Raw genomic sequence first — 56,164 nt, forward strand, 5'->3', positions numbered from 1 at the left:
CGTACTCGGCGAACCCGCTCGCGTCGGCCGTCCGCACCAGCGCCTCGGCGAGTGCGTCCGCCCGCTCCCGCTCGCCGTGCTCGCGCAGCCCCCGCTCCAGCAGCCAGCCGGTGTTGAACCAGGCGGGCCCGCGCCAGTAGCGGTGCGGGTCGAAGGCCTCGCCGAGCAGGTCGTAACTGGGCACCAGGCCGGACCCGGTGCCGAAGTGCGGGCCGTCCAGGGTGCGGACGAGCGCGGCGGTGATCTCCCGGGGCAGGCCGGGCAGGAGCAGCGGGACCAGTCCGGCCACCCCGCGCTCGGCGATGAGCGAGCCGCGTGCGCCGTCCCGCAGGTCCCGGCACAGGAAGATCTGCTTCTCCGGGTCCCACAGCCGGTCCACCAGCGCGGCCGTCAGCCGTTCCGCCCGCGCGTGCCGGGCCGTGCCGGGCGCGCCCAGCTCCCGCGCGATCCGGGCGAGGGCGTGCTCGGAGGCGATGAGCAGTGCGTTGAAGGCCGGGTCCTCGACGGCGAAGTCCCTGGTCCGGTCGGTGTATCCGGCGTCGCGGTAGTCGGCCGCCAGCCGCACGTACCGTCCGTAGTCCAGGTCCGTGGGCCGGTCCTCGGCCGCGCCGTGGTCCAGGTCGGCGCGCCGGAACGAGCGCGCCGGGGCCGGGACGACGCGGGCGAGCGGGGCGTCCCAGCAGGGGCTGTTGTCCATGCCCTGCTCCCAGGGGTGCACGACGGAGGCGAGCCCGCCGCCGCCCAGGTCGCGCCGGTGCAGCAGATAGCGGTGCCAGGCGGCCAGGCGTGGGTAGACGCCGGCCAGGAAGCCCCGTGCCCGCGACAGGCCCGGGTCGGCGAGGTGCACCAGCCAGGCCGCCAGCGCGTGCACCGGTGGCTGCACGATCCCGGAGGTCTGTACGGTGCGCGGGGCGCCCGCAGCGCGCCCCGCGGTCGAGGAGCGCCAGAAGTCGGGGCTCGGGAAGTACGCGTCGAGGGGCACGGAGGGGTTGAACACGATGTGCGGGATCCGCCCGTCGCCCCACTGGGCGGCCAGCAGCGTCTCCAGCTCCGTCTGCGCGCGCAGCGGCGAGAGGTGCCTGAGGCCGATCGCGATGAACGCCGAGTCCCACGACCACTGGTGCGGATACAGGTTCCGGGAGGGCACGGTCGAACTGCCGGTCCAGTTCCCGTCGAGCACCTGTGCGGCTCTGACGTGCAGCGACCGTCGTGCGCCGGCGCCGGTGGCGGCGTGGGCGGGCGGCGGATCGTATGCAATGCCGCGGTCGAGCGCATGGGTGGTGAGCTGGGCAGTGCGATCCACTCGGGACTCCCCGAAGACGTTCGGCCGGCCGGGTTTGGCGGTGGCTACCGTAGGGTTACGTCTATTTAACACGCAAAACTCAATATGTAATGCAAGCTTGAGAAACACAAGGGGGTGCGCATGACCGGACGTCCCGGCAGGACCGGCAAGGGCGGCGGACAGGCGAGCGCCGGAGATCTGCTCGAACTGGTGCGCAACGGGCGGGCCGTGACGCGCGGCGCCCTCCAGCAGGCCACCGGGCTCTCCCGCGCGACCGTGGGCCACCGCCTGGACCGTCTGTTCCGCGCGGGCTGGCTGCGCGAGGGCGCCGGCGGCCCGGTCGACTCCCCGCTGGGCGGACGCCCCTCCATCACCCTCGAGTTCGACGACTCCCACGCGGTCGTCCTCGCCGCCGACCTGGACACCCGGCACGCCCGTGCCGCCGTGCTCACGCTCACCGGCGAGCTCCTCGCCGAACACTCCGGCACCCTGGTGATCCAGGACGGCCCTGAGGCCGTGCTCGGCGAGCTCGGCCGCTGGTTCGCAGAGCTGCTGGAGAAGGCCGGCCACCGCGCCACGGAGGTGTGCGGGATCGGCCTCGCGGTGCCGGGCCCGGTCGACACCGACACCGGCCGGGTCGTCCAGCCGCCGATCATGCCCGGCTGGGACGGCTACGACATAAGAGGCCGCCTGGCCAGGGCGTTCTCGGAGCACACGGGTGCGCCGGCCGTCCCGGTCCTGGTCGACAACGACGCCAACCTGATGGCGTACGGGGAGCAGCGCACCGGCCACCCGGACTGCTCGGCGTTCGTCCTGGTCAAGGTCTCGACGGGTATCGGTGCCGGGGTCGTGGTGGACGGCTCGATCTACCGCGGCATCGACGGCGGCGCGGGGGACATCGGCCACATCCGGGTGGGCGCGGAGGCGCAGTGCCGGTGCGGTTCCCACGGCTGCCTCGCCGCCGTCGCGAGCGGCGGTGCCGTGGCCCGGCGGCTGGCGGAGGCGGGGATCCCGGCCTCCTCCGGCTCGGACGTGCGCGACCTGCTCGCCTCGGGCCATCCCGAGGCGGCCGCGCTGGCCCGGGAGGCCGGCCGCATGGTCGGCGACGTGCTGGCCACGGTCGTGACCCTGCTCAACCCGGGCGTCCTGATGATCGCGGGCGACCTGGCGGGCACCCCGTTCCTCACCGGCGTGCGCGAGCTGCTCTACCAGCGGGCGCTGCCCCGCTCCACCGCTCATCTGGACGTCGTGACGTCGCGGCTGGGGGAGCGGGCCGGGCTGGTCGGGGCCGGGGCGCTGGTCGTGGAGCATTTGTACGCGCCGGAGCGGGTCGAGGAGCGGTTGCTGGCGCTGGGCGTGTGACCGGCGCGTTTCCGGCGGGTTCTGGTGTCCGCCACCGCGTCCGCATGGTGAACTCCGGCGGTCTGTGGCAGCGTGATTCTCGCCACCCTTGATAAGGGTTGCGCTCAGATGAGCGGATCATGGACGACTGCACTTCTCCAAGGGGTGGCACTGGGTGCCACCCCTTGATCGTTCATCGATCGAAATCAGATGTGAAGGATGGCCGCTCAACTGAGCGGAAAGGTGTGGTGCTGAGCGGTCATGTGTTCAAGAAGTGAAAACACAAGCTGGTCTCCGCTTGCCAATCTTTGACTTTCGATCCGGTGGCGGACGACTGGTTACGGGCGCATGACACGCAAGTAGACGTACCCAGGCGCCTTCGATCTGGGTATGTTCCTGGCCGTCAGGGCAGCCACCGAGTCTTCCAGGGAGTCGAGACCCGTGTCGGAAAACAAAGAACCCCACGGTGTGAAGTTCGTTTACGACTTCACCGAGGGAAACAAGGACCTCAAGGACCTCCTGGGTGGCAAGGGCGCGAACCTCGCCGAGATGACCAACCTGGGGCTCCCCGTTCCCCCCGGCTTCACCATCACGACGGACGCCTGCAAGGTCTACCTCGACAGCGGCGAGGAGCCGGCGGCACTGCGTGACGAGGTGAGTGCGCACCTCGGAGCCCTCGAAGAGCGGATGGGCAAGAAGCTCGGCCAGGCCGACGACCCCCTGCTGGTCTCGGTCCGCTCCGGCGCCAAGTTCTCCATGCCCGGCATGATGGACACGGTCCTGAACATCGGCCTCTCCGACAAGTCCGTGCAGGGCCTCGCCAAGCAGGCCGGCGACGAGCGCTTCGCATGGGACTCCTACCGCCGCCTCATCCAGATGTTCGGCAAGACGGTCCTCGGCGTCGACGGCGAGCTCTTCGAGGAGGCGCTGGACGCGGCGAAGGAGGCCAAGCAGGTCACCGTCGACACGGAGCTGGAGGCGGCCGACCTCAAGAAGCTCGTCACCAGGTTCAAGAAGATCGTCAAGGCGGAGGCCGGCCGGGACTTCCCGCAGGACCCGCGCGAGCAGATGGACCTCGCGATCCGCGCGGTCTTCGACTCCTGGAACACCGACCGCGCCAAGCTCTACCGCCGCCAGGAGCGCATCCCCGGCGACCTCGGCACGGCCGTCAACGTCTGCTCCATGGTCTTCGGCAACCTCGGCCCGGACTCCGGCACGGGCGTCGCCTTCACCCGCGACCCCGCCTCCGGCCACCAGGGCGTCTACGGCGACTACCTGCAGAACGCCCAGGGCGAGGACGTTGTCGCGGGCATCCGCAACACGGTTCCGCTGGCCGAGCTGGAGAACATCGACAAGAAGTCGTACGACCAGCTGATGCAGATCATGGAGACGCTGGAGAACCACTACAAGGACCTCTGCGACATCGAGTTCACCATCGAGCGCGGCCGGCTGTGGATGCTCCAGACCCGCGTCGGCAAGCGCACCGCGGGCGCGGCCTTCCGGATCGCGACCCAGCTGGTGGACCAGGGCCTGATCGACGAGACCGAGGCGCTCCAGCGCGTCACCGGCGCCCAGCTCGCCCAGCTGATGTTCCCCCGCTTCGACGAGCAGGCGAAGGCCCAGCAGGTCGGCCGCGGCATCGCCGCCTCGCCGGGCGCGGCGGTCGGCAAGGCGGTCTTCGACTCCTACACCGCCGTCAAGTGGTCCCGCTCGGGCGAGAAGGTCATCCTGGTCCGCCGCGAGACCAACCCCGACGACCTCGACGGCATGATCGCGGCCGAGGGCATCCTCACCTCCCGCGGCGGCAAGACCTCGCACGCGGCCGTGGTCGCCCGCGGCATGGGCAAGACGTGCGTGTGCGGCGCCGAGGATCTCGAGGTCGACACCAAGCGCCGCCGCATGACGGTCCCCGGCGGCCAGGTCGTCGAAGAGGGCGACGTCATCTCCATCGACGGCTCGTCCGGCAAGGTCTACCTGGGCGAGGTACCCGTCGTACCCTCCCCGGTCGTCGAGTACTTCGAGGGCCGGATGCACGCGGGCGCCCAGGACGCCGACGAACTGGTCGAGGCGGTCCACCGCATCATGGCCTTCGCCGACCGCAAGCGCCGGCTGCGGGTGCGCGCCAACGCCGACAACGCCGAGGACGCCCTGCGCGCCCGCCGGTTCGGCGCCCAGGGCATCGGCCTGTGCCGCACCGAGCACATGTTCCTCGGCGACCGCCGCGAGCTGGTGGAACGCCTGATCCTGGCGGACACGCAGGAGGACCGCGAGGAGGCGCTGAACGCCCTTCTCCCCCTTCAGAAGAAGGACTTCGTCGAACTCTTCTCGGCGATGGACGGCCTCCCGGTGACGGTCCGGCTCCTCGACCCCCCGCTGCACGAGTTCCTCCCGGACATCACGGAGCTCTCGGTCCGCGTGGCCCTCGCCGAGTCCCGCCAGGAACCCCACGAGAACGAACTCCGCCTCCTCCAGGCGGTGCACCGCCTGCACGAGCAGAACCCGATGCTGGGCCTGCGCGGCGTACGCCTCGGTCTGGTCATCCCCGGCCTGTTCACGATGCAGGTACGTGCCATCGCCGAGGCCGCCGCCGAACGCAAGAACGCCAAGGGCGACCCGCGCGCCGAGATCATGATCCCCCTCGTCGGCACGGTGCAGGAGCTGGAGATCGTCCGCGAGGAGGCCGACCAGGTCATCGCGGAGGTGGAGGCGGCGACGGGCACCAGCCTCAAGCTCTCCATCGGCACGATGATCGAACTCCCGCGGGCCGCCCTGACGGCGGCCCAGATCGCGGAGGCCGCGGAGTTCTTCTCCTTCGGCACGAACGACCTGACCCAGACGGTCTGGGGCTTCAGCCGCGACGACGTCGAGGCCTCCTTCTTCACCGCCTACCTGGAGAAGGGCATCTTCGGCGTCTCCCCCTTCGAGACGATCGACCGCGACGGCGTCGGCTCCCTGGTCGCGGCCGCGGCGAAGGCCGGCCGCGCCACCCGCCCCGACCTGAAACTCGGCGTCTGCGGCGAACACGGCGGCGACCCGGAGTCCGTCCACTTCTTCCACGAGGTGGGCCTGGACTACGTCTCCTGCAGCCCGTTCCGCATCCCGGTGGCCCGCCTGGAGGCGGGCCGGGCGGCGACCCAGTCGGCGGGCAGCGACCACCGCTGAGGCCGTCACCGGCCTCCCGCGAACCCCGGGTCCGCCGTCCGTCCCCGACCCTCAAGACCGATGGACGGCGGCCCCGGCACGCAAGAAGAGGGGCGGCACCCTGTGCGGGGGTGCCGCCCCTTCGTGCATCATCTGCGGAGACTGTCAAGCTACGTCGCTGACCAGGCAAAATGGCGTTTGCTTGCGTTGGTTGCCGTTGACCCCGCCCGAAGCCGTTGTGCCCTCGTTGTGCCCTCCAGGTGTGGCTAGGTATGTCGAGTCAAGCGCTGGCAGAACATCTACTTCTGGCCCCTGTACACGGGCACGGCGATCCCCATCGACAGTTGGCGCTCGCGGATGTGGCTGGACACCTGGGTCTAGCTGGGCAGACACACCACGAGGGCTCGGCTATCCGCCGAGCCCTCGTGGTCGTTGTTGGTCGTTAGCGGTTGTCGTGGGCCCCCCTCGGACGGCCCGAGGACGGCCCGGCTCTGAGCGCCAGCAGATTTACAGCGGGCTAGGTCCAACGTCTGTGACCTGCGGATTTACGCCTCCCAGCCGGCCCTGGGGGACACATGGGGGGGCGTGGCCGCGTCGCCGAGGAGCTACACGAGCGCTGCAGCCTGGCAAGCGCCATTGAATCTGATCGGGCGATGTCAGGTGATTACCTGACAGATGAGTGATGCGTTCGGTAGATGTGTGAGCGTGACTGACTCCACGCCCGGGGACGGCGAACCCAGCTCCTTCGCCGAGAAGACGAAGGACTGGTACAACAAGCACAAGCCGAAGATTCGCGTTGCCCTCGGCGTGACTCTGGCAGTGGGCCTGGGCCTAGTCGTGGCCGCCCAACGCCACGAGACGCAGGACGGTGAAGGGTACGACGCCGAGGACAACGAGGATCGGCAGCCGGTCCCTGACCGTGAAACCACGAACGCGCCTCGTCAATCCACCCTTGACCCTGACCGCGACCCCTTCCTTCGGAGGCTCCCACCCGGTCAGCAGGCCAGCGAGGCGGCCAAGGAGAGGTATAGGGAACTGACAGGCAAGGACCTCCCTCCCGGTTACACCTTGGTTCGCCGGTGGTTCTTCCTCAGCCCGGACGACGAGGACCCCGACGAAGCCGCCGCCTGAGCGCCTTGGTAATCCGGATGTGCGGAATGTGGTCGCGTAGTCGCACTCTGTTGTTGCATTGTCATGGGGGTGCCTGCCGCGGGTGAGGGAGGGCAGGCAGAGTCAAGGCCGGGGAGACCGACCGGGCGAGTTGACCCCGGACGGCCCATCACCAACTTGGGGGTTGGATGGACAGGTTCGATGAAGGTCTGCGCTGTCAGGATGTTCACGCCGGTTTGCGCAACGTGGACCCGAACTCTGGCACGCTGACCCCCCTCGCGGACACCCAACTGATCGGTATGGCGGCAAGTCTGGCTGCCCTCATCCGTGGGCAGGAAGTGATCGCCGACGCCCAGGCGCTTCGCGCCTTGGCCGCCGAGCAATTGGACGTGAGCCATTTCGCTTTCGATCAGGTAGTCATTGCGCTTGATGAACTCGGGTTCGTCGAGGGCGTGCAGCGCACTGGCGGAAAGATCACCAAATTCACCGAAAACGTACCGTACTACGACGATTTGTACGCCAAGTTGGGTGAGGCTTGGAGAGACCGCCAGCCGTCAGAGGCCGAAGAGCAGATGGTTCTTCTCGTCGATTCGCTCGCCGAGGGGCCCGTGCCCCAGGAGGAGACCGCCAAGCTCATCGGCCTGGACGCAGCCGCGCTCCCGGGCCTGCTTGAGTTGGGGGAGCAGTCTCAACTCGTCAAGCGAATCCAAGTCCCGGATGGAGACGTTCTCTACTCGCCGTTCTTCGGCTTCGAGAACCCTGAAGTGATGGCTGAGCTAATCCGCAGCCATGGGGCAGGAGAGCTCGCCGACGCGTTCGCCGATGTCCGGGCTGAGCAAGGGCTGCCGGTAGGAGACGCTCAACCCCTACTGCAGGATGCCATCGCCCGTGGTCTGCTCATGGCGCCTGCCGTGGAACGCCCTAATGGCACGCTGCAGCCGTTCGCCACGATGCCCTACATCCTGGACCATGAGCTTCTGCGGGGACGGAAACCGGTCTTGGATAAGGCGCTTGCCCTCCTGGCCTGTCTGAGGTGCGGGCAGCACTACGGTGGCAGCACCGACCTGTCACCGAGTGCTCTGATTGCCGTCATTGACAAGCTTCTCGACAAGAACCGCGGCTTCTTGAACCCGCACTCTTCACACGAGCGGCAGTACCGCCTCGTCCACGCGGCCGGCCTGATCAGGTTTGCTCCTGACTCCCGCCCCGGCGGATCGTGGGTGACTCCGCAGTTCATCGACACGCCGGACAACCGAGAGGCGCTTCGCATCGCACGCGACCTGATCACCCACGGTGAACAGCTCAAGGGCCGGGTGGGTGATGAACAAGCCCGACGGACACTGTCGCTCGGGCAGTCTTTTACGGCACCCATGCAGACAATGAATCGGACCCGCCCCAAGGCGCGAACCTCTGTCAAGCAATGGCAGGGCGTAATTGACGCAGCTCTCGGAAGGGGGCGCGCTCGATGACCGAGCTGGACCTCGGCCTCAAGGTCGCTGCCCGCCGGCTTCTGTGGCGGATGGGCTACACGACCCGCCTGGACGTGCAACTTCGAGGCGTCGGCGTGACCGCCGGCGACGCCCCGGCCGGCGGACAGCGCGGGCGGCGAGGCGGCGCTCCGGAGGCCTACACGGATCTGGACGTACTCGGGTACTCCATCGGCGGCGGATTCCGCGTGCAGAGCGCCATCGTCGACTGCAAGACATCAAGCAAGGGCTCCACGAACCGCATGTTCTGGGTACGCGGCGTGGCCGACTTCTTCGCTGCAGATGCCGCCTACATGGTGCGTGAGAAGGACCTCAGTATGGCGGCGAGGCAACTTACTTCCCGCTTGAGGATCTCAGCACTGAACAGCACAGAGGTCGGCAGCCTGGAGCAGCTGCACCCTAGCGACCTCGACTTCGAGGCGGAGCCGCTCGCTTGGCTTTTCCAGGAGGAGAAGGCAGTGCAGGTTCTCCGCGCCTTTGGAGGACTGGACAAGCGACTCAAGCCCCTCCTCGACTACCGCGAGTTCACGTACTGGATCAATGAGCGCTACCGAAACCCGCTGCAGATGGTCGACGAGCTCACGGCGGTCGCTCAGCATCTAGACCCCCGCAACCCCGCGCACCTGGCCCTCGTACTCGACTGCTCGTGGCTCTATCTGGTGTCTCTGAGTCACACGGTGGAAAGCATGCGAGCCACTCACGTGGCGAATCACGACCTCGGCCTGCAGGAGTACCTGTTCGGAGGACCGGCTGGGCTCCGCGAAAAACAGGGGCTTGCCCGTCTGCTTGAGACGATCAAGAAGGGCGGCGCGTTGCCGGAGCAGGTGCACGTCGGCCTGCTGCCCGACTACTACCCACGTCTGCGGGAGCTCGCCGTACGAGTCCTGGCACGGCCTGACGCCGTCATGCCCGCCCTGCGCATGCTGGAGCTGGCAACCTCAGTCACCGCTCTGGGGCAACGAATCGAGAAGGCCGAGGATATGGGGGGGCTGTACGACGAGGTTGCCGCCAAGCGCGCGGCGGATGTCGTTGGGTTCCTAGTAGGCAGCGCCAACCTAAGCCCGGGATTTCGCGCCCGAGCCCGGTCCCTTCTCCTGGGAGAGCCTGTAGCCGAAGGGGCTTGAGTAGCTGCCTGATCGAGACCTGCTCGTCTCAGATGCTGTGAAACTTGAAGAATGTAGGGGCGGGCCCGATACTCCGGCCCGTCCCTACACTGCAACCTCTCTGGCTGGCACCTTGCGCTCCTCGGATCGGTTCCGCACAGCCGTCAGAGCAACTCGGCCGGGATGATCCGCAGTTTCAGCCCGTTACTGTGGGACGTCTGGGGCAAACAGACTCAGAGTCTGGCATCTCAGCCAAGCGTGGGCGCGATCGCGGCTTACTGGCGCCAGCGCTCGCGGTGGTCCCGCACGCACTCCAGGTCGATTGAGTGGCGGCGGTCCGTCCTCAAGGTGCCAGCAGGTTGACCGCCGCGGATCACCGTGAGGTCATCTTCGATGACGATGGCGCCGGCGTCGAACATCACATGGCAGTTCGGGCACAGGCAGAGGACATTGCTAGTGGTGTCCGGGCCGTTGTGAGGTGCCCCGAGGGCTCGAATGTGAGCGCCTTCGCTATAGCTGCCGCCAGGAACCTCGATGCGCAGGTCGCAGATCTGGCATCGGTTGTCGTGCCACGCCTTCACTTGCCGCTTCACAGCGCTGCTCCGAACGATGCGCTGCACGGTCGAGGTGATGCGCTCCGGGGTCTCGTTCCCTGCGACGGCGGCAGACGCCGAATCGACTGGCGTGCTCGGGAGCTCCGGCTGCTGTACCAGCTGAGGCGTAGGGGTGTCGTCGTAGGCTTCGAGGCGGAACTGCCAGATGAGGAAGCCGTCGAGTCCGAGTTTGCTGCCGTAGTTGGTGACTCGGTAGAGGCCGTCGTACCGGTACCCGGCCGCGGGCGAGTAGGGGGCATCGCCTTGGTAGCCGCGGAGGACGCGGACGGGCAGCCCTTCGAGGCAACTGGTCACGAGTGCCGCGTTACCGGAATCGTCCAGGGACTGGTCGCTCACCTGGTTGCCGGCGCCGTCCTGTCCACCGTGGCCGGTGTAGACGATGACGTCTCCGTAGTCCTCGTCGTCCTTGTAGCCGCCGGATACGACGATGGACTCTGCGCCAGTCTTCTTTGTTCCACAGATGCCTGCCTGCAACGGCCGATGCACGCCAGCCACGTGCGCCTGCCGGCGCGTGCTGAACTCCTGGCCCGCTTCAACGTTTGGTACGTCACCGATCATTGCCACAGCCTGACACGCCGCACTGACGCTCCCGAAGCGGTTTTCAAGGCCGGCCAACCGTGAACCGCTTGAAGCCGTCTGACCTGTGTCTTTTGCTGATCCACCGGTCCCGCAGCTCGCCTCTTGGCCAGAGGATGGCCGCGTCGCCCCAACGAGACGTTCCTAGCTAGTGACGCGAGGCCGACTTGGACAGGGGCCGGATGGCTGATCGGAGACGCAGATGACGTCGCGCCCCGATGACGCTAGACCCTTAACTTTTCGCGTGATAATTTCTGCCGCATGGATAACGGTGGGACCGAGCGCATCCGTGAAGCTTTGGCTGACCTGTGTGAGCCCCTGCACGATGTCTTCGCCCAGGCGGGGGCATCGAAGATGATCAAGCGTCCGGCTGACGAGGACCTCGATCGCGTACCGGACTTCTCCGGTCCAGAGTATGGATGGTTCAGGACGCACGCCGTGCGCGCCCACGCGCACTTTTACCTGGCGCGGCGCAGCCTGGAGCCCTGGACGCTCTCCGGCAACCACAAGCGCAACGGTGAGCTGTGGCTCGCGGACGGGCACTTCGATCTCCGCATCCTGCACGGCATAGCCAACGACATCCCGAAGCCTGGTCACAACCGAGCGAGGCGTGCGTACTACCGCAACAAGCCCATCGGTATGACACCTCTTTTTGGCGTCCAAGAGACCATTCCCGGGATGGAACGGCACAGACTCCTAATCTTGTGGCATCTGGACCCTGCTACCGGGGAACCCGCCTTGCGAGTGGTTCGACCGATCGGCGATGCTATGACCGGTCGGCGAGTTCCCGTTGACATCGACTTCGTGCTCCCGCCCACGGCGGCTGAACTCGAAAACATGCAGTTCGATCCGTCCGATGATGAAATTTACCTGAACATCCCGAACGAGGAGGAGGGCGATGACTTCCGTGCTGGCGGCATCCCCGGGTGAACGCCTGCGCACGCTGAGAGAACTAATGGGGCTGACGCAAGCGCAGGTTTCCGCAATGTCTGGCGTGGCGTCTTCCTGGATTTCCGATGTGGAAAACGACCATATCGACCCCCAAGACGACAAGCTGGAAATAATCGCGAAGGCCACAGAAACGCCCATCGGGTTCTTCTATGTCCAACCGAAGTCAGTCCCGCTAGATTCTCTGCGGTTTAGAAAACTGGCCTCCGCAAAGCGGACGGTGACAAAGCGAGTGCACGCACTCTATAGCGAGAGCTATAGAGTTTCGGACGACCTGATCACCCTAGAACGTTACCCAACGCCTCCCCTGCCTTTTACGGACGCAGAAAAACTCGAACCCGACGATATTGAATCCTTGGCCGACCAGACGCGCATCGCACTGCGCTTGGCGCCAGACAAGCCAATTCCCCACCTCACCAGGGCATTGGAACGAGGTGGGGTAGCCGTGGCTCCTATGATCCTGTCGGACAATACAGGATCGGATGAGCCTGCCGTGAATGCCCATTTTGGAGTCTCATATTGGAGCGGCCTCGGAGATACGGCACTCATTGGCTACTTCCCGGCTAGCGGAGATCGAGATAGGTTCACCCTGGCCCATGAATTGGGGCATCTCGTCCTTCATACCTTCCGCCCCAGAGTCAAGAATGCCGAAGCTGAAGCGAACCACTTCGCGTCGGCACTACTAATGCCGTACGACAGGGCACGAGAAGAGCTGACCGCCGAGACAACGCTGACAGATTATGCACGCAAAAAGGCTAACTGGGGCGTTTCAATCCAAGCATTGATTATGCGTGGCGCCGCAGTGGGGAAAATCGACGAGACGCGAAAAAGGTCTCTCTATGTTCAGTTGTCTCAACGCAACTGGAGGAAGAAAGAGCCTGTCGAGGTAGGCCAGGAAGAGCCGCTACTACTGTGGACTCTACTTCAGCGCCAATTCGGAGAGAAGCCTTACGTTCCTGGTTCGGAACACCTGTCAATCCCACCAGCGGTTTTGCGGTCAATCGCCCCCACGCCTCAGTCAAAGAAGAATAGTAAAGAGCCGCCAAAGAGTGGCTCAGTTGGGGGAGATTCGACTGGTAACGTCGTCCAATTCGCGGGACGACAGGGTCGTCAGTCAGGTGGTCCTACACGGCTTGCCCGCTGAAGCAGCAGTTCGATACGCCGCTGTTACGCGACGAGAGGCCTGTGTCCGTTATAGCGTCGGAACAGGCCTCTCCGCCTACGCGGAGCAAGCTAGTTGGCGCCCGAGATGAAGCCACACTCGCTTTCGAGGTCTGTTCGTGCTGGTCACGCCATGATCCGCGCCCGTTCAACCTCGTTCATTCCCGTCCGCCAGCCGGGAGCGTGAACCGCTGCGGACGACTCCGGACGGGGGTGAATGAGACGGAAAGCGTCCCGGCGTCATCAGGCCTGATCTGCGGTTTCCGGTACGAGCCGACTCGTGAAGCCGTGGTCGCGTAGCCGCTCGTACGCGGTCCTGATGTCGTCGGGAATCTCTTGTTCGACCATGAATCCCTGCCGGGGGTAGATCATGAGCCGCTGCTGGGCACCGACCAGCATGTCGACCACAAGGCGTGCGTCCCCGATCGAGTTGACGTAGTCAGGGAGCGTCATGGGTGTCGACGCGCACACCCACTCGACACCGGGCCACAGCTTCCGGGCGGTCGCGTAGGCGCGCCGTTCCTCGTAGGGCTTGCTGACCAGCAGAACGGACGAGACGGGCACGTGACGCTCTTCGAGTAGCGCGCGCGTGAAGCGGATGTTCTCGCCCGTGTTCCGCGCCTTCGGCTCCACGAGGATGACGTCCTCGGGAACCCCCAGTTCTACGGCCCGCTCGCGGTAGTGCTCAGCCTCGCCGCGTGGCATCCGCTCATGCGTCGTTCGGCTGGTCGCGCCCGTGAAGACGATGAGTGGCGCCATCCCACGGTGGTAGAGGCTGGCTGTCGTGTCGGCGACCCCCAGGTCGTGGCTGCCCAGACCCACGGCCACGGAGCATGGGCGGGGCTCGTGGCCCATCTGCTGGAAGTCCCAGAGTTGCTGTGCGTCCGCCCATGCCTGAGCCGAGATCACTTGCTCTCGCCCTCCGTCTCCGTCTTCGCCGAGTCTGGCACCTTGAAGTCATACGACCACGCGAACCGTGTCGCCGCGTGCACCCCGATGGCGAACTCAACCACGGTTCCATCTGCCGTGCGCGTGGTCCGGTGGAGTTCTACCACCCACTCGCCAGGTGAGAGCTGGAGTAGCTGAGCTTCTTCGGTCGTAGGCACTCGCGCGAAGAGTTCCTCAGTCATGTGGTCGATTTCGAATCCCGCGTCGTAGAGGACGCGGAACCCGCCGCCCCGCCCGGCGGGGCCCGGGGTCGGGTCGACGATACGGGTTCCTTCGACATGTTCGGGCCGGTAGTAGCTGGTGAGGGTGTGGGTCGGCTGCGTGCCTTCCTTCACCAGACGCGCCCGCGCGTACACATCGGCTCCCTCAGGCAAGCCGTGCGCGGCGGCCACGGCCGCCGGCGCCTTCACCCGGCTGACGGTCTGGGTCTGCTCGTTCCGCTGATACGTGCGGCCGGACGCCACCCGGTCCGCGATGAAGGCGACTTCATCGCCGTCCCGCCACTTGGCCTTGTCGTACCGCGCGATGCCTAGCCGCTTGAGGGGCGCCTTCGGCCGCACCACGGTGCCGTGGCCACGGGTCATCGTGACCAGTCCCTCGGCTTCGAGGGCCTTGTACGCCTGGTGGACCGTTGCCTTCGAACCGTCACCCGCCTCTACAAGGTCCCTGATCTGCGGAAGTTGGTCACCGGGGTCGTAGTCGCCGTTCCTGATCTGCTCGGCAAACCGGTCCGCCAGTTCCCGCCACTTTGGCGCTTTCGGTGCCACGCCGAACTCCTCTCGACAGCTACCAGTGAAGCACACAGTCCTAGGACTGTTGACAGTCCTAGGACTGCGGTGCATTCTCATCTCAGGCCGCTCGCAGTCCTAGGACAGCGGAGCGGAGGAGCTCTCTTTGAGCTGTCCTCCGCAGGCGGTTAGGGGCCCGGGACAGAGCGGGCTGAGGGCACCGGATCCCTGGTCAACCGGATGGCTAGGCCAAAAGGCCAACGTCTCCATACGCCTACCAACGGGAGCGCGCTTCCGAAGGAGACACCTGCACCACCACTGCACTACCTCAGCCCCGGCATCCAGCCGTGAAGGGCGCCGGATCGGATCCGGCCCGGGGCACGCACCGCCACCTGTTCGCAGACCTGAGAGGAACCCGACGTGCCCAGGATCACCGACCGCATGCGGCGCCAGGCCGACGACAACCGACAGGCCGCCGTATGGGCCCGCGACCACGGCAATGAGCAGCGGGCCCAGCAGTTGGAGGACCGCGCCGACGAACTCGAATCCGGCCGCGTCACCGACGTCACCGACCAGCTCAGCGCGCTCACCCGCTGGACCTTCCGCCGCTGACCACTGCACCGCTTCATCCCTCAAACGGCGCGCAGCTCCCGGGGTGCCTCCCGGGAGCCGCTGACGGGCCGTTCCACTACGAAGGAGCAACGACCCTATGAGCACCATCGTGACTGTTCAGGACTCTGTTACCGCGTTCGCCGACTGGATCGAACCGACGGACGGGGAACTGGACGCGATCGAGAACGAGATGCCCGTCATCCTGGCGGACGTCGACCTGTTGGACGCACAGATCACCACCCTGGACCGCACCCCGACCGAACTGGACATCCGGCGCCTGCGCCGGGCCCGCCGCCGCGCGCTCGCCGCCCGCGTCGCCCTGCTCAACCGCACGGCCGGCGAGACCCTGCCCGGCGGTGCCGCATGAGCACCCCGACCGGACAGACCCTCACCGAAGCACACGCCGAAGTGCGGGCGGAGATCGCCCGGACCGACAACAAGACCGCGCTCCTGCTCGCGTTCGTCGGCGCGATCCTGGCCGGCGCCTACACCGTCGCCACCTCCCTCCGCCTCAACCCGGCGGCCGTGACCGTCGGGGTGCTGGGGATGGCGCTGCTGGTCGGTGCGGCGAGTGTGCTGCTGACGGCGGTACGCCCGAACCTGAACGGCCGGCACGGGTTCCCGCTGTGGGCGACCCTGACCCCCGAGCAGATCACCGAGAGCCTGTCGACGGATCTCGCCGCAGACATCGTCGGACTCTCCCGCCTCGCCGTGGTCAAGTTCACGTGCCTGCGCCGCGCGGTCGACCTGACCCGCGCCGGGGGCGCCCTGCTCGTACTCGCCGTGGTGCTCACGATCGGTGGTGCGGCATGAGGAACCGCAACGCCAAGCGGCTGTTGACCGTGCTGCCGGCGGTCGCGATGACGGCCGTCTCCATGGTGCTCACCCTGGCCGTGGTCATGATGTGGCTGGGCACGGCCGTGCCCTGGTACGTCGCCCTGGTCGTCGGGTTGGGCATCGACGGCGGATGGCTCGCCACCCTCGCCTATGAGCGCAGGTTGGCCGCGCAGGGCGACCACAGCAACGCCGTGACCGCGGTCGGCTGGTCCTTCGGCGCGCTCGCCTCGGGTGTCCTGGTCACACACGCCGCGACCGCAGAGACGTCCATGGGGGCGTGGCTGGCGGTGGCGTGGCTGCCGATCGCCGCCAAGATGCTGTGGCTGGTCCACGGTCTGTGGGAGCGCACGGCGCTCACCCCGGCCGCGCTGGATATGATCCGGGGCATTCAGCAGGAAGCCCGCGACGATGCGGCCGTGGCCCGTGCCCGCCTGCGGGCGGAAGCATCGACCGAGGAGACGCGGCTGACGGCCGTGACCGAGGCCGGCGCCCGCGTCGCACGCGTCCAGGCCAAGACCGCTGAGACCCTCGCTGGGGCGTGGTCGACGCTGGAGACGGCCCGTAAGGGCGAGAGCACCGGACGGGCCCTGACCAGCGTGACGAGCCGCGTCACACCCGACGTCACACCCTCGTGGGAGCTCCCGGTGTGGGGCCCCTCGGAGTCGGTTGCGGCGCTGGAGCAGGCTCCCGCGCTCAGTGACGCGGCGCTGGACACGTTGGTCGACGAGATTCGGCATAGCGAGCAGCCGCCGTTGTCGTACCGGGAGATGGCCACCCGCTTCCGAACCGCCGGGCACTCCGCATCCGAGGTCCGCCTGAGGGCCGCCTGGAAGCGCGTCATCTGATGGCCGCGCTGCCGGTCTACCGGTGGCACCTGGCCCCGGACGGCTACGCCACCCGCCGCCAACTCAGGGCCCGCAACCTGCGCCCCGGCGGTCAGCAGGTGGCCGCGCAGCTCGAACGCCCCCGCCGCCGACGGCCCCCGCTCATCGCCTACCTCTACCGCGTCGACCTGGCCAAACCGGTCCGGCCCATGACACCGGCGCGGTGGGCTGCGCTCGCCAAGGCCAATGCCGCCCGCCGCACCTGCCCCTCCTGTCGGCGTGACGCCGGCTACGTCATCCCCCCGTCGCTCGGCACCTGCTCGCCGTGCGCCTACCCCGACCCGCATGGGTCCGAAGGGACTGCCTGACATGGCCAGTTCTGAGATCCGCCGTATCGACCGTGAGATCCGCAAGACCACCAACAAGCTGGAAGCGGTGCGCCGGGGTGAGTGGTGGCCGCTGACCAGCCGCGAACGGCTCGCCATGACCCGCGCCATGGCCGGCGGCGCCCGCAACGTCTACCGCGGCCGGAGCGCCGGCGGTGCCGAGGACCGGATGGACTCCATCGGGTCTGCTGCCGAGACCCGGCTGACCGCGGAGCTGAATGCCCTGTACATCGAGCGGCGCCGGCTGCTCACCGAGGCCGCGCGCGACAAGGCCGCCAAGAAGTCGTCGGGGTGGTGGTGAGCATGGACCGCCGTTGCCCCGCCGCTCACCCGGACGACCCGACCGGCTGTGTCGGTCCGGTCGTGGTGACCGTGCTGGACGCCTTCAACGCGGGCGCGGACGGCTGCGAGCACCACGGCGCCCGCCTCCTGGCCAGCCTGGAGGGGGCCCGCGTCTACGCCCTGCCCGAGGCGCCGGCCGGCAGCGCCATCCGCGTCTTCACCGCCGCCGACACGATCCGCCCGTTCTGCTGGGTCGACGGCCCCCGCACCCGCCCGTCCCAGCTCAGCCGCGCAGAGAACCGCGCGCGCTCCCGCGACCTTCCCTCTCTCGCCTCCCGCCCTGGAGACCTGCCGTCATGACCGAGAACGTCATCAGCCTGCACAAGCCCACCGACCCGCCGACCGGCGCGGACGCCCCGACCGTGCTCACGGTCGTCCCCGACCCGGCGCCGGCCCCGCGGCTGCCGCTGTGGGTGCGCTCCGGCCGCGCCATCCGAACGGCCGTCACCCACGAGACCACGAAGACCGGCGCCCGCGCCGCCGCCCGGCACGCCCTCTACGTCTACGGCGGCACCCGGATCGTCGCCCGCCGCACCTGGGAGGCCCGCACTCCCGCCCGGTACGAGCGGATGATGCGGGCCGCGGAAGCCGCGGGGAACATGGACGAAGCCCGCGAGTGGGAAGAGCGCGGGCAGCACTTCCGCGAGGCACGCCACCGCCGCCGCATGGACCTGCTCCACTCCCCCCTCGAAGCCGCCCGGGGCGCCGCCGTCTCCGCCGGCACCGGCGTCGGGGTCCTGGTCGCCCTCGGAGTGTGCATGGCGATCGCCACCAAAGACGCCACCGAGGTCATCACCCCGCTGATGGCGGTCATCAAGTTCATCAACCTGATGATCACGATCGTGCGTGTGGTGTGGGGGCCCGCGCTCACGATCGGCCCGTTCCTGGCGCTGCTCGCGCTGTGGTCGGTCGGCGCGCACCAGAAAGCCGCGCCCTCGTGGTCGATGCCGGAGCACCAGCGATCGAGCGAGGGAGAGCCGATCACCCCGTCCATCGTGGTCAAGGCCCTGCGGGACCTCGGAGTCCCGGCGCTGCGCAACGCCATCAAGGAGATGGGCGACGCCGGCGCGTCCATGCTCGGTCCGATCCGGATCGCCGGATGCGGCGTAGAGGTCGACGTCACGCTCCCGTCGGGGGTGTCCACGATCGAAGTGCAGCAGCGCCGCCGCAAGCTCGCGGAGAACCTGACCCGGCACGAGCACGAGGTGTTCATCACGATCCCCGAGGCCGCCCGCACGGTCCGCCTCTGGATCGCCGACTCCGGCGCCCTGGACCAGCCGATCGGCCCCTCTCCGCTGGTCACCGACGACACCATGACCGCCGACTATCGGAAGGGCAAGGCCCCGTGGGGGCAGGACCTGCGCGGCGACGCGGCGGCCCTGAGCCTGTATCAGCGCCACCTGCTCATCACCGGTCTGTCGAACCAGGGCAAGACCGCCGCGCTGCGGGCGCTCGCCCTGTGGGCCGCGCTCGACAAGACCGTTGAGTTCCGGACCGCCGACCTCAAGGGCGGTGACTGGGTCATGATGGACGGCCTAGCCACGGTCCTGATCCAGGGGCCGACCGACGACCACGTCATCCAGGCGACCGAGATGGTCGAAGGCGTCGTGGACGAGATGAACCGCCGGATCCAGGCGCGTCTCACCGACCCGAACATGGAGTTCCCGCCGCTCATCTGCATCGTGGACGAAGCGCAGGTGGCGTTCATGTGCCCGGCCGTCGATGACCAAAAGCGCCCCTACGGCGGATCCAAAGCCACCAGCCGGTACTTCATGGCCGTCCGTACGATCCACAACCAGGGCCGTGCGGTCAACGTGCTGATGTGGCAGGGCACCCAGGACCCGACGAATGAGAACCTTCCCAAGCTGGTCCGCGAGGGCGCCCACACCCGCGCCGCCCTCGCCCTGGGCACCGAGTCCCAAGCCCGCATGGCACTCGGAGACAAGGCCGTCGACGGCGGCGCCGCACCAAACCTGCTGCGCCCGGGCCTGGACCAGGGCACGTTGGTCGTCGCCTCCAGCGGAATCGACATTCCCAAGGGCCAGTCGTCCATCACGGTGCGCACACACTTCATCGGCCACGACGAAGCAACCGCCATCGCCGAGCGGGCCAAGGCCCTGCGCTCCGGCGTCCCGACCCTGCGCGTCATCGAGCAGGGCGAACAGCGGGATGCGCTCGCGGACATCGCCTCCGTGCTGGGAACGGACGCGCGGGTGCTCACTCAGGACGTCCTCAAGCGGCTCGCCGTGCTGGACGCGGACGCCTACGGCAAGTGGTCCTTCATCGACCTCAAGCGCGAACTGGAGGGCACCGGGGCGGAGCCGTACAAGTCGGATGGGCGCATGGTCATCGCTGCCGATCGGCTCGCCCGCGCGCTCGCCGACCGCGACGAGACGGATTCCGCTTCTGCCTCCGAGTGAGAGGGAGCCGACCCGTGCCGGGTCAGGGAGGCAGGGAGAACTCCCTGAGCCCCTCCCTGACCCGCCTCCCTCCCTATGACCTGCGAAATTGATCGTTAGGGAGGCAGGGAGGCATCCCAGGTCAGGCCCCCGAAACCCCCGTTTCGGCACCCCTGGCAGGGGGTGTCTTCGCCTCCCTGAACCGTGACTGGAAGGGATTCCGCATGTTCCCCGAGACCACCCCCGAGGCGCTCCGCAAGGGCGTTCGGATGAGTGACGACGTGGCCGCCGCCGAAGCGGCCCGGATCATCGCCGAGGCCTACCGGCCCGCCCCCGAGACCCCGACCTCCTACCGCGACGACAGCCCGCTTCCCGCCTACGGCGACACGCCCCCGGTCATGCAGCCGGACCGGCGGATCGTGCCCGCGTGGGCCGCCGGGACCGCCGTCGCCGGCATCGGCGTCGGTGCCGCGTTCGTCGGCGTCGGCTGCGGTGTCTGGCTCGCCTGCCAGGGATTCGCCGCCGTCTCCCTCACCTCCGTTCTGTTCGTGACGCTGCCCATCGCCGCCGTGGCCGGCGTCTTCGCCGCCATCGGGACCGCGCTGCGCTCCCTCAAGGGCGTCCACACCGAGCACCACCACCACTACCGCGGGCCGGTCCGGCAGGAGAACAACACCACCCACACGCGCGGCCTGATCGCCCGCACCCGCAACGAGCGCCACGGCTGACAGGAGACCCACACCCGTGATCGAGATCCGCGTCATCTGCGGGGAGGACGACATCGCCCCCGTCACTGCCGCCCTGACCAAGGCCTTCAACCTTGGCCCCGTCCGCCAGTACCCCACCCGCGACGGCAGCACGCGGCGCCTGTACGCCACCGCCGACCACCTCAGCCCCTGCCCCGACCTGACCGAACACGAGCGCGCCGGCATCCACCCCGCCTACGCCAACGCCCCCACCAAGGCCGACGAAATCAACTGGCTCATCCGCCAGGCCGACGAGGGGAAGCGGGACCGGGAATGGTGGCTGCGCCGCGCCGCCCTCACCGACCGCTTCCACCCCGACGAGCAAGCCGAATACATCGCCCGCGCCCTGATCGCCCTGGACCGTGCCGACGTGACCGGCAACCCCCGCGACTACGTCCGCGAGCAATACGCCGCATGGCACGAACAGGCCGCACCGCAGGAACCGGGCACCGGCGCCTAGCTACGCCAAGGGCGGCCCCCTCGTCTCGCCAAAGTCGCGGGGCCGCCCTTGCTCACCAGCACCCGTCCAAGGAACTGGAGACCTCCAGCATGACCCAACCCACCCACCCGCGGCGAGCCTTACCGCCTGCCCCGCACCGCCCCGCGCTGGGAGCTCCCGGCGCGATGCGGTTCTACCTGACCACCCACAAACGGCACTGGATCAAGCTCACCGACGTGCCGCTGTTCCTCAAGTCCGAGCACTTCGCGGCAGCCGCCAAGCTCTACCCCGCCCTCGGCCCATACGCCGTCGACTCCGGCGGATTCTCAGAGCTCAAGGACAAGGGCACGTGGACCCGTTCGCCCCGGCAGTACGTCCGTGACCTGCGCCGTATCTGGGAATGCGTCGGCCCCTACGACTGGGCGGCCCCGCAGGACTGGATGTGCGAGGAAGCCATCATCAAGGGCGGATGGTTCGGCGGCCTGTACTTCGTCGGCACCCACCTCAGCGTGGAAGAACACCAACGCCGCACCGTGGCCAACTTCCTGGAACTGCGCTCACTCGCCCCCGACCTGCGCATCGCCCCCGTCATCCAGGGCGACAGCGTGCCGGCCTATGAGCGGTGCGTGGAACTGTACGAGCGGGCCGGCGTGGACCTGCGGGCCGAACCGGTCGTCGGTCTCGGGTCGGTGTGCCGGTTGCAGTCCACCCGCCAGGGCGCCGCGATCGTCACCGCGATGGCCGCGCACGGCTTCAACCTGCACGGCTTCGGCTTCAAAATCCTGGGCCTGGAGCGCGTCGGTCACCTGCTAGCTTCGGCTGACTCGGCTGCCTGGAGTGCCCACGCGCGCCGTCGGCCGCCGCTGCCCGGCCACACCCACAAGAACTGCGCGAACTGCATCGACTACGCCCTGAAATGGCGCCAGCGCGTCATCGGCGCCATTCCCACCCAGCAACAGCTCATGCTCACCACCGCGCTGGGGGCGGCGGCATGAGCGAGCACCTGCGCACCGCCCTGCGTCTGGCGGCCGACGGTCTGCCGGTGCTGCCGCTGCGTCGGGGGAAGCTGCCGTTCGGTAACTGCCCCGCCTGCGCCCGGAACGCGTGCGGGGGCCGACCGAACATGAAGGTGGCGGGGTCCTGCGGGTGCCCGGCGCCGTGCCATGCGTGGGCTGCCGCGACGACCGACCCCGCCGTCATCGCCTCGCCCGCGTGGGCGTCGGCGTGGCGGCACGCGGCGGCCGTGGCCTACCACCCCGGTGGCGCCGGCGTGACCGTGGTCGACCTGGACGACCCCGCCGCCGTCGCATGGGCCCGCGCCACGCTGCCCGCCACCCGCACCGTTGCGACGACGCGGGGAGAGCACTGGATCTACCGGGGCACCATGCCGTCATTGAATGCCGTACGGCCCGGCGTCGACATCAAGTCCCTTACTGCGTACGCCCGTTGGCTCGGAAACGGTGTGGGCGCCACGGCGTCCCTGCCGGAACCTGTGCGCGCTCTGGCAGTAAAGGAACCGCCCGCGGCCCGCAGGGCGGCACACAGCCTCACAGAGCCTCTGGGGGCCCGTGGGGGCGTATGCCCGCACCGCACACCGACCTACCTGGACCGTGGCGTCTCGATGGCCGTGCAGCGGATCACCGAGGCCCGCAGCGCCGTCCACGCGACCGTGTACCGCACGTTCCTCGCTGTGCTGTCGACGCACGGCCGGTGCGGCTGCCTCACCGACGCCCATGTCGGCCGGCTGTTCACCGCCGCGCAGGCCAAGGGCGAAACCGTCCGGCACTGCACCGACGCGTGGACCAACGCCCTGACCACGTTGGGACTGTGACCATGTCCGACGACGAGCAGACCCCGGCCCGCAAGGTCATCACCGACTACGCACAAGCGCACTTCCGCTACTTCCGCACCGCCGACGGGACCGTATACGCGCAACGCAACGGCCACCCCGTCGCCCGCCCCATCCGCTCCCAAGGCACCACCGGCAGCCACCGCCAAGAACTCATGGTCGGCCTGTTCCGGGACGGAATCGGCGTCTTCAACGGGACCGCCATGAAGGAGGCCTTGGACCTGATCGAAGCACTCGCACTCACCGAGGAAACGCAGGCCGTACACATCCGCGTCGCTCCGGGATTCGACGGAGCGACGTGGCTAGACCTGGGACGCGCCGACGGACAGTCCGTGCGCATCCACCCCACCGGCTGGGACATCGCCGTCCCCGACCCGCGTGAGGTGTGCTGGCGCCGCACCCAGCTCACCGGGGAACTCCCGCTGCCGGTCAAGAACACCGACGGCAAGGGCATCGACCTGCTGATGCGGCTGTGCAACTTCGCCACCGCCGAGACGGAGTGCCTGGCCATCGCGTGGCTGGTCGGCTGCCTCGGTCCGTCCGTGCCCGTCCCCGCCCCGTTCCTCACCGGCCCGCAGGGCGCCGGCAAGTCCACGGGCGGCCGGATGCTGGTGCGGATCATCGAGGGCATGACCGGTGACCTGCGCCGCGCGCCGAAGGATGAAGAGAACCTGATCACCGCCGTGGCGGCCGGGTGGGTGACCGCGCTCGACAACCTCTCCCACATGAGCCCGGACCTGTCGGACGCGATGTGCTGCATCGTCACCGGAGCAGAGAACGTCAAGCGCTCCCTGTTCACCGACGGGGACGTCTTCCGTCTCGGCTACCGCCGCCCCCTGCTCCTGACCGGCATCGACGTCGGAGTCATCCGCCCCGACCTCGCCGAACGGCTCCTGCCGCTGCGGCTGGAGCGGCCCCGCGTGCGGCGCACCGAGCACGAGCTGTGGACCGAGTTCGCGGACGTGCTGCCCGTCATCCTCGGCTCCCTCCTGGACCTGACCGTGAAGGTGCGGGCAGTGGACGCGGAAACCCCGACCGACCTGCGCATGGCGGACTTCGCCCACCTGTGCGCGCAGTTCGACGCGGCAACCGGTCTGGGAGCTCTCGCCGCCTACCGGGCCAGCCTGGACGACCTGAACGACGACGTCATCGAGGGCGATTTGATGGCACAGACCGTCCTCGCGCACGCCGCCACCATCGAACCGGGCACCGGACAGCGGATGACGTCCACGGAATGGCTGCACTGCCTCAGCCGCGTCTACACCGGAGACGACTTCCGCGCCCTGCCCAAAGGGTGGCCGACCACAGGAAAGGTGCTCTCCGACCGGCTCAAGCGGCTCCAGCCCACCCTCGCCGCCCGCGGCGTGCTCATCGACTCCGGCCGCACCAAAACGGGCCGCTACATCGAGATGACCCGCACGCAAGCCACGCCGCCGCACGAACAGCAGACGCTCTGACCGGCGCCACCGCTGTTCAAGCAAGAGGAGCACCACCGGCCGGGCGTGCTCCTCTTGCTGTTCGGCGCTCGCGCCGCCCCAAGGTCGCGCCGCGCAAGCGGCTCGTCATTCACGCTCTGAGCCGCACCAGACCACTACAGAAACCCCCCTCTTTTTTCCTAGGTAGGGAAGGTCTGCGTCACCTGCGTCACCCGGCCCCGGAAAACGCGCCCTGAGCTGCGCGGACGGCGGTGACGCAGACGGCGAATCCTGCGTCACCCCTGCGTCACCTGCGTCACCGATGACGAACAGCCTGCGTCACCGATGACGCAGCCCCAACCCTCTGCGTCACCCCAAACTCGCAGGTCAGACACCCTGAATGACGCAGGTGACGCGGTGACGCAGAAATCCCGACCTCGGACACACCACCCCCGCCCCGGGGTGCAACTCGCTCCCTCCACTTCCTCTCTGGAAGGACGCCATGCAGAGGTACTTGACGACGGCAGAAGTCGCTGAGCGCTACCGCACATCGCCCGCAACCGTCCGCTACTGGCGCTACGCCGGAACCGGCCCTCAGTGCTTCATGAGGCGCGGTCGACACGTCCTGTACGACGCCGCAGCGTTGGACAAGTACGACGCCGAGGAGATCGGAAGCCAACGCGCAGCATGACCCAAGCCAGCAATGGGCCCCACATGGTGGCCGACTCGACTTGCTCTGAGAGGACCGGCTCCGATGGCTGATGTGTACGACCGCTGGCACCTTTCCCGCCCGCCGGTGGATGCTCAGCCGTGCGAGGCGCACAGCAGCAAGACTCAAACGCTGTACCCCAGCACCGACCACGGCACAGGGAAACGCTGGCAGGTGCGCTATCGGGATCTGTCCGGCAAACAGTGCAAGGAGAACTTCGAGAAGAAGAGTGCTGCGGACTCCCGTGCCGCCAAGGTGGCGACTGAACTCGACGCCGGCACCTTCGTGAACCGGGAGTTGGGCAAGCAGAAGTTCAGGACCATCGCGGAACGCTGGCAGGAGTCAGCCATACACCGCGAGCGGACCGAGACGAACGTAGAGCGGGCTCTACGGCTCCACATCTACCCGACGTTCGGCGAGCGGGCGATCGGCCGCATTGAGCGGGCAGACGGACAGAGATGGATCAAAGAGCGGTCTGCGGTCATCGCTCCGTCGACCTTCGCAACGCCCTGGAACGTCTGCACCAGCATTCTGAAGATGGCCCACCAGGAAGGAATCATCCCGAAGTACCCATGGGAGGGGCTGAAGCCACCGGAGGTCTTCTATCCGGAGATCCACCCGCTTCATCCGGACGCGGTGAAGGCACTCATCGTGACTGCCTCACCCCGGTACCGCGCCCTGGTGAGGCAAGCCGCGTCCACCGGCCTACGGCAAGGTGAGCTGTTCGGACTGGAAGACGGAGACCCTGCCGAGACAGTGACGGTCAAACAGCAGTTGATCGGTCCTGACAAAGGCGTGCCGTACCTCGGGGAACCGAAGACCAAGCAGAGCTATCGGTCTGTTCCTCATGGGCGTTCGGTCGTAGACGAGATTGCACGGCACCGCGAGATGTTCCCGCCTCGGGTCGTGCACATCGAGGATCGGACGAACCCCCGGAAGCCCGTATGGCGCCATGCGCGGTTGCTGTACACCAGTGAAACCGGGGGAGCGATCCGGCGGGGGAGTTGGGCGAAAGTGTGGGCCCGGAACGTCAAGCGGGCGAACGCCTACCTGAAGAGGTCGGGCAGCAAGGTTCGCGTCCCCGAGGCCACGACGCTTCACGACCTGCGACACTTCTACGCCTCGGTGTTGATCAAAAACGGGGCGACGCCGAAGCAGGTGCAGATGAGGCTTGGTCACGCCAAGCCGTCGATCACGCTGAACGTCTATACGCACCTGTGGGAGGCGGAGGAGGACCGGACCGCCGACATGATGGAGTCCGCACTGAGCGATGTGCCCTGAGAGTGCCCTGTGAGGGGCGGCATACCCCCAACTTGCTGGTCAGGGGGTTGGTCTTGCACCCTGTGCGGGGGTGCCGCCCCTTCGTGTCTGCCGGAACACGCCTACGCAGGTTCTTCGGCGTCCCTGATCCCGGTCGGCGTTCCGTCCGGGGCGAACGGGTGGTGGAAGGTGAAGGCGTGCGGCGCGGAGCCGTGGTCGTGGAGGTGTTCCAGCCTGGAGACCCCGTCCTGCCAGGTGGGTGTCACGCCGTCGAAGACCCACCAGAACACGTGACTCGGGTGTCCTGTCCTCTCGAACCAGTCGTGACGCCTGTTCAGCGCCGCACGGTGCAGACCGGTGTAGACGGCGTCGAAGGCGGGGCGCAGGCCGGTCCAGAGGGAGAGCGTGGCGGCCAGGGCGGTGGTTTCCACGGTGCGGCCCTTGCCGTACCAGGCCGGTACGGCGAACTCCCCCCACGCACCCCAGTCCGCCTCGAAGAGCATGCCCCGGTCACCGTCCGCCGCCTCGGCATGCGCGAGGTACCCGGGGTGCCGGCTGATCTTCCGGTGGACGGCCTCGCCGTGTGCGTAGAACTCGCGCGTGAGAGGTCCGGGATCGGCGAGCGGCGACTTCAGGACGCCGAATGTGTACAGCGCAAGGCGGGGCATGCGTATCTCCCTGGTGGGGGGTGTTCGGTGTGGACGCGATCGCCGAGGGCCAGGTGAAGGTAGCCGCCTGCGCGGGCCATGTCGAAGTTGCGTTTTCCCTGTCCAAGTGGCCTCTCGCGCACGGTGGACAAGGCGGCTTGACGGTCTGTTGGCGTGCGGGGATGGAGAACCTGAGCCCCGTGGAGTGGCCGCCCCGGCCGATCGTCACCGAGCGGCTGGTGCTCCGGGGGTCCGAGGCCCGGGACCGTGCGGCGTTCGTCGAGCTGCTCGCCTCGCCCGAGGTGCACACCTACCTCGGCGGGCCCCGGCCGCGTGACGAGGTCGAGCGCGAGCTGCCCGGGACGCCCGAGCGGTGGCCCGGGAGCTTCGTCATCGAGCTCGACGGGGCGATGATCGGCCAGATCCTGCTCAGGAGAGCGACGGGGCACCGCCGCCCGGCCGCCGCGGGGAAGGCCGACCTCGGCTACCTGTTCCTGCCGCGGGCGTGGGGGTTCGGGTACGCGTTCGAGGCGTGTTCGGCGGCGCTCGGCTGGCTCGACGGTGAACTCCCGGGCGAGCCGGTGGTTCTCGCCACCCAGAGCGCCAACGCCGCCTCGATGCGCCTCGCGGCGAAGCTGGGCTTCACCGAGGTGGAGCGGTTCGAGGCCTGGGGCGCCGAACAGTGGCTCGGCATGCGGTCCCCGGCCACGCCAGGCGGCGTCCTCCCGTAGTGAGGGCGGTCAGAGCAGACCGAGGTCGTCGAGTTCCTTGTACAGGTCGGAGCGCGGGGAGTCCGGGCTGGGCCGCGGGGTCCTGCCGCCGGCCGGAGTCCGGGGCGTGAGCCCGCCGGAGGCGGTGCGCGGTGCGCGGCGGTCGCGGAAGAGCCAGGCTCCGACCAGGCCGCCGAGCAGCCCCCCGAGGTGGCCGAGCCAGCTCACGCCGGGGGTGCCGGGGACGGCCACGGTGAGGAGGTAGGCGAAGGACGCGCCCATGACGATCCCGATCAGCGTGTCGATCAGGTGCCGGTCGAAGAGTCCCCGCACGACGACGTAGCCGAAGTACCCGAAGATCAGGCCGCTGGCGCCGACCGTCGCCACGTCGCCGTGCTCGAAGAACCACACCACCAGGCCGCTGCTCAGCGCGATCAGGAGCGTGAGGCCGAGGAACCGGGCCACTCCCCGGTAGGCGGCGAGGAAGCCGAAGACGAACAGCGGGCCGGAGTTGCTCTCGATGTGCGCCCAGCTCCAGTGCAGCAGTGGCGCGACCAGGATGTCGGGCAGGGTGCCGACGTCGCCGGAGACCACCGCGTAGTCGCGGGAGAGGGCGTAGTGGTCGGAGAAGTTGGCCAGTTGCACCAGCCAGACGACCGCCAGCAGACCGAACATCACGAAGAACGCCTTCCGCGCCTCCGCGATCATCTGCTCGGGGCTCATCGGGACCGGCACGGGCCGGTCCTTCTTCGGCTCCTTCTTCGGCTCCTTCTTCGGCTCTTTCGCCGGTTCTTTCGCCGGTTCCTTCTTCGACGTACCCATGGCGGGCTCCCCCCTCGAACCGCTCGAACGCCGTCGCGTCCTCACCACGGCGCACTCTACGGCAGCCCGCTGACAGCGGCCGAGACCTGGCTACAGGGCCGGTTCCGCCCACAGGTCCGCCGGTACCACCCCCACGGAGCGGCCGTGTGCGTCCAGCAGGCGGCCGAGGAGTTTGTCCTGGCGCAGGGTGATGACCCGGTCCGCGATGTCGAGGGCCGGGTGAGCCGTCGCCAGGTGGGTCTCCAGGCGGAGGATGTCGCTGACCGAGTGCAGGCTGGCCTGGAGGATGAGGTTCTGCGGGCCGCTGATGGCGGCGCAGTTGCGGGTCTCGGGGAGGCGGATGAGGGACTGGCCGACCTCGGGGAGGTCGGCGGGCGGCACCCTGGCCCAGAAGGTGACGGCGACCGGCCAGCCGCCGAGAGGGCGGGCGAAGTCGCAGCGGAAGCGGAGCAGGCCCCGGCGGGTGAGGGACTCGACGCGGCGTTTGGCGGTGGAGAGGCTGACACCGAGGTCCTGCGCCAGGATCTGGTAGGGCGCGCGGCCGTCGTGGGCGAGGCGGACGGCGAGGGCGCGGTCGGCGGAGGTGAGCTGCCGGTGGGTCGTCTGCCGCGTGGCGGGGGAGGGCGCCCGCGCCGTCAGCCGGGCACGCTGGGCGGGGGCCAGGGCGGCGATGCGCCAGTGGCCGCCCTCGGTGAACATGTGGGTGACGATCCGGGACCGTACGGCGGTGATGCCCGGCAGGTGGGGGAGCAGGTCGAGGGTGTAGCGGGACAGGGCCGGCAGGTCGGGGGTGGCGACCGTGGCGAGGATGTCGTGGCCCGAGGCCGTCCGCTCGATCGTCACCATGTGCGGGTGGGCGCTCAGGGCCCCGGCGACCCGGGCCGTGGTCCCCGGGGCGCAGTCGATCACGACGTACGCCACGCAGATCTGTTCCAGCAGGCGCGGGCCGGGCGAGAAGCTGACCCAGGCCGTGCCCTGCGCGGACAGGCGGTGGAAGCGGCGGGCCACCGTGACCGGGTCGACGCCCAGGGCGCGTCCGAGCTCGGTCCAGGAGGCGCGCGGGCTCAGCTGCAGCGCGTTGATCAGCGCCAGCTCGTCCTCGGTCAGCAGCGGCGGTGCGGCCGCCACGGCGGCAGCATCCTGCGTCCGACCAGCTTGCGAGCCGGAATCCTGCGTTTCGGAGCCGTTGTGCGCCACTCTCCCATTGTGGACCTCAGGGACCCGCACCCCGCGGGCGCAGTCGTGAAGAAGGGCCGGAGCATGGCGTTCGCCGACTACCAGAACGAGATCTACCTCGACGGGCTGCGCGGAGTGGTGCCGCGGTTCCCCATGTCGTACGGCGATCTGGAGCCGTTGGCCCTGGCCGCGCTGCCCCCCGCCGTGCGCTCGTACGTCGCGGGCGGCGCCGGTGACGAGCGGACCCAGCGGGCCAACGCCGCCGCGTTCGAGCGCTGGGGCCTGGTGCCGCGCATGCTGGTGGGGGCCACGGAACGGGACCTGTCCGTCGACCTGTTCGGGATGCGGCTGCCCTCGCCCCTGTTCATGGCCCCGGTCGGGGTGATCGGGCTGTGCGCGCAGGACGGTCACGGCGACCTCGCCGTCGCGCGCGCGGCCGCCCGTACCGGCGTACCGATGGTCGCCTCCACGCTGACCGTCGACCCGCTGGAGCAGGTGGCCGCCGAGTTCGGTGACACCCCGGGCTTCTTCCAGCTCTACACCCCCACCGACCGCGAACTGGCCGAGAGCCTGGTGCACCGGGCCGAGCGGGCCGGGTTCAAGGGGATCGTGGTCACCCTGGACACGTGGATCACCGGCTGGCGGCCCCGCGACCTGAGCACCGCCAACTTCCCGCAGCTGCGCGGGAACTGCCTGGCCAACTACACCGGCGACCCCGTCTTCCGGGCCCGCCTCGGCAAGAACCCGGAGGACGACCCGCAGGCCGCCGTCGCGCTCTGGGCGGGGATCTTCGGCAACCCGCTCACCTGGGACGACCTGCCCTGGCTGCGGTCGATCACCGATCTGCCGCTGATCCTCAAGGGACTCTGCCACCCCGAGGACGTCCGCCGGGCCAAGGATGCCGGGGTGGACGGCGTCTACTGCTCCAACCACGGCGGCCGCCAGGCCAACGGCGGGCTGCCCGCCCTCGACGTGCTGCCGGAGGTGGTCGAGGCCGCCGACGGCCTGCCCGTCCTGTTCGACTCCGGGGTCCGGACGGGCGCCGACATCGTCAAGGCCGTCGCGCTGGGCGCCACCGCCGTGGGCGTCGGCCGTCCCTACGCGTACGGCCTCGCGGTCGGCGGTGAGCCCGGCCTCGTCCACGTCCTGCGGGCGCTGCTCGCCGAGGCCGACCTGATCATGGCCGTCGACGGCTACCCGGCGCTCGCCAACCTCACACCGGAGGCGCTTCGCCGGGTCGCCTGACCGGCGGGGCCGCCGGCCCGGCAGCCGGAAAGCCGGTCGCCGAGGTCCTGCAGGCGGCCGGCGAGGGCTGGAAACACCGCGCCCTCGACCGGGCGGAGTTCGTGCGCAAGCTGGGGGTGGCGGTCGCGGTGGCACTGCGGGCGCAGGACCGCGCCGAAGGGACCGCCACGGTGACCGGCGGCTCGAAGGGGGCGGACCTCAGGCGGGGGCCGTCCCCGCCGCCGCCAGCAGGTCGGAGGAGAGCTGCCACAGGCGGGCCGCGCGGTCGGGGTCCAGGGCGTGGGCGGCCACTCCCCGGCGGATGCCGGGCCGGTGCGGACCGGCCTCGACGCAGTCCTCGAAGTACCGCCCGGTCACGCCCTCGACCAGCGGGGAGGCGGCGAGCAGCGCCGAGGTGGCGGCGCCCTGCTCGATGTCCTTCCAGGAGACGTCGGAACTGGTGGCGTCGAACGAAGCGGGGCTGTTGGAGATGTCCCCGATGTGGCGGCCCAGCCGGGTGCTGGTGATGCGGCCGGGGTTGAGGGCGTTGACGGTGACCTGGTCGGGGGCCCAGCGGCGGGCCGCCTCGACGGTGAACAGGACGTTGGCGGTCTTGGACTGGCTGTAGGCGGCCCACGGGTCGTACGGCTGCCGCTCGAAGTTGACGTCGTCGAAAAGGACGTCGCCGTTGACGTGGCCGACCGAGCTGACCGCGACGACGCGTGCGCCGTGCGCCGCGGCTAGGGCACCGTGCAGGCCGGTGGCGAGGGCGAAGTGGCCGAGGTGGTTGGTGGCGAACTGCATCTCCCAGCCCTCCCGCGTCCGCTGGAGCGGCGTGGCCATGACGCCGGCGTTGAGGACGAGGACGTGCAGTGGGCCCTGCCAGGCATCGGCGAAGGCACGCACGGAGCCCTGGTCGGCGAGGTCGACGAGGGCGGTCCGTACACTGCCCGGTCCGCGCGCCGGGGCGATCTCCTCGGCCACCCGCATCCCTGCCGCCAGATCGCGGACGCCGATGGTGACCTCGGCGCCGGCGGCGGCGAGGACGCGCGCGGTCTCGCGTCCGATGCCGGAGGCTCCGCCGGTGACGACGGCGCGCCTGCCGCCGAGGTCGACACCGGTGAGCACCTCGGCGGCGGTGCTCAGGGCTCCGAAGGGGGTGGTGATGAGGGAACCGGACATGCGGTACTCCAGGGGAAGGTGGTGGAACGGGGTGGGCGCGGCTGAGGGCGCGGTCGGTGGCGCCCGGGCAGGGGCCGTCGTACGCTCATATCCGGAACTGGTTCCGGTTCGCTCCTCGACAGTAAGCGGAACCGGTTCCGGTTGCAAGAGGCGGTGACAGGATGAGGGGGCTGGGTTGACCGGCATCGACGAGGGTGCGGCGACGTCCCGCAGGCCGTTGCGCGCGGATGCGCAGCGCAACGAGGACCGGCTGCTGGAGGCCGCGGCGGCGGCGTTCGCCCGTGAGGGGGCGGGTGCCTCGGTCAAGGACATCGCCCGCCAGGCGGGCGTCGGCGTCGGCACGCTCTACCGCAGGTTCCCCGCCAAGGAGTTGCTCATCGAGGCCGTCTACCGGCACGAGGTGCAGCGCCTGTGCGAAGCGGCGGAGGAGCTGGCGGCCGCGCTGCCGGCGGTGGCGGCGCTGCGGGCGTGGATGGAGCGGTTCATCGACTTCATGGCGGCGAAGCAGGGTATGGCCGACGCGTTGCGGGTGATCCTGACCGACGAGAGCGAGAAGCTGCACACCCGTACCCTGCTGGTCGACGCGATCGCCCATCTGCTGGGCGCGGGGGAGGGGGCGTCGGCGGTGCGGTCCGGGGTGGACGCGCGTGACGTGCTGATGGCGCTCGGCGGGATCAGCCTGATGGCGGCGAACGAGGGACGGCGCGAACTGGCCGGCCGGCTCATCGACCTGCTGCTGCGCGGGGTAACAGGGGACCAGGGAGGGGCGGAGCCACCAAAACCGTGTTGAGGGACTGGGCCGTTCTGCGGAAGGCTCCGCGGGCATGGAGTTCTTCTGTTACCACCGAGACCGGGCCGGTTCTGTGGCGTTGCGCGCCGAGCTGGTGGAGGACCACTGGGGCTACATGGACGGCTACGCGGCCGAGTTGATCGCCCGGGGGCCGACGTTCCGGGCCGGTGGTGCGGAACCGAGCGGGAGTGTGCACGTCGTGGACCTGCCCGGCCCGGCCGCAGCCCGCGCCTTCGCCTTCGAGGAGCCCAACTACCAGGCGGGCGTGTACCGGGACGTGCTGCTGCGGCGGTGGCGCAACCTGCTGGGGCGGACCATGTGGGAGTTCCCCGGCGGCCGGACCGGCGGCGACCGGTACCTGGTGCTCGGCCTGGGGCCGGTGCGCGCCGAAGGCGCCGCCGCCGGGCCCGGCGGCCTGCCGGACGGCACCGATCACGACGACCTGATCGCCTTCGGCCCGCTGCTGTCCGACGACGGCACCACCTGGATCGGCACGGCGGCACTGGTCCGGGCCGCCGACCGGGACCGGGCGCTCGGCGTGCTGGCGCCGGTGCGGTACGCGGACGTCGAGGTGCACGACTGGGAGTTCGGCGGGCGGCGGTGACCCGGGCCGTGACCCGGACTGCGACCCGGACTGCGACCCGGACTGCGACCCGGACCGTGACCTAGACCGCCAGGCACTCCGCCAGCCGGTCCGCGAACTGGGTGACGCGGTCGAGCCGGGGGCCGGTGCGGGCGATGCGGAAGCCGTGGCGGCGGCCCCAGAACGCCGCCTGGACGGCGTGCAGCTGGGCCCAGCGGCGGACGCGTTCGCGGTCGAGTTCCGCCGCGTCGGCGAAGACGTCCAGGAGGCGGCGGGCGGTCTTCGGGAGGTCGTCGCACTGCAGGAGGCTCAGCGCGCGGGACTTGAGGAGGGTGCCGCCGTCGTACGCCGGGTCTCCCGCACAGCCCTTGGGGTCGACCGCCAGCCACGGTTCCCGGTCCGCCCGCAGGATGTTGCGTGCGTGCAGGTCGCCGTGGACGAGGGTGTCCGGCTGGGTCCGGCCCAGTTCGCGGGCGGTGACGCGGGCCGCGTCCAGTACGCGGGGCGGGAGGGCGTGGGGCAGCTCGGCGGCGTCCTCGCACAGCTGCGCCGCCCAGGCGTCCGCGCGGTCCCGGAGCCGGGGCAGGTTCGGCGGCGCCGGGACGGCCAGGCGGCGGTTCAGGCGGCCCGCGATCGTCATCACGGTCTCGTCGTCGGGCTCCAGTGCCGCGAGCGTCGACATGTGCGCCCGTTCCAGGAGGAGGGCGAAGCGGGCGTCGTCGCGCCGGTGCAGGCGGACCGCGCCGCGGCCCGCCCACGCCTCGAACGCGTCCGGCTCGTGGACGTTGCCGGGGTGCGGGAAGGACACCTTGACGACGCAGGGCCGGCCGGAGGACCGCAGGCGGACCGGGACGATCACCCCCACACCGCCGTGCGTCACCTCGCCGTCGGGCACGCAGTCCCAGTGCCGCAGCAGGTTCTCGACCGTCGCCGGGAGTTCGGCGATCCACGCCGCCCCACGGTCACCCTCCCGCTCGATCGTGCCCCGCACCAGCGCCTCCGGAATGCCGATCATCCTGGCACCCTACGCGGCGCTCCCGAGGTCGCGCCGGCACACCGGGACAGTCCGGGCCCCGGCCGCCGTCCGGCCGGTGGGGCGGTCCTCAGGCCGCCCGTACCTCGTACGCCGTCACCCGTACCGTCTCGTCGTCCAGGCAGGCGCCGGACTCCAGGTCGAAGCGCTGCTTGAGGAGCGGGGAGGCCACGAACGGGCGGCCCTGGTGGGTGCCGGTCAGGCCGCGGGAGAGGACCGCCGCGCCGCCGAAGGGGTCGCGGTTGTCGATGGCGTAGAGCCGGCCGGCGCGGTCGCGGAAGACGGCGGCCTGGTGGCCGTCCGGGAGGAGTACGGCCACCCCGCGGCCGGGGGTGAGCAGGCTCAGGTCGCAGACGGTGAACCAGGTGTCCGCCAGCCGGAGCTGGACCTTCAGGTCGGTGGTCTCGGGGGCCAGGGTCATCGCTGGGCGCTTCCTTCCAGAACGGTCGCCGTGCCGTCCGCGCGGCGCAGGCCGATGGACAGCAGCGGCAGGTCGGGCTTCATCTGGTCCCGCTCGGGCACGAAGCCGACGACCGGGTCGGGGGTGTCGGGGGCGTTGACGAACGAGACGAACCGGGCGAGCTTGTCGGGGTTGTCGATGGTGGTCGCCCACTCGTCGGCGTAGTTGGCCACGTGCGCCGCCATCAGGGACTCCAGCTCCTCGCAGATGCCGAGGGAGTCCTCGACCACCACGTCACGGACGTGGTCCAGGCCGCCCGGTATCCGCTCCAGCCAGGTCGACGTGCGCTCCAGACGGTCGGCCGTACGGATGTAGAACATCAGGAAACGGTCGATCAGCCGGACCAGTTCGGCATCGGTGAGGTCCTGGGCGAGCAGGTCGGCGTGGCGCGGGGTGGCGCCGCCGTTGCCGCCGACGTAGAGGTTCCAGCCGCCCGCGGTGGCGATGACGCCGAAGTCCTTCGACTGGGCCTCGGCGCACTCGCGGGCGCACCCGGAGACGGCGGACTTGAGCTTGTGCGGCGACCTCAGCCCCCGGTAGCGCAGCTCCAGGTCGATCGCCATCCGGACCGAGTCCTGGACTCCGTAACGGCACCACGTCCGGCCCACGCAGGACTTGACGGTCCGCAGGGCCTTTCCGTAGGCGTGCCCGGACTCGAAGCCGGCGTCCACCAACCGCGTCCAGATCAGCGGGAGCTGCTCGACGCGGGCGCCGAACATGTCGATCCGCTGGCCGCCGGTGATCTTCGTGTAGAGGCCGAAGTCACGGGCGATCTCACCGATGGTGATCAGGCCCTCGGGGGTGATCTCGCCGCCGGGGATGCGCGGGACGACCGAATAGGAGCCGTTCTTCTGCAGGTTGGCGAGGAAGTGGTCGTTGCTGTCCTGGAGCGCCGCCTGTTCGCCGTCCAGGACGTAGCCGCTCGCACCGATCGCCGGGGCGAGGGACGCGATGATCGACGCCACCGCCGGCTTGCACACCTCGCAGCCGTCGCCGCCCCGGGCGCCCTCCCGGCCGTACCGGTCGAGCAGGTCCCGGTAGGTGGTGACGCGCAGGGCGAGGACGATCTCGTACAGCTCCTCGCGGGTCTGCGCAAAGCAGCCGCACAGACCCTTGTCGACCTCGAGGCCGGACGCCTCCAGCTCCGCCGTCACCAGCTGGCCGAGGACCTTGACGCAGCTGCCGCACGTCGTGCCGGCCTTGGTGCACTTCTTCACCTCGGGCACGGTGGTGCAGCGGTGCTCGGTGACGGCGCCGCGGATCGTGCCCTTGCGGACGCTGTTGCAGGAGCAGATGATCGCGTCGTCCGGCAGCGCGGCCGGGCCCAGCTGGACCGGCTCCCCGGCGCCGGCGGGCAGCACCAGCGACTCGGGCGAGACCGGCGGGACCGAACCGGTGAACGCCTTCAGCGTGCCGTAGGCCTCCGCGTCGCCGACCAGGATGCCGCCGAGCAGGGTGCCGTCCCGGCCGATCACCAGCTTCTTGTACAGGCCCGAACGGGCGTCGGAGTACACGACGTCCAGGCAGTCCGCGGTCGTGCCGTGCGCGTCGCCGAAGGAGGCCACGTCCACGCCGAGCAGCTTCAGCTTGGTGGACAGGTCGGCGCCGGTGAAGGCCGCCTCGTCGGCGGCGATGGTGGCCGCCGCCGTCTCGGCCTGCTCGTAGCCCGGCGCCACCAGCCCGTACACCCGGCCGTCCGCCGCCAGCGCGCACTCGCCGATCGCGAACACGTGCGGGTCGGCGACGGTACGGCACTGCTCGTCGACCGCGATGCCGCCGCGCTCGCCGACCGTCAGACCGCAGTCCCGGGCGAGTTGGTCGCGCGGCCGGACCCCGGCGCTGAACACCACCAGGTCGGTGGCGAGTTCGGCACCGTCGGACAGCCGCATCCCCGTCACGGCGCCCGCCGAGTCGACCACGATCTCCTGCGTGCCGACGCCGGTGTGGACCGTCAGCCCCATCTCCTCGATGGTGCGCAGCAGGGCCGCGCCACCCCCCTCGTCCACCTGCACCGGCATCAGCCGCGGCGCGAACTCCACGATGTGGGCGGCGAGTCCGAGCCCCTTCAGCGCCCCGGCCGCCTCGAGCCCCAGCAGTCCGCCGCCGACCACCGCGCCCACCGTCGCCCTGGACTTCGCGTACTCCTCGATCGCGAGCAGGTCGTCGATCGTGCGGTAGACGAAGCAGCCGGTCGCGTCCTTGTGGGGGACCGGCGGCACGAACGGGTAGGAGCCGGTGGCGAGGACGAGCGTGTCGTACCCGAACGCCCTGCCGGACCTGGCGGTCACCGTCCGTGCCACGCGGTCGATCGTCTCCGCCGGGTCGCCGACGTACAGCTCGATGCCGTGCGCCTCGATGAACTCCATGTCGGTCATGGAGAGTTCGTCGGGGGTCCGGCCCGAGAAGTACGAGGTGAGGGCGACGCGGTCATAGGCGGGGCGCGGCTCCTCGCACAGCACGACCACGCGGTGCGTGGCGGTCAGGCCGCGCTCGGCGAGCGCCTCCAGGAAGCGCTGCCCGACCATGCCGTGGCCGACGAGCACGATCGTGGGGGTGGCCCCGGGGGTGGCGGTCATCAGGAGCCTCCGTCGTTGGGGAGCAGGGGGAGCAGGGGGAGCAGGGGGAGCAGGGGGAGCAGGGGGAGGTGGAAGAGGTGGGGAAGCAGGGGGCCGCCCCCGGGCCCCGTGGGCGTGGGGCGGGGGCGGGCGGTCGCCTCGGGGGTGTGGCGGCGGCCGCGCGGGACCGCGGCGGGCCGCACTGCGGCGGGCGGCACTCGGCGGTACGGACGCCGCTCCTCGTCGCCGGCGCGCGGCACGGGTGCCTCACGTGTCTCCCGGGTGTCGCGCGTCTCCTCGGTGTCGCGCGTCTCCCGTGGGTCGCGCGTCTCGCGCGCTGTGCACGGCTCGCGCGTCCCGGGGGCACCGGTCACCACCGCACGCGTCTTCGAGGTCATACCCAGGAGCCTGCGGGGCCGACGTTACCCGGCCGCATCACCGCTGTTTCCCAGGAGGAACGCTGCCCTCTTCTGGGAGCGGGGGTGAGTGTGAGGGGGTGAGGGGGGCCCCGGGGAGGTGCGGTGGCCGCCGGTCAGCGGCTGCCGGTCAGGTGGGCGAAGACGACGACGTTCCCCTGGTATCCGGTCGTGCGCGAGTAGCCGCCGCCGCAGGTGATGACCCGCAGCTCGGGGCGTTTCGCGGCGCCGTAGACCTTCTCGTCGGGGAAGTCGCGGGCCTGGTAGACCTCCACCGCGTCGACGCTGAACACGGCGACGCTCCTGTCCTGCCGGTCCACCTCGATGGCCGTGCCGCGCCTGAGGGCCCCGAGGTCGTAGAAGACGGCGGGGCCCTCGGCGTTGTCGACGTGCCCGGCGACGATCGCGGTGCCGGTCTCACCGGGGGTGGTGCCGGCCTCGTACCAGCCGGCGAGGTTCTTCTGCCCGGCGGGCGGGACGTCGAGGCTGCCCGAGGCGGTGAGGCCGAGGCCCATGAGGGGGGCGTTCACACGGATGGCGGGGATGCGGATCCGGGTGGGCGGGGAGGGCGGCAGCGCGGGGGCCTCCAGGCGCTCCTCGCCGGGGTCGGGGCGGCCCTCGGCGGCGGACGGCTGGGGCGGCGCGTCGTGCGGTCCGCTGCCGGGGCCGAGCAGCCATACACCGGAGCCGAGGGCCATGACGGTCACGGCGGCTATCGCGGTGTCCCCGATCCTGCGCATGTGAACCCCTCTCCCTGAGGTGAGAACGTCCAACGAGGGGGTGGGCCGCCGGCGGCGGTGAGAGCCTCTGGCGAACGTGACCCCCTCCCCCTCCGGGCCGCGAGGGGCGTCGGACCCGGAGGGGGTGGGATGTGCGGTACCGGCGGACGGACAGCGGAGGGTGTCCGTCAGATCGCATCGCCTCTCGCCCGGCGATGCAGGAGCCAGGTACCGCCCGCGGCGGCGACGGCCAGAGCCGCCACGCCTGCCGCGGTCTGCACGGGGTCGGAGCCAAGGGCACCACCGACCCCCGTCTTCACACTGCCGTGGGGCTGCACCTGCTGCCCCGCGGCCGGCGCCAGTGCCACCATCAGGTCCCCGGTCACCTGCCGGTTCCCCTCGGCGCACTTCGCGACGATCTCGTACGTCCCCGGTTGCGCGCTCGGCGGCACCTGGAACTGCCCGATCGCCTCGCCTTCGTGCGTGCTCGGCGCAAGGGTGAACGTGCCGGCGCCGACGGAACTGGCGTCCCCGACCGCCGTCCCCTTCTCGCCGCAGGCCGCCGTGTTCACGGTGACCTGGCCGCCGGCCGCCGCGGTCGACGGGTACACGTCGAGGCTGCCGGTGGCGCCGCCGTAGGCCGGCGCGACGGCGAGTCCGGCCGTGGCCACGGCCAGCGCGGTCCCGGTCACCAGACGGGCGGTGCGTCGCATGGTGCTCCCTCGGTCGAGGTCGTCCACTCCCTTGCTCTACCGAGGTAAAAGCCAACCGCCCGGCCGCGCCCCCTGAGGCGCCGTCGGTTTTGGGATGAACGGGTGTCACGGCGGACGGCCGAGAAGCCCGTCGAGGGCGGGTTCGGGCAGGTCAAGGGGGTTGCGCGGGCACCGGTATGAAGAACACACGAATGGTGGGGGGTGGGGGGAGTGAACGGGTGACGCCCTTCGGGGCCCGCCGCCCGCGGCAGCCGCTCGTGCGGGCGGGCCGCGCCCTCGGGGTCACGGCGTCCCCTGCACGCCCTCCGGTGCCGTCCGGATCGCCGCGATGTCGAACTGGAGCCGCACCGTCTCGCTCACCATCGCCCCGCCCTCCGCCAGACGGGAGTTGTAGGCCAGGCCCCAGTCCATGCGGTTGATGGTGGTCGTGCCGTCGAAGCCGGCGCGCTGGTAGCCGAAGGGGTCCGTGACGTTGCCGATGTAGGTGAGTTCCAGGTCCACCGGGCGCGTCGTCTCCTTGATGGTCAGGTCGCCGGTCATGACGTAGACGTCCGGTGCCTTCAGGCGTACCGCCGTGCTCTGGAAACGCATCCGCGGGAAGTTCGCGGAGTCGAGGAAGTCGCGCCCCACCAGATGGGCGTCCCGCTGTTCCACGCCCGTGTCGACGCTCGCCGTGGACAGGATGATCTCCGCCTGCGAGCGGGCCGGGTCGCGGCCGTCGAAGTAGAGGCGGCTCTTGTACTCGGTGAAGGCCCCGCGGACCGTCGTCACCATCGCGTGCCGCACCGAGAAACCGATTCTGCTGTGGGCCGGATCGATGATCCACTCGCCGGTGAGGGCGGCGAGGGCGGGGTCCAGGAGGGCGGGGGCCGAGGTGCGGGAGGCCGGCGACGTCGCCGGGCGCGGGGGGATCGTGGGGGTGCGGCGGGACGTGTGGGGGCGGCTGAACAAGTTCATGATTTATCTAGTTAGTCCACTCCGGGAATTGCCGCAAGTGGTCGTCAGGACAAAGGATTTCGCCAATTCCGCATACCGTCACCGAAACTGCACATCGCCGCCACGGGATCCACTCAGGAAGTTTTCGGTATTCCCGGATCCCGGTTTCCTCGAATTTCACTGTTCCCCTTTGTTCGGGGTGTATGTGACGGCCGCCCCGGTTCGTTCGCCGGGGCGGCCCTCGCATGTCGGTGCGCCGTGCCTCAGTTCACGTTCACCGCGCTCCACGCCGCCGCCACCGCGTTGTACTCCGTGCTGCCGTTGCCGTACAGGTCCTTCGCCGCGTTCAGCGTGGCCGTCCTCGCACCCGCGTAGTTCGTCGAGGACGTCATGTAGACCGTCAGGGCGCGGTACCAGATCGCGCCCAGCTTGTCGCGGCCGATGCCGGTGACCGTCGAGCCGTTGTACGTCGGGGAGTTGTAGCTCACGCCGTTGATGGTCTTCGGCCCGCTGCCCTCCGCCAGCAGGTACGCGAAGTGGTTCGCGACGCCGGAGGAGTAGTGGACGTCCAGATTGCCCACCGACGAACTCCAGTAGTCCGCCGAACTCCCGTCCTTCGACGGCTGGTCCATGTACCGCAGCGCCGTCTTGCCGAAGCCGGAGCGGACGATCTTCTCGCCGATCAGGTAGTCGCCGGGGTCGGAGGAGTTGTTGGCGTACCACTCCACCAGCGTGCCGAGGATGTCGGAGGTCGCCTCGTTCAGGCCGCCGGACTCGCCCGAGTACGTCAGCGCGGCCGTCTTGGAGGTGACCCCGTGCGTCATCTCGTGGCCCGCCACGTCGAGCGCCACCAGCGGTCCGAAGGTCGTCCCGTCGCCGTCGCCGTACGTCATGCAGAAGCAGCTGTCGTCCCAGAAGGCGTTGTTGTAGTTGTTGCCGTAGTGGACGCGGTTGTACGAGCCCTTGCCGTCGCCCGCGATGCCGTTGCGGCCGTGGACGTTCTTGTAGTAGTCCCAGGTCTCGTTGGTGCCGTACTGGGCGTCGACCGCGGCCGACGAGCGGTCCGAAGCCGCCCCCGTGCCCCAGTGGTTGTCGGCGTCCGTGAACACCGTCGACGGCGCCCGGCTGATGCAGATGCCGAAGATGCACAGGTCGGTCTTGTTCGCCGCGTCGCCGGTGTACGTGTTGCCGCGCGTCGGGTCCGTGAGGTTGTACGCCGAACCGGACTGCGTCGTCTCCAGCGGGACCGTGCCGCTGTAGAGGGACTTGCCGTCGCCGGTCGCCGTCTCGATGCTGTCCCAGGCGTCGATCTGGGCGCCGGTGCGGGCGTCCGTCAGCACCGTGCGGGCGACCGGGTTGCCGAGCGAGTCCTTGCCGACGGCGTCGGTGCGCCAGGCCAGCTTCGGGGTGCCGTGCAGGGCGTCGACGACCAGCTGCGGCTTGGCCTGCACCTGCTTCAGCGCGTCGCCGAGGTTCGCCGCCCGCAGCGCATTCACCGCGAGGTCGGCGGCCTTCGGGGCGGAGACGTCCGGGACGGTCGACGCCAGGGATATCCGGCTCCGGGTCGCCCGGTCGGCGCTGCGGTACGCGCCGTCCGACTTCAGGTGGACGACGAAGTCGCCGCCCAGGACGGGGAGCTGACGGTACGTGCGGTCGTAGCGGACGTGCTGCGTGCCGTTCCTGTCCACGATCACGTCGCGGACCGAGGTGCCCTCGGCGGCGGTGAGGCCGAGGGCGGTGGCGTGCTGGACGAGTGCCTGTGCCGCGTTCGCGATCGCCGTGGCCCGGGTCGGTCTGGCGTCGGCGTGGGCGGCGGGGGAGAGCGCGGCGGCCAGCAGGGTCGCGGTGGTGGCGGCGACGCCGGCGGTGGCGAGGCGGGAAACTCGGGTGTTCCGGGTCCGGCTCATCGGTCTCCTTGGAGGTGCGCCTCGAAGGCGTGGGGGTGGCGGTGGCGCTGACGACAGAGATTTAAGAGGCCATGACATGTCATGTCCATAGCGCCTCCATGGAGATGTGTGTGGAGGTGGAGGGGGTGCAGAATCCTTCCTGTGACCACCCGGAACCCCCACCACCACCCCCGTCACCTCCCGTTCTTCGTCTACGGCACGCTCCGCCCCGGCGAGGTCAACCACGACGCGTACCTGCGGGGCCGGACGGAGACCGAGGAGCCGGGCCGCCTGGAGGGGGCGGTGCTCTACGACGGGCCCGGCTATCCCTACGCCGTCGAGGAGCCCGGGCCGGCGGCGGTGCGCGGCGAACTGGTCACCGCACACCCCGAGGCGTACGACCGGCTCCTCCTGGAACTGGACGCGTTGGAGGAGTGCGTGCCCCAGGACCCGGCGAGCCTGTACGTACGCGTCGCGCGGGACGTCGTACGGCTGCGGGACGGGGCCGCGGTCCGGGCCTGGGTGTACGTCGCCGGGCCCGTCGTGGCCGGGAGACTGCGCGCCGGCGGGCGGCGCATCGACGGCGGCGACTGGCTGGGCCACGGCTGACCGAGAGTGCCGGAGACCTCGGCGCCGCCCCGGCCGGCACCCGCGGCGCACGGCGGAGGCCGTCAACTCCCCGCCGTGTCCCAGCCATCGTGAGAACCGGTACCGGCCCGGCGGCCGCCGGTACCGGACCCGAGCGGTGCTGATGGCGCCCTGCCCGCCGCCGCCCGTGCGGCGGAGCGCCCCGCCCGTGGCGCGTTCCCCACCCCCGTTGGCCCATTCCGCCCCGTCGAGACTTCAAGGGACCCGGCTACAGTCGTCGTCTGCCACCGCCGTCCCCCACCTCCCGCACGACCCGCACGGCGCTCGACCCCCGCCCTGACCTCGCGCCCCTTGGGGGAGCTGCCGGACCGCGGATTTCGCCGGGCTCAGTGCTTCGCCGCCGCCAGGGCCGCCGCCACCCCCGGCTCCTTCTTCCCGAGGAACCGGGGGTTCGGCTCGAAGAGCACGTCGAGGGCCGCCTTCCCCGCCGCGAAGACCTCCCGCGTGCCCCCGTAGTACCAGGTCACGTCATGCTTGGCGTCGACCCCGACCCCGTACGACGTCACCCCCGCGGCCTCGCACAGCGCCACCGCGCGCCGGATGTGGAACCCCTGGCTGATCAGCACGGCTCGGTCCACGCCGAAGATCTTCTTCGCGCGGACGCAGGAGTCCCACGTGTCGAACCCGGCGTAGTCGCTGACGATGCGCGTGCCGGGCACGCCGTGCGCGGTCAGGTAGGTGCGCATGGCGTCCGGCTCGTCGTAGTCCTTGCGGCTGTTGTCGCCGGTGACGAGGACGACCTTGACGCGGCCCTCCTTGTACAGCGTCGCCGCCGCGTTCAGGCGGTTGGCGAGGTACGGCGACGGCTCGCCGTCCCACAGGCCCGCGCCGAAGACGACCGCGACGTCGGCGCGCGGCACGTCCGCCACCGTGCGCAGCCGGCCGGCCGTCGAGACGTACAGCCAGGTGGCGGGCAGCAGTGCCAGCACGCACCCGGCCATCACCCCCTGCACCAGGCGTCGCCGGCCGGCCCGGGTCCGCGGCAGCCGCGGGCGGCGGATCCTCATACGTTCGTTCCCCCCTCGTGCTCCCCGTTCGCTCCGACCATGGAGGACGCAGCGCAGCGGATTCCGGTTCGCTCACAGCGCGCGGGCGCGCACCGTGAAGGGCCGGAAAAGACGCGTGACGGTCAGGCAACGGCCGTGCAACCTCGCCCGGCGAGGATCCTCGCATGACGGTGACCGACCTCTCCTCGCGCCCCGGCCCGCCCGCCCTGGTCCTGGTGGCCCACGGCAGCCGCGACCCGCGCGCGCTCAGCACCGTGCGGGCGCTCATGGACCGGGTGCGCGCGCGGCGCCCCGGCCTGTCCGTGCGCCTCGGTCACATCGAGCTGAACGAGCCGCTGCTCCCCGACACCCTCGCCACCCTGCGGAACACCGAGGCCGTCCTGGTCCCGCTCCTCCTCGGCCGCGGCTACCACGTCAAGCGGGACATCCCGGCGACGGCGGCCGCCGCCGGCGCCCGGACCCGCGTCGCCGCCCCCCTCGGCCCGCACCCCCTGCTGGCCGGCATCCTGCACGCCCGCCTGCGGGAGGCGGGCTGGCGCCCGAGGCCCGCGAGTGCCGTCGTCCTGGCGGCTGCGGGTTCCCGCGACCCCGACGCCGGGGCCGACACCGACCGCATGGCCGGCCTCCTCGCCGCCCGCCTGCGCGTCCCGGTCCTCGCGGCCTACGCCTCCGCGGCCAGCCCGACCGTGCCGGACGCGATCACCGCCCTGCGGGCGAGGGGCCACCACCACATCGCCCTCTCCTCCTACTTCACGGCCCCGGGCCGCTTCGCGACGGAGTGCGCGGCACAGGCCCCGGGGATCGCGGCGGCCCCCCTGGGAGCGCACGACGCGATGGCCGACCTGGTCGTCCACCGGTACGAGCAGGCACTGGGGACACCGGTGACGGCAGCCGCCTAGGAGTGCGTGGATCGCTGCGGGTGCGTCGTGGTTGATCGCGCAGTTCCTCCCCCAGCCTTCGGCCGGGGGTACCCCCAGCGCCCCTTTCAGGCCGGCCCGGTGAACCCACCTTCTTGGGGGCGCGGGGAACTGCGCGACAAGCCCCCACGCACCCGCAGCCGCAGCCGCACCCCGACCCGGCAGCCGAGTAGGCGCCCCACAACCCCCGTTTCGTCACCACCAACCCGTACTGTCGGACCATGGCAGGCACCGCACCCGCACCCTCTTCGGCCTACGACCCGGCGTCAGCCGATCGCTGGGCCCCCGAACCCGACAAGCGACCCGGCCGCACCGCCTTCCAGCGCGACCGCGCCCGCATCCTGCACTCGGCTGCCCTCCGCCGCCTCGCCGGCAAGACCCAGGTCGTCACCCCCGGCACCTCCGCCCAGGCGTGGGACGCCAGCCCCCGCACCCGCCTCACCCACTCCCTCGAATGCGCCCAGGTCGGCCGGGAACTGGGCGCGGCCCTCGGCTGCGACCCCGACCTCGTGGAGGCCGCCTGCCTCTCCCACGACCTCGGCCACCCGCCCTTCGGCCACAACGGCGAACAGGCGCTGAACGAGTTCGCGGACGACTGCGGCGGTTTCGAGGGCAACGCCCAGTCCCTGCGGCTCCTCACCCGCATCGAGCCCAAGCGGTTCACCCCCGAGGGCTCCGTCGGCCTCAACCTCACCCGCGCCGCCCTGGACGCCGCCACCAAGTACCCGTGGCCGCGCGGCGCGCACCCCACCGCCCCGGCGTCCCCCAAGTTCGGCGTGTACGAGGACGACCGGCCGGTCTTCGACTGGGTCCGCAAGGAGGCCCCCGGCACCCGCACCTGCTTCGAGGCCCAGGTGATGGACTGGTCGGACGACGTCGCCTACTCGGTGCACGACGTCGAGGACGGCCTGCACGCCGGTCACATCGACCCCAACTGCCTGCACGCGGAGCCGGAACGGCAGGAGGTGTTCGCGGTCGCCGTCGGCCTGTACGTGCCCGCCGGCACCGACCCCGCCGAACTCGCCGCCGCCCTCGACCGGCTCCAGGACGAGGAGTGGTGGCCGCACGGCTACGACGGCAGCGCGGTCGCCCAGGCCCGCCTCAAGGACGCCACCAGCCAGCTCATCGGCCGGTTCTGCCTGGCCGCGGAGGGCGCCACCCGCGAGGCGTACGGCGGCGGCCGGCTCACCCGGTACGGCGCGGAACTCGTCGTACCGCGCGAGGCCCGGATGGAGTGCGCGGTGCTCAAGGCCATCGCCCACCGGTACGTCATGCAGCGCGCCGAGCAGGAGCGGCTCCGCGCCGACCAGCGGATCGTCGTCGCCGAACTCGCCGAGGCGCTCACCGCCCGCGCGCCCGACGGACTCGACCCGCAGTTCCGGGCGCTGTTCGACACGGCCGGTGACGACCACGCCCGCAAACGCGTGATCGTCGATCAGATCGCCTCGCTCACCGACGCCTCCGCGCGGTCGCTGCACGCGCGGCTGACGGGACGTATGTGAACACTTCGTGACTCTCCGCGACTCCCGCTGGCCTGATCGGGGCAAGATCGCGTCAGCGGGGGTCACACCCTCTTCCCGCATCACGCTGCGTGCGGGAGGCTCACAGTGCGGCGCATGTGGGCGGCATATGTGGCGGCACCCTTACGAGGAGGCATCAAGTGGTCGACGCGGACCAGACATTCGTCATCGTCGGAGGCGGACTCGCCGGTGCGAAGGCGGCCGAGACGCTGCGAGCCGAGGGCTTCACCGGCCGGGTGATACTGATCTGCGACGAACGCGACCACCCCTACGAGCGGCCGCCGCTCTCCAAGGGCTACCTGCTCGGCAAGGCCGAACGCGACAGCGTCTTCGTGCACGAGCCCGCCTGGTACGCGCAGCACGACATCGAACTGCACCTCGGCCAGACCGTGGACCGCATCGACCGCGCCGCCAAGACCGTCCGGTTCGGCGACGACGGCACGCTGGTCCGCTACGACAAGCTGCTGCTCGCCACCGGGGCGGAGCCGCGCCGCCTCGACATCCCCGGCACCGACCTGGCCGGCGTCCACCACCTGCGCCGCCTCGCACACGCCGAACGCCTCAGGGGCGTCCTCGCCGCGCTCGGCCGCGACAACGGCCACCTCGTCATCGCGGGCGCCGGCTGGATCGGCCTCGAGGTCGCCGCGGCGGCCCGGACCTACGGCGCCGAGGTCACCGTCATCGAACACGGGCAGACCCCGCTGCACAGCGTCCTCGGACCCGAGCTGGGCAACGTCTTCGCCCAGCTGCACAAGGAGCACGGGGTCCGGTTCCGCTTCGGGGTACGGCTCACCGAGATCATCGGCCAGGACGGCATGGTGCTCGCCGCGCGCACCGACGACGGCGAGGAGCACCCGGCGCACGACGTCCTCGCGGCGATCGGCGCGGCCCCGCGGGTCGGGCTGGCCGAGGCGGCCGGTCTCGAGCTGGCCGACCGGGCGCAGGGCGGGGGCATCGTCGTCGACGAACGGCTGCGGACGTCCGACCCGGACATCTACGCGGCCGGTGACGTGGCCGCCTTCCCGCACGCCCTGTTCGACACGAGGCTGCGCGTGGAGCACTGGGCCAACGCGCTGAACGGCGGCCCGGCGGCGGCCCGCTCGATGCTGGGGCAGGACCTCGCCTACGACCGGGTGCCCTACTTCTTCACCGACCAGTACGACCTGGGCATGGAGTACAGCGGGTGGGCGCCGCCCGGGTCGTACGACCAGGTGGTGATCCGGGGGGACGCGGGGAAGCGGGAGTTCATCGCGTTCTGGGTGAAGGAGGGGCGGGTGCTGGCCGGGATGAACGTGAACGTGTGGGATGTCACAGAGCCGATCCAGCGGCTGATCACCTCGCGGGCGGTGGTGGACACCGACGCGCTGGCGGATCCGCATGTGCCGTTGGAGTCGCTCGCCTAAGGGGCTGCAGGGTTCTGTCGTCTCGCGGGTGCGGGTGGTGCGTGGTTGCTCGCGCAGTTCCCCGCGCCCCTTCGGGGCGCTTCCGTGACCGTAGAATTCATCCGTGGCTGGACGGATCAATGACGAGGATGTGAAGGCGGTACGGGACGCGGTCCCGATCGACGCCGTCGTGTCCGAGTACCTCCAGCTGCGCAACGCGGGCGGCGGGAACCTGAAGGGCCTGTGCCCGTTCCACGACGAGAAGTCGCCGTCCTTCCAGGTCAGCCCCAGCAAGGGACTCTTCCACTGCTTCGGCTGCCAGGAGGGCGGCGACACCCTCACCTTCGTGATGAAGGTGGACCACCTCTCCTTCTCGGAGGCGGTCGAGCGGCTGGCCGCCCGGGCCGGCATCACCCTGCGCTACGAGGAGGGCGGGTACAACCCGTCCCACCAGCGCGGTGAGCGCATCCGCCTGGTGGAGGCGCACAAGATCGCCGCCGCCTGGTACGCCGAGCAGCTCGCGACCAGCCCCGAGGCCGAGACCGGCCGGGTCTTCCTCGCCGAGCGCGGCTTCGACCAGGCCGCCGCCGTGCACTTCGGTGTCGGCTACAGCCCGCAGGGCTGGGACCACCTCACCCGCTACCTGCGCGGCCAGGGCTTCACCGACAAGGAGCTGCTGTCGTCCGGTCTGTCGCAGGAAGGGCGGCGCGGCCCCATCGACCGGTTCCGCGGCCGCCTGATGTGGCCCATCCGGGACATCGGCGGCGAGGTCGTCGGCTTCGGCGCCCGCAAGCTCTACGAGGCGGACAACGGGCCCAAGTACCTCAACACGCCCGAGACCGCGATCTACAAGAAGTCCCAGGTCCTGTACGGCATCGACCTCGCCAAGCAGCACATCGCGAAGGCCAGCCGCGCGGTCGTGGTCGAGGGCTACACCGACGTCATGGCCTGCCACCTGGCCGGGGTGACGACCGCGATCGCCACCTGCGGCACCGCCTTCGGCGGCGAGCACATCAAGATCCTGCGGCGCCTGCTGATGGACAACGGCTCGGCACGCGTGATCTTCACCTTCGACGGCGACGCGGCCGGGCAGAAGGCGGCCCTGCGCGCCTTCGAGGACGACCAGAAGTTCGCCGCCGAGACGTACATCGCCATCGCCCCCGACGGCATGGACCCCTGCGAACTGCGCCTGGCCAAGGGCGACGACGCGGTCGTCGACCTGACCGAACCCCGCACCCCGCTCTTCGAGTTCGCGCTCCGCCAGATCGTCGCCCGCTACGACCTGGACACCCCGGCGGGCCGCGCCGCCGCCCTGGACGAGGCGGCGCCGGTCGTCGCCCGGATCAAGAACAGCGGCGCCCAGCACGAGGTCGCCGTCCAGCTCGCCGGCATGCTCGGCATCCTCGACACCCAGTTCGTGGTGAAGCGGGTGGCCCAGCTGGCCCGCTGGGCCCGCGACAAGGGCGGGAACGGCAGGGGAGCCGGTCCGGCCCGCGGACCGCAGCAGCAGCCGTCGTACGGCACGGCCGGCACCGGCCGCCCCGCCGTCTCCGGCCCCGCCCTGAACCTGCGCAACGCCGTCTACGCCACCGAGCGAGAGCTGCTGAAACTCGCCCTGCAGCGCCCCGACCTGGTCTCCCCGGCGTTCGACGCGTACGGCATCGACGAGTTCACCGCCGAGCCCTACGCGGCCGTACGCCGGACCATCATGGAGGCGGGCGGCGCCGAGTACGGCGTGCAGGACCCGCAGGAGTACCTGGTCCGCGTCCGCGAGGCCGCCGCCGACGACGCGGTCCGGGCGATGGTCACGGAGCTCGCCGTCGAGGCGATCATGCGCCGCACGGTCGACGAGAACTACGCGGGCGAACAACTCGTGACCGTCCGCCGCCGCGCCGTCGACCGCCGCATCCACGAGATCCAGATCACCCTCACCCGCCTCGCCAACGGCGGCGACCCGGGCCAACTCGCCGCCGTGCAGAACGAGTTGTGGGTGCTCCAGCAGTACGGGCAGGCGCTGCGCGAGCAGGGCCCGGCCGCTCTCTGAGCCCCGGCGGACCGGCAGGATAACCGCGCGGTCACGGACCGGACGCAAAAAGTCACCGCACGCCCCTCGTGGCGGCGATGTGTCTTACCCCACACTGGGGTGCGGTGCCTGAGTCCTCGGAGCGCGGCCGGCCCGTCCCGGACGGGTCCCACACCCCCGCCGTTCCCCTCATCGCGTACGGGACGGACGGCGGCGAGGCCGTCGTCTCCGCCCCCGAAGTACCGCTGCCGTACCCCCTGGCAGCGATCATCCTGGAGGTCGCCCCCGTGCAGACCCAGACCCTGACCCAGACGGACAGCAGCAGCACGCTCACGGACGAGCCGGAAGCCGAGACCGGCGGCCATGCCGGCGTTCCCCCGCAGAGCAGGGCCGCGCTGCACCCCGAGACCGAGCCGGACGGCCCGCCCCCGGAGGAGCTCGCGGCCGAGGCCCCCGACGCGGAGCCCGAGCCCGAGCCCGACCCGCGGGCCGCCGCCCGCGCCGACACCGGCGGTCCCTCCTCGGACCTGTTCCGCCAGTACCTGCGGGAGATCGGCCGCATCCCGCTGCTCACCGCCGCCGAGGAGGTCGAACTCGCCCGCCGCGTGGAGGCCGGCCTGTTCGCCGAGGAGAAGCTGGGCAGCACCCCCGACCTCGACAGCGAACTGGCGCTGGACCTGGACCGGCTGGTCGTCATGGGCCGCATGGCCAAGCGCCGCCTCATCGAGGCGAACCTGCGGCTGGTGGTGTCGGTCGCGAAACGGTACGTCGGCCGCGGCCTGACCATGCTCGACCTGGTGCAGGAGGGCAACCTCGGCCTGATCCGCGCCGTCGAGAAGTTCGACTACGCCCGCGGCTACAAGTTCTCGACGTACGCGACCTGGTGGATCCGCCAGGCCATGTCCCGCGCTCTCGCCGACCAGGCCCGCACCATCCGCGTCCCCGTGCACGTGGTCGAGCTGATCAACCGGGTCGTCCGCGTCCAGCGCCGGATGCTCCAGGAGCGGGGCTACGAGCCGACGGCCGACGAGGTCGCCGCGCACCTGGACCTGGCGCCGGAGCGGGTGGGGGAGGTGCTGAGGCTGGCGCAGGAGCCGGTGTCCCTGCACGCCCCCGTCGGCGAGGAGGACGACGTCGCCCTCGGCGACCTCATCGAGGACGGCGACGCGGCGAGCCCGGTCGAGTCGGCGGCGTTCCTGCTGCTGCGGGAGCACCTGGAGGCGGTGCTGTCGACGCTCGGGGAGCGGGAGCGGAAGGTCGTCCAGCTGCGGTACGGCCTGGCCGACGGCCGGCCGCGCACGCTGGAGGAGATAGGCCGGATCTTCGGCGTGACGCGGGAGCGGATCCGGCAGATCGAGTCCAAGACCCTGAACAAGCTGCGGGACCATGCCTTTGCGGACCAGCTTCGGGGTTACCTGGACTGACGCCGGGTGCGGGTGCGTGGGGGCTGGTCGCGCAGTTCCCCGCGCCCCTAAAGGGGCGCTGCATTCGCGCCCGCTTCCCAGCTGCGGGCAGTCGTGCCGCTGGGGCGGCACGGGTGGGCGCTGGGGGTCCCCCCGGCCGAAGGCTGGGGAGGCACCCCGCAAGCGCGGGCGAGTGAACCCCCCCCGCCCGCGCCTGCGGCACCGTGCACCACTCAGTCCACCTCGGCCACCGCCTGTGCGAACTGCGCCTTGTACAGCCGCGCGTACGCGCCGTCCGCCGCCAGCAGCTCGGCGTGCGCGCCCTGTTCCACGATCGAGCCGTTCTCCATCACGAGGATGGTGTCCGCGTCCCGGATCGTCGAAAGGCGGTGCGCGATCACGAACGACGTCCGCCCGTCCGCCAGTTTGGCCATCGCCTTCTGGATCAGGACCTCGGTACGGGTGTCCACCGACGACGTCGCCTCGTCGAGGACGAGGATCGTCGGGTCGGACAGGAACGCGCGCGCGATGGTGATGAGCTGCTTCTCACCGGCGCTGACGCCCGTGCCCTCGTCGTCGATGACCGTGTCGTAGCCGTCGGGGAGCGTACGGACGAACCGGTCCGCGTGGGCCGCCCGGGCCGCCTCCTCGATCTCGCCGCGGGTGACCTCGCGCGAGGAGCCGTACGCGATGTTGTCCGCGATGGAGCCGCCGAACAGCCAGGTGTCCTGGAGCACCATGCCGATCCCGGCGCGGAGTTCGTCCCGGGACATGCGGCTGATGTCGACGCCGTCGAGGGTGATCCGGCCGCCGGAGACGTCGTAGAACCGCATGAGGAGGTTCACGAGCGTCGTCTTGCCGGCGCCCGTCGGGCCGACGATGGCGACCGTGTGGCCCGGTTCCACCGTGAGGGAGAGGTCCTCGATGAGCGGCTTCTCCGGGTCGTACCGGAAGGAGACGTGCTCCAGGGCGACCCTGCCGCGCAGTTCGGCGGGGCGCTCGCCGGGGACCGGGTCGGCCTCCTGCTCCTCCGCGTCGAGGAGTTCGAAGATCCGCTCGGCGGAGGCGACACCTGACTGCACCAGGTTGGCCATGGAGGCGACCTGGGTCAGCGGCATCGAGAACTGCCGGGAGTACTGGATGAAGGCCTGGACGTCACCGATGGACAGCGCGCCGGACGCGACCCGCAGACCGCCGACGACCGCCACCAGCACGTAGTTCAGGTTCGACACGAACATCATCAGCGGCTGCATGATCCCGCTGTTGAACTGCGCCCGGAACCCGGCCTCGTACAGCGCCTCGTTCTGCTCGGCGAACTGCTGCGCCGACTCCTCCTGCCGGCCGAACACCTTCACCAGGGTGTGGCCGGTGTACATCTCCTCGACGTGGGCGTTCAGCTTGCCGGTGGAGCGCCACTGCTGCACGAAGTGCGGCTGCGAGCGCTTGCCGATGCGGGTGGCCACCAGGAAGGACAGCGGCACCGTGACCAGGGCGACCAGGGCGAGGATCCAGGAGACCCAGAACATCACCGCGAGCACGCCGATGATGGTGAGCAGCGAGTTGATGAGCTGACCCATCGACTGCTGGAGCGTCTGGCCGATGTTGTCGATGTCGTTCGTGGCGCGGGAGAGCACCTCGCCGCGCTGCCGCTTGTCGAAGTAGGAGAGCGGCAGGCGGGACAGCTTCGCCTGGACGTCCTCGCGCAGCCGGTACATCGTGCGGTTGACGGACCGGTTGACGAGCCGGGTCGCCACCGCCATCAGCAGACCGGCCACGACGTAGGTGCAGAGCGCGAACAGCAGGACGTCGCCGACCTGGCCGAAGTCGATGCCCTTGCCCGGCGTGAAGTCGGTGCTCCTGAGCATGTCGGCGACGGTGTCCTGGCCGCGCTCGTGCATGCCCTGCAGGACCTGCTCCTTGGTGGTCCCGGCCGGCATCTGCTTGCCGATGACGCCGGCGAAGACCAGGTCGGTGGCCCTGCCGAGGATCTTGGGGCCGATCACGTTCAGGGTGACGCTCGCGACCACGCAGAACAGCAGCAGGTAGATCGTGAGCTGTTCGGGTTTGAACCGGGCGATGAGCCGTTTGCCCGAGTTCTTGAAGTCCATCGAGCGCGCGTCGGGGCCGCCCCCGGCCATCATGCGTCCCATGGGCCCGGCCATCAGGCAGCCTCCGCTTCCGTCAGCTGGGAGAGCACGATCTCCCGGTAGGTCTCGTTGCCGGCCATGAGTTCGTGGTGGCGGCCGGTGCCGACGACGCGCCCCTCGTCGAGGACGACGATCCGGTCGGCGTCCCTGATGGTCGCCACCCGCTGGGCGACGATGACGACGGTCGCCTCGGCCGTCTCCCGGGCGAGCGCCGCGCGCAGGGCGGCGTCGGTCGCGTAGTCGAGGGCGGAGAAGGAGTCGTCGAAGAGGTAGATCTCCGGGCGCTGCACGAGCGTGCGGGCGATGGCGAGGCGCTGGCGCTGGCCGCCGGAGACGTTGGTGCCGCCCTGGGCGATGGGCGCGTTCAGCCCGCCCTCCAGCTTCTCCACGAAGCCCTTGGCCTGCGCCACCTCCAGCGCGTGCCACAGCTCCTCGTCGGTGGCGTCCGGGTTGCCGTAGCGCAGGTTGGTCGCCACGGTGCCGGCGAACAGGTACGGCTTCTGCGGGACCACGCCGACCGTCTGCGCGAGCAGCTTCGGGTCGAGGCCCGAGACGTCCTCGCCGTCCACGAGGACCTGGCCGTCGGTGGCGTCGAAGAGGCGCGCGACCAGCCCGAGCAGGGTGGACTTGCCGCTGCCGGTGGAGCCGATCACGGCGGTCACCTCGCCGGGCCTGGCGACCAGGTCGACGGCCTTGAGCACCGGCTCCTCGGCACCCGGGTAGCGGAACCCGGCGCCCCGGATCTCCAGATGGCCGTGTCGGCGCAGCTCGGTGACCGGCGCGAGCGGCGGGACGACGCTGGACTCGGTGTCCAGGACCTCCTCGATGCGCTCGGCGCAGACCTCGGCGCGCGGCACCATCATGAACATGAAGGTGGCCATCATCACGGACATCACGATCTGCATCAGGTAGGCGAGGAAGGCGGTCAGATCGCCGATCTGCATCTGGCCGCCGTCGATCCGGTGGGCGCCGAACCACACGACCGCGATCGACGAGACGTTGACCGTCGTCATGACGATCGGGAACATCAGCGCCAGCATGTTGCCGGTGGCCAGCTGCATGTCGGTCAGGTCCTTGTTGGCCTTCCCGAACCGGCCCTGCTCGTACTCGTCGCGGACGAACGCGCGGATCACCCGGTTGCCGGTGATCTGCTCGCGCAGCACCCGGTTCACGGTGTCGAGCCGCACCTGCATGGCCCGGAACAGCGGGCGCAGCCGCCGCACGATCAGGGTCACCGAGATGCCGAGCACCGGTACGACGGCGACCAGCACCCCGGACAGCGGAACGTCCAGGCCGAGGGCGAGCACGATGCCGCCGACACACATGATGGGCGCCGACGCCATCAGGGTGAACGCCATCAGGACCAGCATCTGGACCTGCTGTACGTCGTTGGTCGTACGGGTGATGAGCGAGGGTGCCCCGAAGTGACCCACCTCACGTGCGGAGAAGGACTGCACCCGGTCGAAGACGGCGGCACGCACGTCCCGGCCGAGCGCGGACGCGGTCCTGGCGCCGTAGTAGACGGCACCGACGTTGCACACCACCTGAGCGAGCGAGATGCCGATCATCAGGGCGCCGAAGGACAGGATGTAATCCGTGTCACCCTTCACGACGCCGTTGTCGATGATGTGCGCGTTGAGCGTGGGCAGGTAGAGGGTGGCGCAGGTCTGCAGGAACTGCAGCAGCACCAGGATGGAGATGGGTTTCCTGTAGGGCCTGAGGTAGGTCCGCAGAAGTCGTATGAGCACGCTACGTCTCTCGGAGTCGGCGGTGGGGTGGGCAGGGTCACCTGCCCGGAGGGCGGGGTGTTTGCCCTAGGCCCCTATCGTCCGACACTCCACCCGCGTTACCTCAACCGATTAACCCGACAGCGGACGGACACGGCCGTACGCGGACGCACGTTTCGCGGGGTTTACGACCGGAACGCCCCCGGATGGGTCTGCTCCCGCACCGAGATGAACTGCTGCCGCACCGCCTGCCCGACGGCCAGCTCGTCCCCGGGTTCCAGGACCTGCGCCGCCGCGCCCTGCCACACCGGCGGCGTGCGCGGGTCCAGCGTCCCCTGCGAGACGCCCAGCGCCCAGGCCGCCTGCCGCGCGGCCCCGATCGCCGCGTAGTCCGCCGGCTGCGGTACGACGACCTGTGCGCCGAACAGCATCGGCGCCGCCGCCTGCACGGCCGGCAGCTCGGCGGCCTGCCCCAGCAGGAAGATCCGCCGCACCTCGACACCCCGGCCGCGCAGCACGTCCAGCGCGTCGGCGAGCCCGCACAGCATGCCCTCGAAGGCGGCCCGCGCAAGGTGCTCGGCCCTCATCGACTCCCGGCGCAGCCCGGCCAGCGTCCCGGCGGTGTGCGGCAGGTTCGGCGTCCGCTCGCCCTCCAGGTACGGCAGCATGACCAGCCCGTGTGAGCCGGGCGTCGACTTCATCGCCAGGTCGGACAGGGCCTCCAGATCGGCGAGCCCGAGCAGCTCGGCGGTGCCGCGCAGGGCCCGTACGGCGTTGAGGGTGGTGACGACCGGCAGGTGCATGCCGGTGGCGTCGGCGAGCGAGGTGATCATCCCGGAGGTGTCGGCGAGCGCCTCGGTGTGCACGGCCATCACCGAACCCGAGGCGCCGAGCGACACCACGGCGTCCCCGAACCCGAGCCCAAGACCGAAGGCGGCGGCCATGGTCTCGCCGGTCCCCGCGGAGATCAGCAGCCCCTCCGGGGTGGTGCCGGCCGCGTCGGACGGGCCGATCACGTCGGGCAGCATCGCCTGGTGTCCCAGGGCGAGTTCGACGAGATCGGGCCGGTAGGCGCCGGTGGCCGCCGACCAGTACCCGGTCCCGGAGGCCCCGCCGCGATCGGTGGTGCGCCGGACCGGCCGCCCGAGCAGCTGCCACACCAGCCAGTCGTGGGCCTGCAGCAGTACGGCGGTCCGCCGGGCGTTCTCCGGCTCGGTCTTGGCCAGCCAGCGCAGCTTGGTGACGGGCTGCGCGGCCTGCGGCACGCATCCCACCGCCTGC

52 protein-coding genes (2 of these 52 running past the window's edge) are annotated in these 56,164 nt (G+C 70.3%); 32 read left to right on the plus strand and 20 right to left on the minus strand.

Going from position 1 to position 56,164, the window contains the following annotated elements:
* Positions 1-1,303, minus strand: the 5' portion of a protein-coding gene (locus ACZ63F_RS14300) for an MGH1-like glycoside hydrolase domain-containing protein (protein ID WP_469710969.1). 152 nt of this gene lie to the left of the window's left edge; the window shows 1,303 of its 1,455 coding nt (coding positions 1-1,303); its start codon is at positions 1,301-1,303; its stop codon lies beyond the left edge, outside the window.
* 120 nt (positions 1,304-1,423) lie between these two features.
* On the opposite strand from ACZ63F_RS14300, the gene ACZ63F_RS14305 reads away from it, so the two are divergent.
* The 5 genes from ACZ63F_RS14305 to ACZ63F_RS14325 all read left to right on the plus strand — a co-directional run bounded on the left by ACZ63F_RS14305 (position 1,424) and on the right by ACZ63F_RS14325 (position 9,485).
* A complete protein-coding gene (locus ACZ63F_RS14305) occupies positions 1,424-2,644 on the plus strand; it encodes an ROK family transcriptional regulator (RefSeq protein WP_469710972.1) in 1,221 nt (406 codons plus the stop codon).
* A 420-nt stretch (positions 2,645-3,064) separates the two neighbouring features.
* Entirely contained in the window at positions 3,065-5,785 is a 2,721-nt protein-coding gene (gene ppdK, locus ACZ63F_RS14310) for a pyruvate, phosphate dikinase (RefSeq protein WP_469710974.1), read from the plus strand.
* Between the two features lie 684 nt (positions 5,786-6,469).
* Positions 6,470-6,895 (plus strand): hypothetical protein, encoded by a 426-nt coding sequence (locus ACZ63F_RS14315; RefSeq protein WP_469710976.1) that lies wholly within the window; start codon positions 6,470-6,472, stop codon positions 6,893-6,895.
* A gap of 167 nt (positions 6,896-7,062) precedes the next feature.
* A complete protein-coding gene (locus tag ACZ63F_RS14320; protein WP_469710978.1) occupies positions 7,063-8,343 on the plus strand; it encodes a hypothetical protein in 1,281 nt (426 codons plus the stop codon).
* The gene (locus ACZ63F_RS14325) at positions 8,340-9,485 is read left to right on the plus strand and encodes a hypothetical protein (RefSeq protein ID WP_469710979.1); all 1,146 of its coding nucleotides are present in this window, start codon (positions 8,340-8,342) and stop codon (positions 9,483-9,485) included. The genes ACZ63F_RS14320 and ACZ63F_RS14325 overlap by 4 nt, the downstream gene beginning before the upstream one ends.
* A gap of 254 nt (positions 9,486-9,739) precedes the next feature.
* On the opposite strand, the gene ACZ63F_RS14330 is transcribed toward ACZ63F_RS14325, so the two are convergent.
* Positions 9,740-10,636, minus strand: a complete 897-nt coding sequence (locus ACZ63F_RS14330) for a YDG/SRA domain-containing protein (RefSeq protein WP_469710981.1) — start codon at positions 10,634-10,636, stop codon at positions 9,740-9,742.
* Positions 10,637-10,915: 279 nt separating this feature from the next.
* On the opposite strand from ACZ63F_RS14330, the gene ACZ63F_RS14335 reads away from it, so the two are divergent.
* Both ACZ63F_RS14335 and ACZ63F_RS14340 read left to right on the plus strand, forming a co-directional pair.
* Complete coding sequence (locus ACZ63F_RS14335; protein ID WP_469710982.1) at positions 10,916-11,584, plus strand: hypothetical protein; 669 nt, start codon at positions 10,916-10,918, stop codon at positions 11,582-11,584.
* Entirely contained in the window at positions 11,553-12,746 is a 1,194-nt protein-coding gene (locus ACZ63F_RS14340) for an XRE family transcriptional regulator (RefSeq protein ID WP_469710984.1), read from the plus strand. Before ACZ63F_RS14335 ends, ACZ63F_RS14340 begins: the two co-directional genes overlap by 32 nt.
* Positions 12,747-13,006: 260 nt before the next feature.
* On the opposite strand, the gene ACZ63F_RS14345 is transcribed toward ACZ63F_RS14340, so the two are convergent.
* The gene (locus ACZ63F_RS14345; RefSeq protein ID WP_469710986.1) at positions 13,007-13,672 is read right to left on the minus strand and encodes a YdcF family protein; all 666 of its coding nucleotides are present in this window, start codon (positions 13,670-13,672) and stop codon (positions 13,007-13,009) included.
* The gene (locus ACZ63F_RS14350; protein WP_469710988.1) at positions 13,669-14,478 is read right to left on the minus strand and encodes a GntR family transcriptional regulator; all 810 of its coding nucleotides are present in this window, start codon (positions 14,476-14,478) and stop codon (positions 13,669-13,671) included. The genes ACZ63F_RS14345 and ACZ63F_RS14350 overlap by 4 nt, the downstream gene beginning before the upstream one ends.
* A 381-nt stretch (positions 14,479-14,859) precedes the next feature.
* On the opposite strand from ACZ63F_RS14350, the gene ACZ63F_RS14355 reads away from it, so the two are divergent.
* The 15 genes from ACZ63F_RS14355 (at position 14,860) to ACZ63F_RS14425 (ending at position 26,278) form a co-directional block, all read left to right on the plus strand.
* On the plus strand, positions 14,860-15,051 hold the full coding sequence (locus tag ACZ63F_RS14355; protein WP_469710990.1) for a hypothetical protein: 192 nt from the start codon (positions 14,860-14,862) through the stop codon (positions 15,049-15,051).
* Positions 15,052-15,148: 97 nt separating this feature from the next.
* The gene (locus ACZ63F_RS14360; RefSeq protein WP_469710992.1) at positions 15,149-15,418 is read left to right on the plus strand and encodes a DUF6284 family protein; all 270 of its coding nucleotides are present in this window, start codon (positions 15,149-15,151) and stop codon (positions 15,416-15,418) included.
* Complete coding sequence (locus ACZ63F_RS14365) at positions 15,415-15,864, plus strand: Pycsar system effector family protein (protein ID WP_469710993.1); 450 nt, start codon at positions 15,415-15,417, stop codon at positions 15,862-15,864. Before ACZ63F_RS14360 ends, ACZ63F_RS14365 begins: the two co-directional genes overlap by 4 nt.
* A complete protein-coding gene (locus ACZ63F_RS14370; protein WP_469710995.1) occupies positions 15,861-16,733 on the plus strand; it encodes a protein spdB in 873 nt (290 codons plus the stop codon). Before ACZ63F_RS14365 ends, ACZ63F_RS14370 begins: the two co-directional genes overlap by 4 nt.
* Positions 16,733-17,080, plus strand: a complete 348-nt coding sequence (locus ACZ63F_RS14375) for an RRQRL motif-containing zinc-binding protein (RefSeq protein ID WP_469710997.1) — start codon at positions 16,733-16,735, stop codon at positions 17,078-17,080. The genes ACZ63F_RS14370 and ACZ63F_RS14375 overlap by 1 nt, the downstream gene beginning before the upstream one ends.
* 1 nt (position 17,081) lies before the next feature.
* On the plus strand, positions 17,082-17,399 hold the full coding sequence (locus tag ACZ63F_RS14380; protein ID WP_469710998.1) for a hypothetical protein: 318 nt from the start codon (positions 17,082-17,084) through the stop codon (positions 17,397-17,399).
* Between the two features lie 2 nt (positions 17,400-17,401).
* Positions 17,402-17,740 (plus strand): hypothetical protein, encoded by a 339-nt coding sequence (locus ACZ63F_RS14385; RefSeq protein WP_469711000.1) that lies wholly within the window; start codon positions 17,402-17,404, stop codon positions 17,738-17,740.
* Positions 17,737-19,860 carry an FtsK/SpoIIIE domain-containing protein gene (locus tag ACZ63F_RS14390; protein ID WP_469711002.1) on the plus strand — a complete coding sequence of 708 codons (2,124 nt, stop codon included), beginning with the start codon at positions 17,737-17,739 and terminating at the stop codon, positions 19,858-19,860. The genes ACZ63F_RS14385 and ACZ63F_RS14390 overlap by 4 nt, the downstream gene beginning before the upstream one ends.
* A gap of 203 nt (positions 19,861-20,063) precedes the next feature.
* Positions 20,064-20,567, plus strand: coding sequence for a hypothetical protein (locus ACZ63F_RS14395; protein ID WP_469711004.1), 504 nt, complete (start codon positions 20,064-20,066; stop codon positions 20,565-20,567).
* A gap of 16 nt (positions 20,568-20,583) precedes the next feature.
* Positions 20,584-21,045 carry a hypothetical protein gene (locus ACZ63F_RS14400; protein WP_469711006.1) on the plus strand — a complete coding sequence of 154 codons (462 nt, stop codon included), beginning with the start codon at positions 20,584-20,586 and terminating at the stop codon, positions 21,043-21,045.
* 164 nt (positions 21,046-21,209) lie between these two features.
* Positions 21,210-22,019: a deazapurine DNA modification protein DpdA family protein gene (locus tag ACZ63F_RS14405; protein WP_469711008.1), complete on the plus strand. Its 810-nt coding sequence runs from the start codon at positions 21,210-21,212 to the stop codon at positions 22,017-22,019.
* Positions 22,016-22,855, plus strand: a complete 840-nt coding sequence (locus ACZ63F_RS14410; protein WP_469711010.1) for a bifunctional DNA primase/polymerase — start codon at positions 22,016-22,018, stop codon at positions 22,853-22,855. Before ACZ63F_RS14405 ends, ACZ63F_RS14410 begins: the two co-directional genes overlap by 4 nt.
* A gap of 2 nt (positions 22,856-22,857) precedes the next feature.
* Positions 22,858-24,330, plus strand: coding sequence for an ATP-binding protein (locus ACZ63F_RS14415; RefSeq protein WP_469711391.1), 1,473 nt, complete (start codon positions 22,858-22,860; stop codon positions 24,328-24,330).
* Positions 24,331-24,790: 460 nt separating this feature from the next.
* Positions 24,791-24,979 carry a helix-turn-helix domain-containing protein gene (locus tag ACZ63F_RS14420; protein ID WP_469711011.1) on the plus strand — a complete coding sequence of 63 codons (189 nt, stop codon included), beginning with the start codon at positions 24,791-24,793 and terminating at the stop codon, positions 24,977-24,979.
* Between the two features lie 63 nt (positions 24,980-25,042).
* Complete coding sequence (locus ACZ63F_RS14425; protein WP_469711013.1) at positions 25,043-26,278, plus strand: tyrosine-type recombinase/integrase; 1,236 nt, start codon at positions 25,043-25,045, stop codon at positions 26,276-26,278.
* Between the two features lie 101 nt (positions 26,279-26,379).
* On the opposite strand, the gene ACZ63F_RS14430 is transcribed toward ACZ63F_RS14425, so the two are convergent.
* Positions 26,380-26,925: a DUF3291 domain-containing protein gene (locus ACZ63F_RS14430; protein WP_469711015.1), complete on the minus strand. Its 546-nt coding sequence runs from the start codon at positions 26,923-26,925 to the stop codon at positions 26,380-26,382.
* 161 nt (positions 26,926-27,086) lie between these two features.
* On the opposite strand from ACZ63F_RS14430, the gene ACZ63F_RS14435 reads away from it, so the two are divergent.
* Positions 27,087-27,635, plus strand: coding sequence for a GNAT family N-acetyltransferase (locus tag ACZ63F_RS14435; RefSeq protein WP_469711017.1), 549 nt, complete (start codon positions 27,087-27,089; stop codon positions 27,633-27,635).
* Positions 27,636-27,644: 9 nt separating this feature from the next.
* Here ACZ63F_RS14435 and ACZ63F_RS14440 read toward each other — a convergent pair whose 3' ends face one another.
* Complete coding sequence (locus ACZ63F_RS14440) at positions 27,645-28,436, minus strand: rhomboid family intramembrane serine protease (protein WP_469711020.1); 792 nt, start codon at positions 28,434-28,436, stop codon at positions 27,645-27,647.
* A gap of 90 nt (positions 28,437-28,526) precedes the next feature.
* The gene (locus tag ACZ63F_RS14445) at positions 28,527-29,564 is read right to left on the minus strand and encodes an Lrp/AsnC family transcriptional regulator (RefSeq protein ID WP_469711022.1); all 1,038 of its coding nucleotides are present in this window, start codon (positions 29,562-29,564) and stop codon (positions 28,527-28,529) included.
* A gap of 132 nt (positions 29,565-29,696) precedes the next feature.
* Between ACZ63F_RS14445 and ACZ63F_RS14450 the strand changes: the two genes are divergently transcribed.
* Positions 29,697-30,857, plus strand: coding sequence for an alpha-hydroxy-acid oxidizing protein (locus tag ACZ63F_RS14450; RefSeq protein WP_469711023.1), 1,161 nt, complete (start codon positions 29,697-29,699; stop codon positions 30,855-30,857).
* A gap of 198 nt (positions 30,858-31,055) precedes the next feature.
* Here ACZ63F_RS14450 and ACZ63F_RS14455 read toward each other — a convergent pair whose 3' ends face one another.
* Entirely contained in the window at positions 31,056-32,018 is a 963-nt protein-coding gene (locus ACZ63F_RS14455; RefSeq protein WP_469711025.1) for an SDR family NAD(P)-dependent oxidoreductase, read from the minus strand.
* A gap of 175 nt (positions 32,019-32,193) precedes the next feature.
* On the opposite strand from ACZ63F_RS14455, the gene ACZ63F_RS14460 reads away from it, so the two are divergent.
* Both ACZ63F_RS14460 and ACZ63F_RS14465 read left to right on the plus strand, forming a co-directional pair.
* Entirely contained in the window at positions 32,194-32,808 is a 615-nt protein-coding gene (locus ACZ63F_RS14460; protein ID WP_469711027.1) for a TetR/AcrR family transcriptional regulator, read from the plus strand.
* A gap of 34 nt (positions 32,809-32,842) precedes the next feature.
* A complete protein-coding gene (locus ACZ63F_RS14465) occupies positions 32,843-33,412 on the plus strand; it encodes a YciI family protein (RefSeq protein WP_469711029.1) in 570 nt (189 codons plus the stop codon).
* 61 nt (positions 33,413-33,473) lie between these two features.
* Here ACZ63F_RS14465 and ACZ63F_RS14470 read toward each other — a convergent pair whose 3' ends face one another.
* The 8 genes from ACZ63F_RS14470 to ACZ63F_RS14505 form a co-directional block, all read right to left on the minus strand.
* Positions 33,474-34,406, minus strand: a complete 933-nt coding sequence (locus tag ACZ63F_RS14470) for an aminoglycoside phosphotransferase family protein (protein ID WP_469711031.1) — start codon at positions 34,404-34,406, stop codon at positions 33,474-33,476.
* A gap of 88 nt (positions 34,407-34,494) precedes the next feature.
* Positions 34,495-34,845 (minus strand): nitrite reductase small subunit NirD, encoded by a 351-nt coding sequence (nirD, locus tag ACZ63F_RS14475; RefSeq protein ID WP_469711033.1) that lies wholly within the window; start codon positions 34,843-34,845, stop codon positions 34,495-34,497.
* The gene (nirB, locus tag ACZ63F_RS14480; RefSeq protein WP_469711035.1) at positions 34,842-37,460 is read right to left on the minus strand and encodes a nitrite reductase large subunit NirB; all 2,619 of its coding nucleotides are present in this window, start codon (positions 37,458-37,460) and stop codon (positions 34,842-34,844) included. The genes nirD and nirB overlap by 4 nt, the downstream gene beginning before the upstream one ends.
* Complete coding sequence (locus ACZ63F_RS14485) at positions 37,460-37,837, minus strand: hypothetical protein (protein ID WP_469711037.1); 378 nt, start codon at positions 37,835-37,837, stop codon at positions 37,460-37,462. The genes nirB and ACZ63F_RS14485 overlap by 1 nt, the downstream gene beginning before the upstream one ends.
* A gap of 134 nt (positions 37,838-37,971) precedes the next feature.
* Positions 37,972-38,595 (minus strand): class F sortase, encoded by a 624-nt coding sequence (locus tag ACZ63F_RS14490; RefSeq protein WP_469711039.1) that lies wholly within the window; start codon positions 38,593-38,595, stop codon positions 37,972-37,974.
* 167 nt (positions 38,596-38,762) lie between these two features.
* Positions 38,763-39,287: a hypothetical protein gene (locus tag ACZ63F_RS14495; RefSeq protein ID WP_457674633.1), complete on the minus strand. Its 525-nt coding sequence runs from the start codon at positions 39,285-39,287 to the stop codon at positions 38,763-38,765.
* Positions 39,288-39,569: 282 nt separating this feature from the next.
* Entirely contained in the window at positions 39,570-40,244 is a 675-nt protein-coding gene (locus ACZ63F_RS14500) for a YceI family protein (RefSeq protein WP_469711042.1), read from the minus strand.
* A gap of 242 nt (positions 40,245-40,486) precedes the next feature.
* Entirely contained in the window at positions 40,487-42,130 is a 1,644-nt protein-coding gene (locus ACZ63F_RS14505) for a M4 family metallopeptidase (protein ID WP_469711044.1), read from the minus strand.
* Between the two features lie 141 nt (positions 42,131-42,271).
* On the opposite strand from ACZ63F_RS14505, the gene ACZ63F_RS14510 reads away from it, so the two are divergent.
* Positions 42,272-42,718: a gamma-glutamylcyclotransferase family protein gene (locus ACZ63F_RS14510; RefSeq protein WP_469711046.1), complete on the plus strand. Its 447-nt coding sequence runs from the start codon at positions 42,272-42,274 to the stop codon at positions 42,716-42,718.
* Between the two features lie 365 nt (positions 42,719-43,083).
* Here ACZ63F_RS14510 and ACZ63F_RS14515 read toward each other — a convergent pair whose 3' ends face one another.
* The gene (locus tag ACZ63F_RS14515; RefSeq protein WP_469711048.1) at positions 43,084-43,764 is read right to left on the minus strand and encodes a SanA/YdcF family protein; all 681 of its coding nucleotides are present in this window, start codon (positions 43,762-43,764) and stop codon (positions 43,084-43,086) included.
* Positions 43,765-43,928: 164 nt separating this feature from the next.
* On the opposite strand from ACZ63F_RS14515, the gene ACZ63F_RS14520 reads away from it, so the two are divergent.
* The 5 genes from ACZ63F_RS14520 (at position 43,929) to ACZ63F_RS14540 (ending at position 51,030) form a co-directional block, all read left to right on the plus strand.
* Positions 43,929-44,663: a sirohydrochlorin chelatase gene (locus ACZ63F_RS14520; protein ID WP_469711050.1), complete on the plus strand. Its 735-nt coding sequence runs from the start codon at positions 43,929-43,931 to the stop codon at positions 44,661-44,663.
* A gap of 239 nt (positions 44,664-44,902) precedes the next feature.
* Positions 44,903-46,183, plus strand: a complete 1,281-nt coding sequence (locus tag ACZ63F_RS14525) for a deoxyguanosinetriphosphate triphosphohydrolase (protein ID WP_469711052.1) — start codon at positions 44,903-44,905, stop codon at positions 46,181-46,183.
* A gap of 158 nt (positions 46,184-46,341) precedes the next feature.
* Positions 46,342-47,604, plus strand: a complete 1,263-nt coding sequence (locus ACZ63F_RS14530; protein WP_469711053.1) for an NAD(P)/FAD-dependent oxidoreductase — start codon at positions 46,342-46,344, stop codon at positions 47,602-47,604.
* A 103-nt stretch (positions 47,605-47,707) separates the two neighbouring features.
* Positions 47,708-49,627 carry a DNA primase gene (gene dnaG / locus ACZ63F_RS14535; RefSeq protein ID WP_469711055.1) on the plus strand — a complete coding sequence of 640 codons (1,920 nt, stop codon included), beginning with the start codon at positions 47,708-47,710 and terminating at the stop codon, positions 49,625-49,627.
* 104 nt (positions 49,628-49,731) lie between these two features.
* A complete protein-coding gene (locus ACZ63F_RS14540) occupies positions 49,732-51,030 on the plus strand; it encodes a sigma-70 family RNA polymerase sigma factor (protein ID WP_469711057.1) in 1,299 nt (432 codons plus the stop codon).
* A gap of 212 nt (positions 51,031-51,242) precedes the next feature.
* Here ACZ63F_RS14540 and ACZ63F_RS14545 read toward each other — a convergent pair whose 3' ends face one another.
* The 3 genes from ACZ63F_RS14545 to ACZ63F_RS14555 form a co-directional block, all read right to left on the minus strand.
* Positions 51,243-53,171 (minus strand): ABC transporter ATP-binding protein, encoded by a 1,929-nt coding sequence (locus ACZ63F_RS14545; protein ID WP_469711059.1) that lies wholly within the window; start codon positions 53,169-53,171, stop codon positions 51,243-51,245.
* Positions 53,171-54,904, minus strand: a complete 1,734-nt coding sequence (locus ACZ63F_RS14550; protein WP_469711060.1) for an ABC transporter ATP-binding protein — start codon at positions 54,902-54,904, stop codon at positions 53,171-53,173. Before ACZ63F_RS14550 ends, ACZ63F_RS14545 begins: the two co-directional genes overlap by 1 nt.
* A gap of 164 nt (positions 54,905-55,068) precedes the next feature.
* Positions 55,069-56,164, minus strand: partial view of an FGGY family carbohydrate kinase gene (locus ACZ63F_RS14555; RefSeq protein ID WP_469711061.1) — the 3' portion only. The gene runs 359 nt beyond the window's last position; 1,096 of the gene's 1,455 nt are visible here — the last part of the coding sequence; its start codon lies beyond the right edge, outside the window; it ends in the stop codon at positions 55,069-55,071.

This window comes from Streptomyces sp. NPDC104761 (genome assembly GCF_055583445.1).

Excerpts from the sequence above, each read along its gene's own strand:
- ACZ63F_RS14415 (WP_469711391.1), top strand. The coding sequence starts at position 22,858 with ATGTCCGACGACGAGCAGACCCCGGCCCGCAAGGTCATCACCGACTAC.
- ACZ63F_RS14420 (WP_469711011.1), top strand. The coding sequence starts at position 24,791 with ATGCAGAGGTACTTGACGACGGCAGAAGTCGCTGAGCGCTACCGCACA.
- nirB (WP_469711035.1), bottom strand. The coding sequence starts at position 37,460 with ATGACCGCCACCCCCGGGGCCACCCCCACGATCGTGCTCGTCGGCCAC.
- ACZ63F_RS14360 (WP_469710992.1), top strand. The coding sequence starts at position 15,149 with ATGAGCACCATCGTGACTGTTCAGGACTCTGTTACCGCGTTCGCCGAC.
- ACZ63F_RS14450 (WP_469711023.1), top strand. The coding sequence starts at position 29,697 with ATGGCGTTCGCCGACTACCAGAACGAGATCTACCTCGACGGGCTGCGC.
- ACZ63F_RS14495 (WP_457674633.1), bottom strand. The coding sequence starts at position 39,287 with ATGCGACGCACCGCCCGTCTGGTGACCGGGACCGCGCTGGCCGTGGCC.
- ACZ63F_RS14545 (WP_469711059.1), bottom strand. The coding sequence starts at position 53,171 with ATGGCCGGGCCCATGGGACGCATGATGGCCGGGGGCGGCCCCGACGCG.
- ACZ63F_RS14320 (WP_469710978.1), top strand. The coding sequence starts at position 7,063 with ATGGACAGGTTCGATGAAGGTCTGCGCTGTCAGGATGTTCACGCCGGT.
- ACZ63F_RS14525 (WP_469711052.1), top strand. The coding sequence starts at position 44,903 with ATGGCAGGCACCGCACCCGCACCCTCTTCGGCCTACGACCCGGCGTCA.
- ACZ63F_RS14365 (WP_469710993.1), top strand. The coding sequence starts at position 15,415 with ATGAGCACCCCGACCGGACAGACCCTCACCGAAGCACACGCCGAAGTG.
- ACZ63F_RS14520 (WP_469711050.1), top strand. The coding sequence starts at position 43,929 with ATGACGGTGACCGACCTCTCCTCGCGCCCCGGCCCGCCCGCCCTGGTC.
- ACZ63F_RS14465 (WP_469711029.1), top strand. The coding sequence starts at position 32,843 with ATGGAGTTCTTCTGTTACCACCGAGACCGGGCCGGTTCTGTGGCGTTG.
- ACZ63F_RS14335 (WP_469710982.1), top strand. The coding sequence starts at position 10,916 with ATGGATAACGGTGGGACCGAGCGCATCCGTGAAGCTTTGGCTGACCTG.
- ACZ63F_RS14515 (WP_469711048.1), bottom strand. The coding sequence starts at position 43,764 with ATGAGGATCCGCCGCCCGCGGCTGCCGCGGACCCGGGCCGGCCGGCGA.
- ACZ63F_RS14390 (WP_469711002.1), top strand. The coding sequence starts at position 17,737 with ATGACCGAGAACGTCATCAGCCTGCACAAGCCCACCGACCCGCCGACC.
- ACZ63F_RS14430 (WP_469711015.1), bottom strand. The coding sequence starts at position 26,925 with ATGCCCCGCCTTGCGCTGTACACATTCGGCGTCCTGAAGTCGCCGCTC.
- ACZ63F_RS14385 (WP_469711000.1), top strand. The coding sequence starts at position 17,402 with ATGGACCGCCGTTGCCCCGCCGCTCACCCGGACGACCCGACCGGCTGT.
- ACZ63F_RS14500 (WP_469711042.1), bottom strand. The coding sequence starts at position 40,244 with ATGAACTTGTTCAGCCGCCCCCACACGTCCCGCCGCACCCCCACGATC.
- ACZ63F_RS14305 (WP_469710972.1), top strand. The coding sequence starts at position 1,424 with ATGACCGGACGTCCCGGCAGGACCGGCAAGGGCGGCGGACAGGCGAGC.
- nirD (WP_469711033.1), bottom strand. The coding sequence starts at position 34,845 with ATGACCCTGGCCCCCGAGACCACCGACCTGAAGGTCCAGCTCCGGCTG.
- ACZ63F_RS14505 (WP_469711044.1), bottom strand. The coding sequence starts at position 42,130 with ATGAGCCGGACCCGGAACACCCGAGTTTCCCGCCTCGCCACCGCCGGC.
- ACZ63F_RS14405 (WP_469711008.1), top strand. The coding sequence starts at position 21,210 with ATGCGGTTCTACCTGACCACCCACAAACGGCACTGGATCAAGCTCACC.
- ACZ63F_RS14330 (WP_469710981.1), bottom strand. The coding sequence starts at position 10,636 with ATGATCGGTGACGTACCAAACGTTGAAGCGGGCCAGGAGTTCAGCACG.
- ACZ63F_RS14340 (WP_469710984.1), top strand. The coding sequence starts at position 11,553 with ATGACTTCCGTGCTGGCGGCATCCCCGGGTGAACGCCTGCGCACGCTG.
- ACZ63F_RS14325 (WP_469710979.1), top strand. The coding sequence starts at position 8,340 with ATGACCGAGCTGGACCTCGGCCTCAAGGTCGCTGCCCGCCGGCTTCTG.
- ACZ63F_RS14370 (WP_469710995.1), top strand. The coding sequence starts at position 15,861 with ATGAGGAACCGCAACGCCAAGCGGCTGTTGACCGTGCTGCCGGCGGTC.
- ACZ63F_RS14435 (WP_469711017.1), top strand. The coding sequence starts at position 27,087 with ATGGAGAACCTGAGCCCCGTGGAGTGGCCGCCCCGGCCGATCGTCACC.
- ACZ63F_RS14455 (WP_469711025.1), bottom strand. The coding sequence starts at position 32,018 with ATGTCCGGTTCCCTCATCACCACCCCCTTCGGAGCCCTGAGCACCGCC.
- ACZ63F_RS14425 (WP_469711013.1), top strand. The coding sequence starts at position 25,043 with ATGGCTGATGTGTACGACCGCTGGCACCTTTCCCGCCCGCCGGTGGAT.
- ACZ63F_RS14410 (WP_469711010.1), top strand. The coding sequence starts at position 22,016 with ATGAGCGAGCACCTGCGCACCGCCCTGCGTCTGGCGGCCGACGGTCTG.
- ACZ63F_RS14375 (WP_469710997.1), top strand. The coding sequence starts at position 16,733 with ATGGCCGCGCTGCCGGTCTACCGGTGGCACCTGGCCCCGGACGGCTAC.
- ACZ63F_RS14440 (WP_469711020.1), bottom strand. The coding sequence starts at position 28,436 with ATGGGTACGTCGAAGAAGGAACCGGCGAAAGAACCGGCGAAAGAGCCG.
- ACZ63F_RS14395 (WP_469711004.1), top strand. The coding sequence starts at position 20,064 with ATGTTCCCCGAGACCACCCCCGAGGCGCTCCGCAAGGGCGTTCGGATG.
- ACZ63F_RS14380 (WP_469710998.1), top strand. The coding sequence starts at position 17,082 with ATGGCCAGTTCTGAGATCCGCCGTATCGACCGTGAGATCCGCAAGACC.
- ACZ63F_RS14470 (WP_469711031.1), bottom strand. The coding sequence starts at position 34,406 with ATGATCGGCATTCCGGAGGCGCTGGTGCGGGGCACGATCGAGCGGGAG.
- ACZ63F_RS14490 (WP_469711039.1), bottom strand. The coding sequence starts at position 38,595 with ATGCGCAGGATCGGGGACACCGCGATAGCCGCCGTGACCGTCATGGCC.
- ACZ63F_RS14485 (WP_469711037.1), bottom strand. The coding sequence starts at position 37,837 with ATGACCTCGAAGACGCGTGCGGTGGTGACCGGTGCCCCCGGGACGCGC.